This is a genomic window from Devosia sp. (assembly GCF_035944845.1).
Lineage (GTDB): Bacteria > Pseudomonadota > Alphaproteobacteria > Rhizobiales > Devosiaceae > Devosia_A.
In genome coordinates this window covers 56029-103340 of sequence record NZ_DASZAW010000129.1, presented here as the reverse complement: position 1 = coordinate 103340, position 47312 = coordinate 56029, and the positions used below count along the sequence as shown (strand labels likewise).

Annotated in this window: 37 protein-coding genes (1 of these 37 running past the window's edge); 17 read left to right on the top strand and 20 right to left on the bottom strand. The window is 65.3% G+C overall.

Translation table 11 applies throughout. The features are described from left to right. Positions 1-184 precede the first annotated feature (184 nt). The 6 genes from VGV07_RS25605 to katG form a co-directional block, all read right to left on the bottom strand. Complete coding sequence (locus VGV07_RS25605; RefSeq protein ID WP_326871562.1) at positions 185-883, bottom strand: DnaJ family molecular chaperone; 699 nt, start codon at positions 881-883, stop codon at positions 185-187. A gap of 123 nt (positions 884-1006) precedes the next feature. Then, on the bottom strand, positions 1007-1750 hold the full coding sequence (locus VGV07_RS25600) for a hypothetical protein (RefSeq protein WP_326871561.1): 744 nt from the start codon (positions 1748-1750) through the stop codon (positions 1007-1009). A gap of 140 nt (positions 1751-1890) precedes the next feature. Beyond that, on the bottom strand, positions 1891-2790 hold the full coding sequence (gene metF / locus VGV07_RS25595) for a methylenetetrahydrofolate reductase [NAD(P)H] (protein WP_326871560.1): 900 nt from the start codon (positions 2788-2790) through the stop codon (positions 1891-1893). After that, positions 2787-3749 (bottom strand): metalloregulator ArsR/SmtB family transcription factor, encoded by a 963-nt coding sequence (locus VGV07_RS25590; protein ID WP_326871559.1) that lies wholly within the window; start codon positions 3747-3749, stop codon positions 2787-2789. Before VGV07_RS25590 ends, metF begins: the two co-directional genes overlap by 4 nt. Positions 3750-3917: 168 nt before the next feature. Next, positions 3918-5048, bottom strand: a complete 1131-nt coding sequence (locus VGV07_RS25585) for a DUF2336 domain-containing protein (RefSeq protein ID WP_326871558.1) — start codon at positions 5046-5048, stop codon at positions 3918-3920. 378 nt (positions 5049-5426) lie between these two features. Continuing rightward, positions 5427-7598, bottom strand: coding sequence for a catalase/peroxidase HPI (gene katG, locus VGV07_RS25580; RefSeq protein ID WP_326871557.1), 2172 nt, complete (start codon positions 7596-7598; stop codon positions 5427-5429). A gap of 180 nt (positions 7599-7778) precedes the next feature. On the opposite strand from katG, the gene VGV07_RS25575 reads away from it, so the two are divergent. Then, entirely contained in the window at positions 7779-8672 is an 894-nt protein-coding gene (locus tag VGV07_RS25575) for a hydrogen peroxide-inducible genes activator (RefSeq protein WP_326871556.1), read from the top strand. Between the two features lie 230 nt (positions 8673-8902). Here the strand turns inward: VGV07_RS25575 and VGV07_RS25570 are convergent, their stop codons facing one another. Next, positions 8903-9484, bottom strand: coding sequence for an MOSC domain-containing protein (locus VGV07_RS25570; RefSeq protein ID WP_326871555.1), 582 nt, complete (start codon positions 9482-9484; stop codon positions 8903-8905). Next, on the bottom strand, positions 9481-10389 hold the full coding sequence (gene rarD, locus VGV07_RS25565; RefSeq protein ID WP_326871554.1) for an EamA family transporter RarD: 909 nt from the start codon (positions 10387-10389) through the stop codon (positions 9481-9483). Before rarD ends, VGV07_RS25570 begins: the two co-directional genes overlap by 4 nt. A 158-nt stretch (positions 10390-10547) precedes the next feature. Between rarD and VGV07_RS25560 the strand changes: the two genes are divergently transcribed. Continuing rightward, entirely contained in the window at positions 10548-10997 is a 450-nt protein-coding gene (locus VGV07_RS25560) for a host attachment protein (protein WP_326871553.1), read from the top strand. A gap of 35 nt (positions 10998-11032) precedes the next feature. On the opposite strand, the gene VGV07_RS25555 is transcribed toward VGV07_RS25560, so the two are convergent. Both VGV07_RS25555 and VGV07_RS25550 read right to left on the bottom strand, forming a co-directional pair. Then, on the bottom strand, positions 11033-11545 hold the full coding sequence (locus VGV07_RS25555) for a hypothetical protein (RefSeq protein ID WP_326871552.1): 513 nt from the start codon (positions 11543-11545) through the stop codon (positions 11033-11035). Between the two features lie 89 nt (positions 11546-11634). Beyond that, positions 11635-12069, bottom strand: coding sequence for a rhodanese-like domain-containing protein (locus VGV07_RS25550; protein WP_326871551.1), 435 nt, complete (start codon positions 12067-12069; stop codon positions 11635-11637). 98 nt (positions 12070-12167) lie between these two features. On the opposite strand from VGV07_RS25550, the gene ftrA reads away from it, so the two are divergent. Next, positions 12168-13139 carry a transcriptional regulator FtrA gene (gene ftrA, locus VGV07_RS25545; RefSeq protein WP_326871550.1) on the top strand — a complete coding sequence of 324 codons (972 nt, stop codon included), beginning with the start codon at positions 12168-12170 and terminating at the stop codon, positions 13137-13139. Positions 13140-13325: 186 nt separating this feature from the next. Here ftrA and VGV07_RS25540 read toward each other — a convergent pair whose 3' ends face one another. Both VGV07_RS25540 and tam read right to left on the bottom strand, forming a co-directional pair. Further along, positions 13326-14174, bottom strand: a complete 849-nt coding sequence (locus tag VGV07_RS25540) for an alpha/beta hydrolase (protein ID WP_326871549.1) — start codon at positions 14172-14174, stop codon at positions 13326-13328. A gap of 304 nt (positions 14175-14478) precedes the next feature. Further along, positions 14479-15243 (bottom strand): trans-aconitate 2-methyltransferase, encoded by a 765-nt coding sequence (tam, locus tag VGV07_RS25535; protein ID WP_326871548.1) that lies wholly within the window; start codon positions 15241-15243, stop codon positions 14479-14481. Between the two features lie 158 nt (positions 15244-15401). On the opposite strand from tam, the gene argG reads away from it, so the two are divergent. Further along, positions 15402-16739: an argininosuccinate synthase gene (gene argG / locus VGV07_RS25530; RefSeq protein ID WP_326871547.1), complete on the top strand. Its 1338-nt coding sequence runs from the start codon at positions 15402-15404 to the stop codon at positions 16737-16739. Between the two features lie 87 nt (positions 16740-16826). On the opposite strand, the gene ettA is transcribed toward argG, so the two are convergent. Then, positions 16827-18482: an energy-dependent translational throttle protein EttA gene (ettA, locus tag VGV07_RS25525; RefSeq protein ID WP_326871546.1), complete on the bottom strand. Its 1656-nt coding sequence runs from the start codon at positions 18480-18482 to the stop codon at positions 16827-16829. A gap of 153 nt (positions 18483-18635) precedes the next feature. Continuing rightward, positions 18636-20399: an SLC13 family permease gene (locus VGV07_RS25520; protein WP_326871545.1), complete on the bottom strand. Its 1764-nt coding sequence runs from the start codon at positions 20397-20399 to the stop codon at positions 18636-18638. A gap of 141 nt (positions 20400-20540) precedes the next feature. Here VGV07_RS25520 and VGV07_RS25515 point away from each other — a divergent pair, with 141 nt between their 5' ends. Further along, positions 20541-21443 carry a biopolymer transporter Tol gene (locus tag VGV07_RS25515; protein ID WP_326871544.1) on the top strand — a complete coding sequence of 301 codons (903 nt, stop codon included), beginning with the start codon at positions 20541-20543 and terminating at the stop codon, positions 21441-21443. 191 nt (positions 21444-21634) lie between these two features. Here VGV07_RS25515 and VGV07_RS25510 read toward each other — a convergent pair whose 3' ends face one another. Continuing rightward, positions 21635-22111, bottom strand: a complete 477-nt coding sequence (locus VGV07_RS25510; RefSeq protein ID WP_326871543.1) for an Lrp/AsnC ligand binding domain-containing protein — start codon at positions 22109-22111, stop codon at positions 21635-21637. A 144-nt stretch (positions 22112-22255) separates the two neighbouring features. Between VGV07_RS25510 and VGV07_RS25505 the strand changes: the two genes are divergently transcribed. Next, entirely contained in the window at positions 22256-23272 is a 1017-nt protein-coding gene (locus VGV07_RS25505) for a 1-aminocyclopropane-1-carboxylate deaminase (protein WP_326871542.1), read from the top strand. Between the two features lie 161 nt (positions 23273-23433). Here VGV07_RS25505 and VGV07_RS25500 read toward each other — a convergent pair whose 3' ends face one another. From VGV07_RS25500 to VGV07_RS25490, 3 genes are all read right to left on the bottom strand, one after another. Continuing rightward, positions 23434-24111 (bottom strand): DUF2461 domain-containing protein, encoded by a 678-nt coding sequence (locus VGV07_RS25500; RefSeq protein ID WP_326871541.1) that lies wholly within the window; start codon positions 24109-24111, stop codon positions 23434-23436. Further along, positions 24108-25760 (bottom strand): pentapeptide repeat-containing protein, encoded by a 1653-nt coding sequence (locus tag VGV07_RS25495; protein WP_326871540.1) that lies wholly within the window; start codon positions 25758-25760, stop codon positions 24108-24110. Before VGV07_RS25495 ends, VGV07_RS25500 begins: the two co-directional genes overlap by 4 nt. 244 nt (positions 25761-26004) lie before the next feature. Beyond that, positions 26005-28176, bottom strand: coding sequence for an FdhF/YdeP family oxidoreductase (locus VGV07_RS25490; protein WP_326871539.1), 2172 nt, complete (start codon positions 28174-28176; stop codon positions 26005-26007). A gap of 304 nt (positions 28177-28480) precedes the next feature. On the opposite strand from VGV07_RS25490, the gene VGV07_RS25485 reads away from it, so the two are divergent. The 5 genes from VGV07_RS25485 to VGV07_RS25465 all read left to right on the top strand — a co-directional run bounded on the left by VGV07_RS25485 (position 28481) and on the right by VGV07_RS25465 (position 35518). Beyond that, positions 28481-29041, top strand: coding sequence for a cysteine hydrolase family protein (locus VGV07_RS25485; protein WP_326871538.1), 561 nt, complete (start codon positions 28481-28483; stop codon positions 29039-29041). Continuing rightward, positions 29038-30030, top strand: a complete 993-nt coding sequence (locus VGV07_RS25480) for a GlxA family transcriptional regulator (RefSeq protein WP_326871537.1) — start codon at positions 29038-29040, stop codon at positions 30028-30030. The genes VGV07_RS25485 and VGV07_RS25480 overlap by 4 nt, the downstream gene beginning before the upstream one ends. 152 nt (positions 30031-30182) lie before the next feature. Continuing rightward, on the top strand, positions 30183-30836 hold the full coding sequence (locus VGV07_RS25475; protein ID WP_326871536.1) for an ankyrin repeat domain-containing protein: 654 nt from the start codon (positions 30183-30185) through the stop codon (positions 30834-30836). Between the two features lie 145 nt (positions 30837-30981). Next, a complete protein-coding gene (locus VGV07_RS25470; RefSeq protein WP_326871535.1) occupies positions 30982-32217 on the top strand; it encodes an efflux RND transporter periplasmic adaptor subunit in 1236 nt (411 codons plus the stop codon). A gap of 166 nt (positions 32218-32383) precedes the next feature. Continuing rightward, on the top strand, positions 32384-35518 hold the full coding sequence (locus VGV07_RS25465; RefSeq protein WP_326871534.1) for an efflux RND transporter permease subunit: 3135 nt from the start codon (positions 32384-32386) through the stop codon (positions 35516-35518). Positions 35519-35929: 411 nt separating this feature from the next. Here the strand turns inward: VGV07_RS25465 and VGV07_RS25460 are convergent, their stop codons facing one another. Beyond that, entirely contained in the window at positions 35930-38407 is a 2478-nt protein-coding gene (locus VGV07_RS25460) for a hypothetical protein (protein ID WP_326871533.1), read from the bottom strand. Positions 38408-38650: 243 nt separating this feature from the next. After that, on the bottom strand, positions 38651-39565 hold the full coding sequence (locus tag VGV07_RS25455) for a hypothetical protein (protein WP_326871532.1): 915 nt from the start codon (positions 39563-39565) through the stop codon (positions 38651-38653). Positions 39566-40750: 1185 nt separating this feature from the next. Between VGV07_RS25455 and urtA the strand changes: the two genes are divergently transcribed. The 6 genes from urtA to VGV07_RS25425 form a co-directional block, all read left to right on the top strand. Continuing rightward, positions 40751-42064 carry an urea ABC transporter substrate-binding protein gene (gene urtA / locus VGV07_RS25450; protein ID WP_414649999.1) on the top strand — a complete coding sequence of 438 codons (1314 nt, stop codon included), beginning with the start codon at positions 40751-40753 and terminating at the stop codon, positions 42062-42064. Between the two features lie 76 nt (positions 42065-42140). Continuing rightward, positions 42141-43769, top strand: coding sequence for an urea ABC transporter permease subunit UrtB (urtB, locus tag VGV07_RS25445; RefSeq protein ID WP_326871531.1), 1629 nt, complete (start codon positions 42141-42143; stop codon positions 43767-43769). Between the two features lie 169 nt (positions 43770-43938). Further along, positions 43939-45114, top strand: coding sequence for an urea ABC transporter permease subunit UrtC (gene urtC / locus VGV07_RS25440; protein ID WP_326871530.1), 1176 nt, complete (start codon positions 43939-43941; stop codon positions 45112-45114). Beyond that, entirely contained in the window at positions 45111-45860 is a 750-nt protein-coding gene (urtD, locus tag VGV07_RS25435) for an urea ABC transporter ATP-binding protein UrtD (protein ID WP_326871529.1), read from the top strand. The genes urtC and urtD overlap by 4 nt, the downstream gene beginning before the upstream one ends. Before the next feature lie 163 nt (positions 45861-46023). Further along, complete coding sequence (gene urtE / locus VGV07_RS25430; RefSeq protein WP_326871528.1) at positions 46024-46728, top strand: urea ABC transporter ATP-binding subunit UrtE; 705 nt, start codon at positions 46024-46026, stop codon at positions 46726-46728. A gap of 73 nt (positions 46729-46801) precedes the next feature. Continuing rightward, positions 46802-47312: the 5' portion of an urease accessory protein UreD gene (locus VGV07_RS25425; protein ID WP_326871527.1), read on the top strand. It continues 305 nt past the right edge of the window; only the first 511 of its 816 coding nucleotides appear in the window; its start codon is at positions 46802-46804; the stop codon falls past the right edge of the window.

Genomic DNA, 47312 nt, shown 5'->3' with positions numbered 1-47312 from the left:
GCGGTTTGCTTTCTGTGGCACTTTCCCTGGGGTCGCCCCCGGCGGCCGTTAGCCGTCACCGTATTTCGATGGAGCCCGGACTTTCCTCTCCCACGGAAACAGGAGCGGCCACCCGGTCAACTGGCGAGGCGCATATGGGGGACGCGGCCCGGTCCAGTCAAGCGCTGAGGCAGGTTGCGCGCCCTCAGGCGGCGCGCTTCATGATCTGGTTGTAGGCGTTGTTGATCGCCGCCATGCGCGCCGTCGCCACGTCGATCAGTTCCTCGGGCACGCCCTTGGCGATCAACCGGTCGGGGTGGTGCTCGGCGACCAGCAGGCGATAGACCCGCTTCACTTCTTCACGCTCGGCGCTGGGCGCGAGACCCAAGACGATATAGGGGTCGGCACCCCGATCGAACAGCACGTGCTGCGAGGTCAACTGCTCGAAGCGCGCATCGTCGAAACCGAAAATGTCGCTGACATTCTTCAGGTACTCGAGCTCGGCCTCGTGGATCATGCCGTCGGCCGAAGCGATGAAGAACAGGCTGTCGAGCACGTGCTCCAGCGTATCGGGGCTGTCGATGAAGAAGCGCCGCACCTTCTTGGCATAGGCCTCGTAGCCGGCCACATCCTGCTGGGCCAGCTTGAACAGCTTGTCGACCTGCTCTTCGATCCCCGGCGGAATCTCGACGGTGCGCTGGAAGGCGCGCAGCTCCGAGGCGGTGACCACGCCGTCCGACACCGCCATCTTGGCCGACAGCGCGATCAGCGCCAGCGTGAACGCGGCGTCGCGGCCACCGGGCAGCCAGGTATCGGGATCCAGCGCATTGATGATAGAGCCAACCAGGCCGGTGCGCTCCGAGGCCGACCCGATAAAGGCGCTAAGGCGTTGCCAGACCGACATGTGGCTCTCCGATCTCGGCGCACAATAGCCGCCGAACGGGAATTTCATAGCCATGAGACATGCGGCGGATTGCATCGTCGGGCCCCCAGAAGGCTCGGCCGCCTCAAGAGGCGGCCGCAGGTTTCAGAAAAAGAAGAAGTCGTCGTCCTGCACCGGCTTCTTCTTTTTGTTCGGTCCCTCGTCGAGAAAGAACCCGTCCGGGTCGTAGCCATCCTCAGCCGAGCTCTGCGACAACAGGCCCTTGCGCTCGAGGTAGTCGGCGAGCGATCCCGAATCCCATTCCTCGAGCTGATCGCCGGTCACCACCTCGTCGTCGCTCAACGGGAACGGCTCGACCGTGGCATTCTCCTGCTGGCGCACCTTGTTCTCGTCGATGATCAGCGGCTTCTCAGCAGCCGGCAGCGCCGCAACCACGGTAGCCTTCGGACGCGCATCACGCGGCAGCGGCACCGGTGGAGTCTCGGTCGGCGCGACCGTCGCGACCGTGGTCGGCGACTTGATCGGCGTCGTTGGCGAGACCGGCTTCAACTGTACCGGGGCACTCGGCTTCGAGGCGACGGGCTTCGACGGCGTGGCGCCGTCGCCGTCGGAAATGTACGAGGGCAGCTTCTTGCCCTTCGAGAGCAGCTTGTCGACCGGATCATCGGTCGTGGCGCTCGCGGTCTGGATGGGATCCGTCGCGGCAGGCTTGGCTGTAGCAGGAACCTTCAACAGGGGCTTGGCGGCGCTGGCGTCCGCAGTCGTCACCGCGCTGTTCGCCGTGCCGCTGGTCGGGTTGCCGACGACCATGTTCGCGGCGGGCACCGCGAGGATGACGACGAGACCGGCCCAAGCCAGTCCGCCCTTCACCTTGCCATCGAGTTTCATAGGCTGCTGTCCTTCAACTTGCCCCCGTCCCCACTGCCCGACGGAAGCCAATTAACGTGGCCATTTTGTGGATGGCCGGGGCACTGCCCCACCATGGACGCTGCCCGAGTCCACCTGAACGGACGCTGAACAACCTCAACTCAGTCGGGCCGCGCCCCCAGCAACCGCGCCAGCGCCAGCACCAGGTTGGAGCGGTTCAGCGTAAAGAAGTGAAATTCCGTAATCTCATTATCGACCAGTTCCAAGACCTGCTCAGCGGCGACCGCCGATGCAACCAGCGCATGGGTCTCGGGGTCGTCGTCCAGCCCATCGAACCGCTCGGCCACCCAGCCGGGGATCGAGGCGCCGCAGCGCGCCGCAAAGCCGGAAATCTGCTTGAACGAATGGATCGGCTGGATGCCCGGCACGATCGGCGCGGTAATGCCGGCCGCCTGCGCCCGCTCGACGAAACGGAAGTAGTCGTCGTTGTCGAAGAACATCTGGGTGATGGCGCGGGTCGCACCGGCATCGAGCTTGCGCTTCAGGTTGTCGATGTCGGCTTCCCAGCTTGGGCTTTGCGGGTGCTTCTCGGGATACGCCGCCACCGAGATATCGAAATCCCCGATGCGACGGATGCCCGCGACCAGATCGGCAGCATCCTTGTACCCCTCCGGATGCGGGATGAAGGGTTTGCCGATGCCTTCGGCCGGGTCGCCGCGCAATGCCACGATGCGGCTGATCCCCGCCTCCTGGTACCCGCGCACCACGGCATCAACCTCGTCCCGCGGCGCCCCGACGCAAGTGAGATGCGCCGCTGCATCGACGCCGGTCTCGGCCTTCACCCGGCTGACCATCCGGAGCGTGCGCTCGCGCGTCGAACCGCCGGCGCCGTAGGTCACCGACACGAAACGCGGATGCAGCGGGGCGAGCTTGTGGATCGAGTCCCAGAACCGCTCTTCCATGACGTCGGTCTTGGGCGGAAAGAACTCGAACGAGACCTGGAAATCGGGCCGCTCGTCCGGGCGCATGCGGCTCGGGCGGTCGGTGTAGTCAGTACTCATATCGGGCTGTCCGTCTCGTCGGTGAGCCGCCAGAGGCACACGGTGAGCCCCTCGGTCGGATTGGTGGGTGGAAAGGATTTGAGATCGCTGACCTCGAGGTCGGCGGCGCGCGCCCAGCCGACCATCTGCGCCTCGCTGAGCCCCAGGCGCCGGTGGGCGTGGTGCGAGCGGAGGAATTCGAGCCCGTGCGGCGCGAAGTCGACAATGAGCATCTCGCCGCCTGGCTTCAGGGCGCGACGGGCCTGCGCCAGTACCCGGCCCGGATCGTCGAAATAATGCAGCACCTGGTGGATGACGATCACGTCGGCCCGGCCGGCGCCGGCGTCGAGATCGGCAATGTCGCCGAGCCGCACCTGCGCGTGGCCGATGGCGCAGGAGGCGAGCTTGGCGCGCGCCACCGCGATCATTTCGCGGCTCGCATCGATGCCGATGCCGCGCCGATAATGCCCGGCCAGGAGTTCCAGCATCCGTCCGGTGCCGGTGCCGAGGTCGATCAGCGTGTCGACCACCCTGCCCTCCAGCGCCGCGACGATCGCTGCTTCCACCGCCTCTTCCGGCACATGCAGCGAGCGCAGCAGGTCCCAGCTGTCGGCCACTTTGGCGAAATAGGCCGCCGCCTGTTCGGCCTGGTTGAGTCGCACCGCCTCGAGCCGCTGCCGGTCCCGCATGCGATCGGCATCGTCGGCCGACAGCCGTCCGATCAGCCAGCGCGCCAGGTCGCCGCCAGCCCCCTCGGGCGCCAGCCCATAATAGGCCCAGGCTCCCTCGGCATTGCGGGTGATCAGCCCGGCATCGGCCAACAGCTTCAGGTGCCGCGACACCCGCGGTTGGCTCTGGCCCAGAATTTCGGTGAGGTCCTTGACCGACTGCTCGCCATCGGCCAGCAATGCCAGAAGCCGCAGCCGGGTCGTTTCCCCCGCCGCGCGCAGCACCCCCACCAAATCCGCTGTGTCGTTCATGCAGCCTCGCGAGATATAAAGATATCTTTATATGCGTCGAACCGCTTGGTCTAGGGGAACGTAAGGATCACGCCGCGGGTCGACCATTCCGTCGGCGTAATCGGACCCTCACAACAAAAAAACGGCAGCCCTTGCGGACTGCCGTCGAAGAGTTGGACAGGCTTTGGATCAGGCGGCGCCGACGACTTCCTCGTTGGGAAGTCGGCGACGGAAGGCATGGGTGCGCCAGAGCTCGAAGATGCCGACCGCTTCGTCCTTGCTGAGCGCTTCGAAGCGCCGGCGGACATTCTGCAGGTCGGCCTGGCTCGGCAGGTCGCGCCACGGCATCGAGGCGATCATCGCCTCGAACAGGTCGGGCTGGATACCCAGGGCGCGCAGCGCCACGGTGATCGCCACATAGTCCTGCATGGCGAGCCACTTGACGAAAACTTCCGGCCCGACGCGCAGCAGCATGGTGAGCGCTGCGGCAGTGTGGTGGCCGTAACCGAAGCGGGCAAAGCGGATCAGCGCGCGCTCGTCGAGTTGCTTCCGATCCGACAGCGCCTTCACCTGGTTGTACGCGACTTTCCACTCCTGGCTGGAGAACCCGGCGCGGTTGCGCATGCGGTTGTAGACCACTGCCTGCACCTTGCCGACGGTGACCGGATCGACCCGCGGATCGATGCGCGACATGGTCTCGCGGACCCGATCGCCGACCGCTTCGATCTTGCCGCCGAGGCTCTTCCAGTCGAGATCCTCGCGACCCCTGAGGTCGGCAGCGATGGCGGCATCGGACGCGGCCCGCTCGGCGAGGCGCTCCAGCGCCTGCTGGCCGATCTCGGCATTGCTGTTGCGCACCAGCTTGATCACCGAGGCGGTCTCGCCGTGCTCGACGATGGCTTCACCCACCCGCTCCGGCACCTGCGTGCGGCCGGCAATGGCGACGCGATGCTCCTCGGTCTGGTTGGCGATGATCTCGATCAGGTCGTCGTCGCTCAGCACATTGGAGAATTCGAGCAGCGGCTGCGCCACCTCGATCTCGTCATTGGCGAGCTTGACCACCACATTGCCCGGCGCGCGGTCGAGCGGCGCCAGAAGCTTGGCCACATGGGCACGCGCCTCGGATTCAACCAACTCGGCCAGCTGGCACAACACCTCGTCGTACTGCGCGACCTGCTCGTCATCGCAGCGATCCGACACGTAGGAGTAGAGCTGGGCCATGTTGCGGAACAGCTGATCGCGTTCCACGATGTTGGAGTCACCGTTGAGGACCCTGAACGTCGAAAACGCTCGGGTGGTGCCTTCTTCCATCTCAGTCATGTCACTTCCCTCCGGCTTCTGCCGTACGAGGTCAGATTGGCCTGCCAGTTAAGTGCATGCGCTGAAGGTAAGGACGGAAATTTGATTCAAATTGCAGAGAGTTTGGTGACGGCGTGTTAGGTACGGTGTTGTCACCGGCCTCTCGGCATCTCCCCCTTGCGGGGAAGAACGGAAAGAGAGCGGACGTGACGGGCACCGCCTCTCCTCTCCACCGCATGTCATCCCAGCGAAAGCAGGGAGCAACTCTCCACCTGCGCTAGCGGCGCGATGGGTCCCTGCTTTCGCAGGGATGACACCGGTGGTGGGGTCAATACGGAGCCCCACACCGGCGGACTTGGCCAGCGGCCAAGCCCCACTTCCGAAGCACAGCGGCAAAGATCACACCAGATCGAACCGATCGGCGTTCATCACCTTGACCCAGGCCGCGACGAAATCCTTCGCGAACTTCTCGGTCGCATCCGACTGGCCATAGACTTCGGCAAGCGCGCGCAGCTGCGAGTGCGAGCCGAAGATCAGGTCGACGCGGGTGGCGGTCCATTTGGGCTCGCCGGTGACGCGATCGACGCCCTGGTAGACGCTGTGATCTTCCGACGCCGGCCGCCACTTCGTGCCCATGTCGAGCAGATTGACGAAGAAGTCGTTGGTCAGCGTCTCCGGCCGAGTGGTCAGCACGCCATGCTGCGGCTGGCCGGCCTTGAGGGCGCGAAGTCCCCCCACCAGCACGGTCATTTCCGGCGCGGTGAGGCCCAGCAGTTGCGCCCGATCGACCAGGTTCTCCTCCGGCGACAGCCGCTGGCGGCCGTTCGAATAGTTGCGGAAGCCATCCGCCGTCGGTTCGAGCGGCGCGAACGATGCCGCATCGGTCTGCTCGGCGCTCGCGTCGGCGCGCCCGGGAGTAAACGGCACCGTGAGCTCGAGCCCCGCAGCCTTGGCCGCCTTCTCGATACCCACCGAGCCGGCAAGCACAATCAGGTCGGCCAGCGACACCGGCTTGCCGAACTCGGCCTGGATAGCCTCGAGGTGGCCGAGTACCTTGCCCAGTTGCTCGGGCTGGTTCACCGCCCAATCCTTCTGCGGCGCGAGGCGGATGCGCGCCCCGTTGGCGCCGCCGCGCATGTCCGAGCCGCGATAGGTCGAAGCCGAGGCCCAGGCCGTGCTCACCAGCTCGGAGACGGTGAGGCCGGTCGCGAGGATCTTGGCCTTGAGGGTCGCAATGTCGGCGTCGTTGACCAGCTCGTGCGTAACCGTCGGGATAGGATCCTGCCAGATCAGGTCTTCCGCCGGCACTTCCGGGCCGAGATAGCGGACCTTTGGGCCCATGTCGCGGTGGGTCAGCTTGAACCAGGCGCGGGCGAAGGCGTCGGCGAACTGGTCGGGGTTCTCGAAGAACCGGCGCGAGATCTTCTCGTAGGCCGGGTCGAACCGCAGCGCCAGGTCGGAGGTCAGCATCGAGGGAGCGTGGCGCCGTTCCGGGTCATGCGCGTCCGGCACCGAACTGGCGCCCATGCCGTGCTTGGGCGTCCACTGATGCGCGCCGGCCGGGCTCTTGGTCAATTCCCACTCGTAGCCGAACAGGTTCCAGAAGAAGTTGTTGCTCCACTTGGTCGGCGTCGAGGTCCAGGTGACTTCGAGGCCGGAGCCGATGGCGTCGCCGCCCTTGCCGGTACCGAACGAGCTGACCCAGCCGAGCCCCTGCTCCTCGATGCCGGCTGCTTCCGGCTCGACCCCGACGAGCTTTGCGTCGCCCGCGCCATGGGTCTTGCCGAAGGTATGGCCGCCAGCGATCAGCGCCACCGTCTCTTCGTCATTCATTGCCATGCGGGCGAAGGTGTCGCGAATATCGCGCGCCGAGGCGAGCGGATCCGGGTTGCCGGCCGGGCCCTCCGGGTTGACGTAGATCAGGCCCATCTGCACCGCCGCCAGCGGGCTTTCGAGATCGCGCTCACCACCGTAGCGCTCCTCGTCGGAGAGCCACTGGCCTTCCTTGCCCCAGTAGATGTCGAGCTCGGGCTCCCAGGTGTCGGCGCGCCCGCCACCGAAGCCGAAGGTCTTGAAGCCCATCGATTCGAGCGCGACGTTGCCGGTGAGGATCATCAGGTCGGCCCACGAGATGGCCGAGCCGTATTTCTGCTTGATCGGCCAGAGCAGGCGCCGGGCCTTGTCGAGGTTGACGTTGTCGGGCCAGCTGTTGAGCGGCGCAAAGCGCTGCTGCCCGCCACCACCGCCACCACGGCCATCGGCCACCCGATAGGTGCCGGCGCTATGCCAGGCCATGCGGATGAACAGCGGACCATAGTGCCCGAAATCGGCGGGCCACCAATCCTGCGAATCGGTCATCAGGGCGGTGAGGTCGGCCTTCAACGCCTTGAGGTCGAGCTTGTTGAACGCCTGGGCGTAATCGAACGCCGACCCCATCGGGTTGGACAAAGCCGTGTGCTGGTGCAGCACCGACAGGTCCAGCTGGTTCGGCCACCAGTCACGATTGCTGCGGCCCGCGCTGCCATGCGGCACCGGACATTTGCCCGCGCCACCTTCGTTTGCTGCGTCCATGGTCGTCTCCGTAGATCTCGAGTTGTCGTATTGCGATAGGGTTTCCGGGTGACGCGACGGTGACTGTTCGCGCGGCCCGCGCGATCGTCCTGGCCCCACACTTTGGAATGGTTCCATTGTGCCCCGGCGCCGAGGCATAATGCCAATTGATTGCACTTCTCAGCGTGATAATCTGAAATTATGATCACCCTTCGGCAGATGCAGTATGCCGTTGCGCTGGCGGAAACCGGCCACTTCGGCCGCGCCGCCGAGCGCAACCACGTCACCCAGCCCGGCCTCAGCCAGCAGATCCGTCAACTCGAGGAGCTGTGCGGCGGCCCGCTGTTCGATCGCCTCGGCAGATCGGTGCGGCTGACGCCGCTCGGCCGCGAGTTCATCGAGCGGGTGCGCCCGATTCTCGAACAGACTGAAGGGCTGATGGCCTTTGTCGGCGGCCAGCGCGGCACACCCTCGCGGCCACTGCGGCTGGGCGTAATCCCGACGGTCGCCCCCTACCTGCTGCCGCACGTGTTCCCGGCGTTGCAGCGCGAACTGCCGGAACTGAGCTTCACCGTTTCGGAAAGCCGCACCGACAGCCTCGTCGACAGTCTCGCCGACGGCAGTCTCGACCTGGCGCTGATCGCCAGCGAGCCGAAAGCCGGTGGCCCCCGCCTCACCGCCGCCCCGCTGTTTGCCGACGAATTCGTCCTCGCCACCGGGGCGGGCGACAACGCCGCCGACCCGGTCCCCATGGCCGAGATCGACGGCGACCGGATGCTGCTGCTCGATGAAGGCCATTGCTTTCGCGACCAGGCCATTGCCGCTTGCGCCCTCGATCCGGACGCCGCCCGGCGCACCTTTGCCGCCACCTCGCTCTCGACCATCGTCGAGTTCGTCGCCAACGGCCAGGGCATCACGCTCCTGCCCGAGATCGCCCTGAAGAAGGAAGCCATCGGCAACCGCATCCGCATCCGCCGCCTGCAATCCCCCGGCGCCCGGCGGCAGCTGTCGCTGGTGTGGCGCGAAGCGACACCGTTCGGCGCGGTGTTCGAGCGGGTGGCGGAAACGATCCGGCAGGCGCGGCCGGGGGTTTAGGGGGCATCCCCAGGTCGCTGTCGCTTTACGTCAGCGTCGTCGGTTAGCATCGATCCTGGACCACCCACCGGCCGTCATCCCAGCGAAAGCTGGGACCCAAGCATCCGCTTGCGCTGTGGCGAGTTGGGTCCCAGCTTTCGCTGGGATGACACCGAGTTTGGGGCACGTGCAGAGTGTCGGCTCTCGTACTCGGCGTCAGCACATCATCTCATATGAGCATTCGCCAGGCCCTACCCCGGGTAACTCGCCTGCCGCCAGGTCCGCACCTTCACCGCATCCCCTGTGCGGATCGCTCCCTCGCGCTCGACCCAGCCGACCAGCCCGCGCTTGCCCATCGCTGCCTTGACGAAGCCGAACTCGATATCGTCCCGGCCTGGAAACTGTGCCGCGATCGTCCTGCCGGTCTTCCGGCACGGGTCGTTGTCGCCGTCGATGCGGATGGTGGCCCCCGACGGGAACAGCATCAGGCTGCGCGGCGGCAGGCGGGTAAGGTGCGGAATGCCCGAAAGGATGAGATTGGCCCCGACCCATTCACCTAGGATCTGCGGCAGGCTGAGCGTCGCCGCGATTTCGGCCAGCTCCTCGGCGCTGAGGATCGAGAGCTGCCGCTCGTTGCGCATCGGCGTGCCGCGCGGATACCACGGCTCACGTGCTCCACTGGGGCGCACCAGCCCCTCGTGCCGATCGCCAACAACGCCGGCATAGGTCAGCAGCAGTTCCGGGCGCGCTGTCGACTCGACCGCCGCCGCCTCGACCACGAATGTGCCATCGACCCGCCCGTTCAGCGTCAGCGCCGGCATCGGCTCCGTCATGCTGTCGCCCGGCGGCGCCGCAGCACGGAATCGGTGGTGTAAACGATCAGCGACACCCAGATCAGCGCAAAGCTGCCAAGCCGCACCGCATTGAGGTGCTCGCCGAACAGGGTGATGGCGAGGATGAAGGTGATCGAGGGCGCGATGTATTGCAGCATGCCGACGGTGGTCATCTTCAGCCGCTGCACCGCGAAGGCGAACAGCAGCAGCGGCACCACCGTCGCCGGCCCGGTCAGCGCCAAGAGCGAAAGCGAATACGGGTCGGCGTGCCAGCCGAGGCCGCCGTCGCGCACGAAGCTGTAGCCGAGAAACGCGATGGCGAGTGGCGCCAGCACTATGGTTTCGACGAACAGGCCTGGCGCAGATCCGACTTTGGCGGTCTTGCGCAGATACCCATAGACCGCAAAGGTGAGCGCCAGGCCCAGTGCCACGTAAGGGATGCCGCCGATGGAAACCGCCTGGATGGCGATGGCGACCGCCGCAATGGCGATGGCCACCAATTGCCAGCGGTTGAGCCGCTCGCCGAGCAGCAACACGCCGGTCGCCACGTTGACCAGCGGCAGGATGAAGTAACCGAAGCTCGCTTCCAGCACCTGCCCGGTCTCGACGGCATAAATGTAGATCAGCCAGTTGGCGCCGAGGATCAGCGCCGCCAGCGCCATCGAGGTCACGGTGCGCGGGTCGCGCAGCGCCGCGCGCACCTCGGCCAGGCGCCCGCCGAGGATCATGATGACGCCCAGGACCAGCAGCGACCAGAGCGTCCGGTTGGCGACCACTGTCGCAGCCCCCACATGGTTGAGCAGGTTGAACAGCAGCGGCAGGAAGCCCCACATCACATAGGTGGCGATGCCGGCGGCAAGGCCGCTATCGCTGCTGGTGTGGTCGGTGCTGGTGACGGACGCCAAACGCGTGTCCTTCCGGGCGGGAGCCTCGCCTTCTAGCAGCGCCCACGCCCCAGCGACAAATCAGAGTTTGTGATTGGCCGCACAACCCACCTTGATGCTGATCAAACCAATCGCCACGTCCTGCGTTAGCCTTCTCGTACCCACCAAAGGAGCAAGCCATGAAAGCCAAGGTCACCTGGATCCTCATCGCCGATGGAGCAACGGCCAAGGTGTTCGAGAACCACGGCCCCGGCAAGGGATTGCAGGCTGTCGACGACCTGATGTTCGAGCAGACGCCGCTCAAGGCCGGCGAGATCATGGCGGATCGTCCGGGCCGGAGCTTCTCGTCGGTGGGCCAGGGCCGCAGCGCCATGGAACCCTCGTCGGATCCCGTTGCAGTCCGCGAGCGGCGCTTCGTCGAGAGCGTCGCCGAGGAGCTCGATCGCAAGCACCAGCAGCGCGCTTTCGATCAGTTGATCGTCGCTGCCGCGCCGACGGCGCTGGGCGACCTCAGGCCCGCGTTCAGCAAGGGGCTGCGCGACAGCATCGTCGCCGAACTGCCCAAGGACCTTACCAACCTGCCGACGGCCCAGCTCGGCCAGCACTTCGATGGCCTGCTGGCCATCTAGTCGAAGGCGGGGCGGCCCTGGTGGCCGCCCTTCCCTTACTCGGTGAATGCTACCGTAGCCAGCATCTGCCCGGCGCGGAACGCCGTCGACGTTCCTCCCTCGGGTGCGCTCCAATAGACGAACTGGCTCGAGCCGAACCCCGCTTCGACATAGTAGAAATTCTGGAACAGCAACGCCCCATCTGGAATCTGCACCTGGTACTCGATGACGTTCCAGGACTTGCCGCCGATATTCTCGAGCCGCTCGCCGACGATGGTGACGTTCTCCGGCTTGGCGTCGAGCGCAGCCGCCGCAGCGTTGCTGAGGATCGCTTCACGGTACTTCGAGACGGGCCAGGCCGCATTCTCGTTGATCACCGCAAAACCCATCGTCTCATCGTTCGAAAAGTAGAGAAACTCCTGGTCGCCGGCCGGCGTCTGCGTCATCCAGCCCGACGTGTCGATACAGGCGCTGACCTTCACTTTGGTGCTGGTGATGGTTTCGCAGGCCAGCGCCGGCGTGATGAGCACCACAGCCGCAGCCATGGCGCCTAAGATAATCCGCTTCATTGTTCGAGCCCTTCCCAAAGCATCAGTTCGGGCGGAGCTTGTCGCCGGAGCAGCTTAACTGGCAAGGGCATTTGCGAGATCAGCGGAACTTATTCCGCCGCCTGCCGTGGCGCGAGATCGCCGACAGCCCCGCCGGTCGCCAGCGAGAACCCTTCATCCAGCCAGCCAGTGACACCGCCAATCATCAGCTTGACCGGCAAGCCGAGTTGGGCGAGCCGCAACGCACCCTTGTCGGCGCCGTTGCAATGCGGGCCGGCGCAATAGGTGACGAACAGCGTCCCCTCCGGCCACTCCGCCATCTTGCGCTGGGTGATCTTGCCGTGCGGCAGGTTGATCGCACCGGGCACATGCCCTTCGGCATAGTGCGTCGGGCTGCGCACATCGAGCAGCACGAAATCATCGACCCCGCGGCTCAAAGCATCGTGGACGTCCCAGCAGTCTGTTTCGAACCCGAGCTTGCTGGAAAAATGCTGCAGAGCCTCGGTGGAAGCGGCGGCGGGAACAACGGCAACGTTACTCGGCATTTCTGTGCCTCCTCAGGCGTTGAATGGCCGGAACTTGCCGCACAATGGCCGCATCGGTGAGTGGCGGGAATGCCAATATGCGGTAAGATATCGCCATCATGGACAAGCCCAACCGCCACGTCGCCATTCTCGCCTATGACCAGCTCTGCATGTTCGAGTTCGGCATCGCCGTCGAAATCTTTGGTCTGGCGCGGCCGGAATTCGCCCATCTCGACTGGTACACGCACGAAATCGTCGGCATCGAGCCTGGCCCGTATCGCGCCGGCGGCGGCATCAGCGTTGCCGCCAATTACGATCTCGACCGGCTGGACGAAGCCGGGCTGATCGTCATCCCCGGCTGGCGCGGCGCCATGACGCCGGTGCCCGAACCGCTGATCTCGGCGCTCCGCGCCGCCCATGCCCGCGGTGCCCGCATCGCGACCCTCTGTTCAGGCGTCTTCGTTCCGGCCCGTGCCGGGCTGCTGGAGGGGCGACGCGCCACCACGCACTGGCGCTACGCCGAGATCCTGCGCTCGGAGTTTCCGTCAATCGAGGTCGTGCCTGATATCCTCTATTGCGAGGATGGGACGCTCCTCACCGCGGCCGGCTCGGCAGCCGGCATCGACCTATGCCTCCACATCGTCCGCGAGGATTACGGCGCCGAGGTCGCCAACACCGTGGCCCGCCGTCTGGTGCTGCCGGCGCATCGCGACGGCGGCCAGGCGCAGTTCGTGGCGCGGCCGGTGGCGAAGGAACGCCGCGGCCGCATCGGCCCGCTGCTTGATGCCCTGCGCCAGCGCCTAAACGAGGCCTGGAGCATTGCCCGGATGGCTGAGCTGGCAAGGCTGTCCGAGCGCAGCTTGATTCGTCACTTCAACGACGCGACCGGGATGAGCCCGCTCACCTGGCTGATCGCCGAGCGGGTCGAGCACTGCAAGGAGCTGCTGGAAACCACGGATTTCGGCCTCGACGCCATCGCCGAGGCCAGCGGCTTTCGCAGCCAGGAAACCCTGCGCCACCACTTCCGGACACGGACCGGCGTCAGCCCGAGTGCGTTCCGGCGCAGCTTTGGGAGAGTGGGGGCGGAATAGAGCCCGGGAAGCGGTAGTGACCCGCAACGCTCGCACCACACACGATGTCATCCCTGCGAAAGCACGGACCCAACTTACAGCTCGAATGAGAGGCGAAATGGGTCCCTGCTTTCGCAGGGATGACACCCGGTGGGGAGGCCAAGGACGGAGCAGATAAGCCTCGGCCACATCGCGGCGGCGTAGCAGTCAGTCCTCGCCCTCGTCCTCGTCATCCTCGCCCTGCCCCGTCACCGCTTCGAGGAACTCGAACAGGATCGGGTCGAACAGGTCGGGCCGCTCGAGACTGGGGAAATGCGCCGTGTCCTCGAGCACCACTGCGAAGGCGTTCTCCAGCTCTTCGCTCAGATCCTCGTGGATGGCGACGATGTCGGAGCAATCGAGTTCGCCGACCACCAGCAGTGTCGGCGCAGTGATGGCCAAGAGGTTCTGGAACGCCGATTCCGGCCGCTCTTCCTGCGTCAACGGGGCATTGTTGAGGTGGATCTCGTTCATGGCGAGGAACAGCTCGCGCACCGGGCCGGTCACCCGCCCCGCTTCGCCATAGGGACCATCGAGCCACTGGTGCGCCTGGATGCGGTTGGCGGTGCTGATATTGCCGCGTTCTCTCGCGTATTCGAACGCCTCTTCGAGCTGCTCGACTTCCTCATCGAGCTCATAGCCCTCGGCCCCGGTCACCGCCGTGCCCACCAGCACCAGCGCCACGGTGCGGTTCGGATGTTCGAGCGCAAAGTCGATGGCCAGCCCGCCGCCCATCGACGAGCCGACGAAGATCGCCGCATGGACGCTCAGCCGGTCGAGCACGGCTTCGAGATCGACCAGGTGGTTGAACGGCACGTCGGCTGTTTCGGTCTGGCCATAGCCGCGGCGGTCATAGCTGATGACATGATAGCCCTCGGCCGCCAGCTGGCGCATCTGTTCGGACCACATGCGCCGGTCGGTGACGCCCGAATGGAGGAACACCACTGGAATGCCGAAGCCGTCAGCCTCGCCGCGGATCAGCGCGCCGTCGAAGTCGATTTCAAAGGGAGAGGTCATGACCTGCCTCAAGAGAAAGCAAAGCGCGCATCTAGCACCGCCGGCCGCCAGTGGCCAGCTTGCCGCGCAGACTGCCACTGCCCCGCCTCCTCCACCGGACCTCATCCCAGCGAAAGCTCATGGGCACTTAGTCAGGCCGCGCCCCCACCGGGTCATTCCCGCGAAAGCGGGAACCTCTGTTTTCGTGCCTGACGCACGATCGCAAACGGAGGTCCCCGCTTTCGCGGGGATAACACCGAGCGGGTGGAGAAAACTGTCAGCCCGACAGCCGAAGCTCCCCGGGGGAGCGAATACAGGGATCGCCCTACTTCGCCGCCACGATGAACAGCCGCGGGAAGCGCAGCAGCACCTTGCCGTCCACGGTACGCGGATAGGCCTCGGTGATCTCGGCAAGGTAGCGCGCGGCGAACTGTTCGCGCTCGGCCGTCTCCAGCGGGTCGATGAATGGCCTGAGCCCCGTGCTTTTCACCCACTCGACGATCGCCGCGGGGCCATCGAGCACGTGATTGTAAATGGTGTGCCAGATGTCGATGTGGCGGGCCACCGGGCGCAACGCATCGTAGTACACCCGCGCCGGCGGCAGGGGCTGACGTGCGGCCCCCTTGAGCTTCGTGGCCCACGGCCCTTCGGCCGCCACCTTGCGCATCAGCACATGCGAGGGTTCCGCCATGTTGTCGGGCATCTGCACTGCCAGCACGCCGCCCTCCGGCAGCGCCGTCACGATGCGGGGGAACACGGCAAGATGGTCCGGCACCCACTGGTAGATGGCGTTGGCGAACACCAGTTGCGTGCCGATATCCGGGATCCAGGAGCCTGCGTCCGCCTCGGCAAAGCTGACGCCCGGCAGCCGCTGCCGTGCCTCCGCGAGCATATTGGGCGAGCTATCGAGCCCGGTCACCTCGGCAGCGGGGTAGCGCTCAACGAGAAGCTCGGTCGAGTTACCTGGCCCACAGCCCATGTCGACGACCAGTGCCGGCGCTTCGAGCGGCACCCGGGCCAGCAGGTCGTGCGCCGGCCGCGTCCGCTCGTCCTCGAACTTCAGGTAGGTGGAGGGAGACCAGTCAGCCATCTCGTGAGACCCCGTTCGTGTTGCGCCGTCTCCATAGCAGCGCCGCGATGCCTGGGAAATCGATCAAGCCCGCTGCTATGCGAGCCTCACGAAATTTGTTATTCGCGCGGGCCAACAGCGTCCCCGCCAACCTATGAGCCGACTGGAGTCCCCCCCCTGTGAGTACGATCCTGAAGAGCCTGCCCAAGGGAGAAAAAGTCGGCATCGCCTTTTCCGGCGGCCTCGACACCAGTGCGGCCCTGTTGTGGATGAAGCTCAAGGGCGCCAAGGTCTATGCCTATACCGCCAATCTCGGCCAGCCCGACGAGGCCGACTATGACGAGATCCCCAAGAAGGCCATGGATTTCGGCGCCGAGAAGGCGCGGCTGGTCGATTGCCGCACTCAGCTGGTGCACGAGGGTATCGCCGCCATCCAGTCCGGCGCCTTCCACGTCTCGACCGGCGGCATCACCTACTTCAACACCACCCCGCTCGGCCGCGCCGTCACCGGCACCATGCTGGTCTCGGCCATGCAGGAAGATGGCGTCAACATCTGGGGCGACGGCTCGACCTTCAAGGGCAACGATATCGAACGCTTCTACCGCTACGGCCTGCTGACCAACCCGAACCTGCGCATCTACAAGCCCTGGCTCGATCAGCAGTTCATCGACGAGCTGGGCGGCCGCTCCGAGATGTCGGCGTTCCTCACCTCGCACGGCTTTGCCTACAAGATGAGCGCCGAGAAGGCTTACTCGACTGACAGCAACATCCTCGGCGCCACGCACGAGGCCAAGGATCTCGAAAGCCTCGACACCGGCATCAAGATCGTCAACCCGATCATGGGCGTGCCGTTCTGGCGCGACGACGTGAACGTTCCTGCCGAAAAGGTGGTGGTGCGTTTCGCCGAGGGCCAGCCCGTCGCGCTGAACGGCCAGAGCTTTACCGATCCCGTCGCGCTGTTCCTCGAAGCCAACGCCATTGGCGGCCGTCACGGCCTCGGCATGAGCGACCAGATCGAGAACCGCATCATCGAGGCCAAGAGCCGCGGCATCTACGAGGCGCCGGGCATGGCGCTGCTGCACATCGCCTACGAGCGCCTGGTCACCGGCATCCACAACGAGGACACCATCGAGCAGTACCGCATCAGCGGCCTGCGGCTGGGGCGCCTGCTTTACCAGGGCCGCTGGTTCGACAGCCAGGCCCTGATGCTGCGCGAGACCGCCCAGCGCTGGGTGGCCAACGCCGTCACCGGCGAAGTGACGCTCGAGCTGCGCCGCGGTAACGACTACTCGATCCTCAACACCGAAAGCCCGAACCTCACCTATGCGCCCGAGCGGCTGAGCATGGAAAAGGTCGAGGACGCCCCGTTCACCCCCGCCGACCGCATCGGCCAGCTCACCATGCGCAACCTCGACATCGCCGATACGCGGGCGAAGCTGGATCTCTATGCAAAGACCGGGCTGATCTCGCTCGGCGAGGGCGGTGAAATGCTCCGGCTCGAGGGCGAGAAGGACTGACCCCGGCTGGATTGGCGGGCTTCCACGTCGCGGACAAAGCAAAGGGCGGCATCACCGATGCCGCCCTTTTCTCATCTGACCTGAAGATTACCGCGTCAGCTTCTTGTACGTCACCCGGTGGTTGTTCACCGAGTCCGCGCCCAGCCGCCGGATCTTGTCCTGCTCGTAATCCTGGAAGTTGCCTTCGAACCACTCGAAATGGCTGTCGCCTTCATAGGCCAGCATGTGCGTGGCCAGCCGATCGAGGAACATGCGATCGTGGCTGATGATCACGGCGCAGCCGGCGAATTCCTCGAGCGCCTCTTCGAGCGCCGCGAGGGTTTCGGTGTCGAGATCGTTGGTCGGCTCGTCGAGCAGCAGCACGTTGGCGCCCGATTTCAGCATCTTGGCGAGGTGCACGCGGTTGCGCTGGCCGCCTGAGAGGTTCCCCACCTTCTGCTGCTGATCGGCGCCCTTGAAGTTGAACGCCGAGGTATAGGCGCGCGAGTTCATCTCGCGCTTGCCCAGCATCAGGATCTCGTTGCCGCCGGAGATCTCCTCCCACACCGTCTTGTTCGGTGCGAGCGTGTCGCGGCTCTGGTCGACATAGCCGAGGTTGACGTTGTCGGCGATGGTGATCTCGCCCGAATCCGGCTTCTCCTGCCCGGTGATCATCCGGAACAAAGTCGACTTGCCGACGCCGTTCGGGCCGATGATCCCGACAATGCCGCCCGGCGGCAGCTTGAAGGTCAGGTTGTCGATCAGCACGCGATCGCCATAGGACTTGGTGACGCCCTCGATATTGATGACGTTCTGGCCCAGCCGCTCGCCCGGCGGAATGATGATCTGCGCCGTCGACGACTGGGTGCGCGCCTCGTTGACCTTCACCAGCTCGTCATAGGCGCGGATACGCGCCTTGGATTTGGCCATGCGCGCCTGCGGGCTCTGCCCCATCCACTCGCGCTCGCGCTCCAGCACCTTGGCGCGAGCCGCGTCTTCCGACTGCTCCTGCGCAAAACGCTTGGCCTTGGCGTTGAGGTAGGCCGAGTAATTGCCTTCGTAGGGCACGCCGCGGCCGCGATCGAGCTCGAGGATCCAGCCGGTGACGTTGTCGAGGAAGTAGCGGTCGTGGGTGATGATCAGCACCGCGCCGGGGAATTCGCGCAGATGGTTTTCGAGCCACGCCGTGGTCTCGGCGTCGAGATGGTTGGTCGGTTCGTCCAGCAGCAGCAGGTCGGGCTTCGACAACAGCAGCGCACAGAGCGCCACGCGCCGCTTCTCGCCGCCCGACAGCGTATCGACCGAGGCATCGCCCGGCGGGCAGCCCAGCGCCTCCATGGCGACTTCGACCTGGCTGTCGAGATCCCAGAGGTTCTGGCTGTCGATGATGTCCTGGAGCTTGGTCGCCTCGTCGGCGGTCTCGTCGGAATAGTTCATCATCAATTCGTTGTAGCGATCGATGACGTCCTTCTTCTCCTTGACGCCGGTCATGACGTTGCCCTTGACGTCGAGCGCCGGGTCGAGGTGCGGCTCCTGGGCCAGGTAGCCCACCTTGGCGCCATCGGCCACCCAGGCTTCACCGGTGAACTCGGTGTCGATGCCGGCCATGATGCGGAGCAGCGTCGACTTACCCGAGCCGTTCGGACCCAGCACGCCGATCTTGGCGTCGGGGTAGAAACTCAGGTGGATATTGTCGAGCACCTTCTTGCCGCTGGCGTAAGCCTTGGACATTCCGTGCATGTGATAGATGAACTGGCGCGCCATGAGGGCACTGCTCCCGCCGCTTATGGAGCATGTTCAGGAAAAGTCGCTCGCGCTTTTCCGGTTCGAACATGCGACCATGATGAAAGGCCGTTCGGCCCGCTTGAATTGCGAGCGCCGTATGTAGGGGAAGCGGGCGCGCGGGGCAACACCACCTCAGGTTAACGGCCAGACCAGCGTCAGCAGCGGCACCGCGATGACGATGACGAGGATCGAAAGCGGCAGCCCCAATCGCCAGTAATCGCCGAAACGGTAGCCGCCCGGCCCCATCACCAGGGTGTTGCACTGGTGCCCGATCGGCGTCAGGAAGTCGCAGCCGGCGCCGATGGCGACGGCCATCAGGAAGGCCTCGGGCCGAAGGCCGAGATCGGTGGCGAAGGTCGCCGCGATCGGCGCCATCACCAGCACCGTCGCGGCATTGTTGAGGAACGGCGTCACCGCCATCGCCGCGACGAGGATCATTGCCAGCGCCCCGATCGGCGGCAGCCCAACCGATATCTGCCCCAGCCACGCCGCGATCAGGTCGGTCGCGCCGGTCGCGCGCAGCGAGTCGCTGACCGGAATCAGCGCCGCCAGCATGATGAGGATCGGACCGTCGAGCTGCCGGTAGATATCGCGCAGCGGCAGCGCGCCGCTGGCGACGATCAGTACGGCTGCCGCAAAGAAAGCGATCGGTACCGGGGCCCAGCCGAGCGCCGTGACCAGCATGGCCGCCCCGAGGATGCCGATCGGCAGCAGCCGGTTGCGGACGCTCCCCAGTTGCAGGTTGCGCTCGGCCAGCGGCAGTGCATCGAGGTCGCGCAGTTGCTCGCCCATCTGGGTGCGGCTGCCGCGCAGCAGCACCACGTCGCCCTCCTCCAGGCGGATCTGCCCGAGCCGTTCGGAGAAGCGCCGCTCCCGCCGGCTCACTGCCAGCAGGTTCGTGCCCGTACGCTCGAACAGCGCGAAATCGCGGGCCGTATTGCCGACGAGCGGCGAGTTCCGCCCGATGATCGCCTCGATCGTCACAAGGTCCAACCCCGGTGCGTGGGTCCGGTCCGACAGCGACAACCCGCCCCGCTCGATCATCCGGTCCAGCGCCTCGGGCTCACCCTCGACGATCACCCGGTCGCCCTCGCGCAGCACCGCATCGGGAAACGGCGTGCGGCGGCCGCCATTGGCCGAGACGATGCCGGTCACCATCGCCTTGCCGCCCGACATCTTCTGCAGGGCACTGACAGTCTTTTCCAGCGCCGCCGAACTGGCGCCGACGGCGGCCTCGGTGGTGTAGTTCTTGATCTCGATGGCCTCGCCGACGGCCAGCCCCTCGCGCTTGCGCTCCGGCAGCAGCCAGTAGAAGAAGACGAGGAAGATCACCCCAGCGACGGCGAGCGCCAGGCCCACCGGGGTGAAGTCGAACATATGAAAGCCGGTGCCGGTCATATCCTGGCGCAGCCGCGACACGATGATGTTGGGCGAGGTGCCGATCTGCGTCATCAGCCCGCCGAGCAGCGCGGCGAACGACATCGGCATCAGGAAGCGCGATGGCGAAACGCCCGAGCGCCGCGCCATCTGGAAAGCGATGGGGATCATGATCGCCAGCGCGCCGATATTCTTGACGAAGGCCGACATCACCGCGACCACCGCCACGAGGATCAGCAGTTGCACCCGTGGCGCGCTGACGTTCGGGGCGACCCGCGCCAGCGCGATGTCCATAATTCCGGAGCGCGAGACCGCCGCGCTCACCACCAGCGCACTGCCGACGATAATGACAATGTCATCCGACAGTCCGGAGAATGCCTTGTCCGCCGGGACGATACCCACAATCACCGCGATCAGCAGTGCCAGTGCGCCGACCAGATCGTAGCGCAGCTTACCCCATACAAACGCTACCATCATCAACCCGACGACGGCAAAGGACAGCATCTGCGGCAATGTCATTCGATCAGCCTCCGGATCGCACATGCATAACGCGCTTCGCGCCGACCGCTACCCGTGGCGAAAAGAAAAATCGCTACGGGAACCATTCCGCTGCTGCCGGTTCCACTGCCACTATCCCCGAAATGCCAGGGAGGATTCGACGTGCCGCAGAAACCCAACTTCGCCCGCCGCGGCCGCAGCCTCTTGCCGGGCCAGGTATCGGAACTGACCATCATCGACATCGACGGCGGCAACCGCCAGGTGCTGTTCACCGCCGACGAGATCATCGAAGCGCCGAACTGGACGCCTGACGGCAAAACCCTGGTGTTCAACGCCGGCGGCGAGCTCTGGACCATCGCCGCCGACGGCACGGGTGAGATCGAGAAGCTCGATACCGGTCCTCTCAACGACCTCAACAACGACCACGTACTGTCGCCCGATGGCGCCACCGTCTATGTGAGTTCCGACGACGGGCACCTCTACGCCGTGCCGATATCAGGCGGCGCGCCGCGGCGGGTGTCGAATTCTTATCCGCACCGCCACCACTACTACCTCCACGGCATTTCGCCCGACGGCCAGACGCTTTCCTATGTCGGCATCAACGCGGTCGGCGAGAATCAGTGGGCCAAGGTGAACATCTGGACCATCCCCGCCGCGGGCGGCCCCGACACTCAGCTGACCGACGTGCTGGTGCCCAACGACGGTGCCGAGTATTCGCCCGACGGCAACTGGATCTGGTTCAACTCCGAGCAAGGCTCGCCCGGCCACGCCCAGATCTTCAAGATGCGCACCGATGGGTCCGAGCTGACCCAGGTCACCTTCGACGAGCGGGTGAACTGGTTCCCGCATTTCGCGCCCGACGGCAACTCGATCGCCTATCTGAGCTATCCGCCCGGCACCAAGGGCCATCCCGCCGACAAGGACGTGATCCTCCGCTTCATGCGCCCCGACGGCACCGGCACCCGCGACATCGTCCGCTTCAACGGCGGTCAGGGCACGATCAACGTCAATTCCTGGGCCCCCGACAGCCGGCGGTTTGCCTATGTGGCGTATCCGGTTGGGTGATGGCCCGTCAGAGCCACATACTCGATCGTCTCCCTCCCCCTTGTGGGGAGGGTAGCGAAGCAGGACTTGGCTCTGGCCAAGTCCGTCGCGTAGCTGGGTGGGGGATGCCCCACGCTCCGAGCGTGTGGCCACCCCCACCCTTAATCCCTCCCCACAAGGGGGAGGGAGACCGCCGGCGCCTGGCGCGACGTTCAAAACTCCAGCGCCCGACCGTCCACCACTTCCTTCATCACAAAGAACGTCCGGGTTTGCCTCACCCCCGGTAGCCCGATCAGTTGCGTGCCGTGCAGGCGGTTGAAATCCGCCATGTCGCGCACCCGGATCTTCAGGAAATAGTCGAAGTCGCCGGCCACCAGGTGGCAATCGAGCACGAACTTCAGCTTCTGCACCGCGCTCTCGAAGGCCGCAAAGCTCTCGGGTGTCGAGCGATCGAGCACTACGCCGACGAGGACGGCCGTTCCGAGTTCGACCTGCTGCGGCGTCACCACGGCCCGGAAGCCCGCGATATAGCCGGCTTCCACCAGGTGCTGCGTCCGCCGGTGGCAGGTGGCGGCGCTGACGCCGACCTCCGCGGCGAGGTCGGCATTGCTGATCCGGCCATCGCGCTGCAGTGCGCGAAGCATCCTCAGGTCAATGCGGTCGAGAACAGTGGCGGAAGATTCTTTCATGTTGGATCCCGCTTCCGGTGGAACACGCATCATTTGATCTCAAGAGGAGAGAGACCAACGCACTTCGTTGCCCGACATAGAAAGCACCTCTCGCCAGACAATTGCTAGCCTTGAGCCAACTTTCGGACCCCAAGGACCCATCCCGTGAACCTCGCGAAATTCCCCCGCTACCCGCTCACCTTCGGCCCCACCCCGATCGAGAAGCTGGAGCGCCTCAGCGCCCATCTCGGCGGTGGCGTCGAACTCTATGCCAAGCGCGAGGATTGCAATTCCGGTCTCGCCTTCGGCGGCAACAAGCTGAGAAAGCTCGAATACATCGTCCCCGACGCCATCGCTTCCGGCGCCGATACGCTGGTGTCGATCGGTGGCGTGCAGTCCAACCACACCCGCATGGTCGCAGCCGTCGCCGCCAAGATCGGCTTCAAGTGCCGGCTGGTGCAGGAGGCCTGGGTGCCGCACGAGGATGCCGTCTATGACCGCGTCGGCAACATCATGCTGAGCCGCATCATGGGTGCCGATGTGCGGCTGGTCGATGACGGCTTCGATATTGGCATCCGCGACAGTTGGAAGAACGCCATCGCCGAAGTCGAAGCAGTTGGCGGCAAGCCCTACCCCATCCCGGCCGGCGCCTCGGTGCACAAGTTCGGCGGCCTCGGCTATGTCGGCTTTGCCGAGGAAGTGCGGGCGCAGGAGGCCGAGCTGGGTGTAACGTTCGACTACATCGTCGTCTGCACGGTCACCGGCTCCACCCATGCCGGCATGCTGGTGGGCTTTGCTGCAGATGGCCGCGCCCGCAAGGTCATCGGCATCGACGCTTCGTGCACACCGCAACAGACCCGCGCCCAGGTGCTGGAGATTGCCCAGCGCACCGCCGAACTGGTCGAACTCGGCCACCCCATCGGCAGTGACGACGTCGTGCTGCGCGAGGAATATGCCTACCCGATCTACGGCGTGCCATCGGCGGAAACCAAGGAGGCGATCCGTCTGGTCGGTCGACTCGAAGGCATGATCACCGACCCGGTCTACGAGGGCAAATCCATGCAGGGGATGATCGACCTGGTCGAAACCGGCTACTTCCCAAAGGGCAGCAAGGTGCTCTACGCCCACCTCGGCGGTGCCCCTGCCCTTAATGGCTATGGGTATACGTTTCGGAATGGCTGATCTGGGCAGGCAACTCACCTCCGGCGGTGCGGCTCTAGCGCCCCCTCTCCCTTGGGGGAGAGGGCTGGGGTGAGGGGGCCTTGCCGCAAACACAGAACGTGGGAAAGGCCCCCTCACCCGGCCTTCGGCCGACCTCTCCCCCAAGGGAGAGGTGACCGGCACTACCCCGCCACCTCGGCAATCAGCCACTTCGTGATCGGCGCGGTATTGGCGAAGTGCTCGACACAGACCTCCGCGAAATCCGGCTTGGCAGCAGCGCTCGCCGGCAATTCAATCCCGGCGGTCAGCCCCTCGTAAAGCAGGAACTCGGACCGATCGGGATCCGTCTCGAAGCCGCGCGGCATCAGCTTTCGCGTCTTCTCGCCGATGCTGTAGGCCCCCTTCGCCTTCACCTCGGCCACCGCCGCGACCAGCGCCTTGCCGGAGCGCGGGTGGATGATCGATTGCCTGAAACTGTCGAGCGTCTCCTTGTCGAAGCCGTACATCCCGGTGCCCAGGAACACCCGCTCGGCTTCGATGTGCACGTAAAAGCCCGGCCGATCCCAGCCGCGCTTGTCGCCGTGCCAGAACCATAGCGCCAGGTGCTGCTTGTAGGGCCGCTTGTCCTTCGAAAACCGGATGTCGCGATTGATGCGCGAGATCGACCCGTTGACCTTGGGGTCGAACTGCACCTCGGGCGAGATCACTTTGAGCTTCGGCCCGATCTCGGCGACGAACGCCTTGCCCGGCTCGACATAGCCTGCCTCGTAGAGCGGCCGGTTGGCATCGAACCAGGCCTTCTCGTTATGGGCAGCGATCCCCGCGAGGAACTCGAAGGTCTGTCTGGGAAAGCCGCTCACTCAAATGCTCCGACACGGGTGATCCGATAGGCCTGCTTATCTTCGAGCCCATCGAGCCACGCATCGGACCAGCGCGGGTGGCGGGCAAACTCTTCGGCAGCAATTGGGGCGATCTCGAACCGCTCACGCACAAAGCTCTCGGGCGCCGCCTGCTGGGCAACGGTATCGAGGAAGCCGGCGTCGAACACAATGGCCCCATCGAAATCGACGCTCTTCAAATCGGCGCCGGTGAAATCCACCGTCCCGAAGATGGTGTTGCGGAACGTGCTGCCGGCCATCGAGGTGCCGGCGAACGTGGTGTTGTGCACCACGCCGCCATCGAAGTTGATGCCGAAGCCGCGGCTGCCGTCGAACGAGGCGTGCTTGAGGAGCGCCCCGGAAAAATCGGCACCTGAGAGCTGCGCCCCCTGCTTCAACCCCGCGCCGCCGCTGATCGAGGGCAGTTCACCGGCGGTGAACCGCGTGTAGTTGATGTCGGCGTTGCGGAAGCGCGCGTGCTCGAGATAGGCCCCGTCGAACTCGGCTCCGACCAGCAGCTGCCGGTCGAAATTGGCAAAGCGCAGCGCCGCGAAGTGGAACCGAATCTGGCTGCCGGTGCTGGCCGAGCGCACCTCGGCAAAGCTGAAATCGGCGCCGTTGAGGGTCGAGAAATCGGTCAACCCGTTGGAGATCAGCAACCCGATGATCTGTCCGCGCTCCGGCGACAAGGGCCGATCCGACATCACGCCGCTCTGCTCGCCGGCGAACTGCACCGCCCCGCTCGCCGCATCGAGCTGCTGGCGCACCGTCGCCGAAGCAGCAAGGTCGGTCCGGCGCAGCAACCCCGACGACATCAGCAGGCTCTCGTCGAGGTCGGTCAGCGGGTTGCGGAGGTATCGATAGGGCCGCGCCGCCGTGGTCGCTGCAATGATGCGGGCCCGCAGGCCCGGGCTCAAACCGGCGATCGACGGCTGATCGCCGGCAAAGGTGTTGATCCCTGCCACCTCCTGCGCCACCTGCGCGCCAATCTCGAGGATCTCCGGCACGATCGAGGTGGAGCGCTGCGCTTCACCGAGTTCGATCTGGCTCTGGATGAAGCGGTTCTGCTCGGCGATGCGCCCGTTCTGGTCCTGCATCAGCCCGATCTGGGTGCGCAGCAACTGGTTCTGCTGGAACAGCAGCGCCGACCCCGCCAGCGCCGCGATCGCCGCGATGAAGGCGGTGATCGTCGCCATCAACCAGCGCCGGGTCGAGACCCAGGCGTAGCGCGCCAGCACCAGTTCGGCGAGATCGCGTGCGGATTCGGTGGCTTCGTTGACCTTCTGCAGCGCTGCAAAGCGCGCGACTTCCGAGAGCGGCCGGGCGAAGCGCTCCATCTCGACTTCGCCACGCTTGAACAGACTCTCCCAGATCTGCCGGCGGAAGATCATCAGCACCGCGGTGACGACCAGTACGAGGACCAGGAAGCCGAACAGCAGCCCGAACACCAGCCCGCCATTGGAGGTGACGAACTCCACCCCGAAGGTCGCGAGCGGAAAGCCGACGACGACACCGACGACGAAGACGACGATCGCGATGCCCAGCGTCGCCATCGCGGCGTTGAACGCCCGCGCCCGTTCCCCGGGCCGATCCACCTCCGGCGCCGGTTGCTGTTGCTTGTCGTCAGTCATCGTGTCGTCCCCGAACCCAGGGAACATTATCGCAGTTGAGGGGGTCGGCAATCCCATCCGTCTGAGGCGGCTGGGGCAGCACGCAAGGTACCCCTCCCACTCGGTGTCATCCCAGCGAAAGCTGGGACCCAACTCGCAGTCGGCGCCACCTGACAGATGGGTCCCTGCTTTCGCAGGGATGACACCTGTGGGGATGAAAGAGCGTGGCCCGCATCATCCTCATGGGAACGGCGATCCCTGCCCCCTACCCTTCGATCCACACCGGCACCGACTTGAAGGCCGGGGTCCTGGAGCGAGGGTCGACCGCGGTGCCGCAGAGCACATTGGCCTCGGGATAATAAGCCAGCGCCGAGCCGCGCGGCAGGTCGAAGGCGGTGGCGGTGCCTTCCATGCGGCCGGTGTCCGAAGCAAGGGTGACGCGCTGCCCGTCGCGCACCCCGAACGATGCCATGTCCTCGCGGTTGAGGAAGATGGCGTCGCGTCCGGCCTTCAGCCGGTAGCTGTCCTGCTCTTCGTAGATGATGGTGTTGAACTGCCCCTCTGAACGCACCGTGGCAAGGGTCAGCGGCGCCGGCGCCTTGGGCAGCGCCGTCACCACGAAATGCGCCTTGCCATCTGCCGTGCCGAACTGCGGCGCGTGCATCACCCGGTTCTTGATGTGGAACTCGCGCTTCGCCACATCGATGTCGGCCAGCTGCTCCAGCCCCGGCACGACTTTCGCAATGACTTCACGGACTTGCCGGTGTTCCTTGAATCGCTCGAAGGGCACCGGACTGTTTGGCAGGAGCTGTGCCGCGAGATCGCAGAGGATCACCGTTTCCGGCCGCACATTGTCGAGCCGCTCGATGCCGCCATCCGACAGCCGGACAAAGTTGAACATCGATTCCTGCGTCGTCGGCGACCATTCCTCGTCGCGCGCCGTGACCGGCAGGATCAGCACTTCGCCCTCCCCCAAACCATGGACGTGCCCGCGGTTGAGCGTGGTGGTGAGGAACAACTTGAAGCCGATAGCGCCCATGGCGCGGCTGGCAAAGGCGGTGTCGGGCGTCGCCCCCCAGAGGTTCCCGCCCATGATCACTGCGCTGTCGATCTCGCCCCGCGCGGCCGCTTCGAGCCCGGCCATGGTGTCGAGCCCCTTGGTCCGGCCCAGGGTAATCCCGAAGGCCTGCTCCATCGCGGCGAACACCTCTGCGGAGACGATCGGCTTCACCCCGATAGTGCCGATGCCCTGGACATTCGAGTGGCCGCGCAGCGGCAGCAACCCGGCATAACGCTTGCCGATCATGCCGCGCAGCAACGCCAGGTTGGCGATCGCCTCGACATTCTCAACCCCGTGCAGGTGGTGGGTCATCCCCATGCCCCAGGCGAACACGACGTTCTGCCGGTTGGCATAGCGGGTAGCGACGCGCTCGATCTGCGCCTGCGACAGACCGGTGATCGTCTCGATCTCGCCCCACGGAATCGCCTCTAGGTCGGTCTTCAGCGCCTCGAAGTCTGCCGTATGCTGCTCAATGAAGCCCCGGTCCTCAGCGCCGATCGCCAGCACCGCCTTCATCAGCCCCTTGAACAGCGCGATGTCTGAGCCGATGCGCGGCTGCAGGTAATCCGATGCAATCTCGGTACCGCCAGACAGCATCGAGGTCGGCGATTTGGGCACCGCGAACTTCACCAGCCCCGGTTCCTTCGCCGGATTGATGACGATCACGTCGCCGCCGCGGTCGCGGCAGTGCTTCAGCATGTGGATGAAGCGCGGGTGGTTCGAGGACGGGTTGGCGCCGATGACGAAGATCAGGTCCGCCCCGGTCAGGTCCTCGAGCTCGACCGTCGCCGTACCCTTGCCGATGGTGGTGGCGAGCCCCTCGCTGGTCGCCTGGTGGCAGTAGTACGAGCAGTTATTGACGTTGTTGGTGCCATACACTCGCGCCAGCAGCTGGAACACGAACCCCGCCTCGTTCGACGAACGGCCGGAGGAATAAAAGAAACTGCGGTTGGGATCGGTCACCTTCAACTGTGCCGCGGCGTGGGCGATGGCAAGATCCCAGTTCACCGGCTCGAACCGGTCGGCGCCGGCGGCCTTGAACAGTGGCGTGTTCAGCCGGCCGAGCTTTTCCATCTCACGGCCCGAGAGCTGCTGCAGGTCGCTCAGCGGGTGGAGGAACGCCTCGTTGGGGATGGCCGGCTGGATATCGGTCGATTGCGCCTGCACCGATTTGTTGCAGACCGAGGGGAACTCGCCCAGTTCGTTGGTCATCCCGCCCTTCTGCCCGCCCATGCCATAGGCACAGGCCTTGCAGGTATTGTGCGCGGTGAGCGCCTTGGCGGCCTTGCCCACGCCCATGCGACGGATGGTGTCGACCGTATAGAGCAGCTTCTTGGGGCCGCCGCCGACGATGCGCGGCCTGTCGTCGATAGTCATGGGGTATCCTCGTTGGGCGGAGGTTAGCATCCATCCCGTGCCGCAGTCATCCACATCGGCGGCGTAAGAGCCGTCGATAGCCTCCCCACACTCGGTGTCATCCCTGCGAAAGCAGGGACCCAACTCACAGCTGGCGCGGGCGGTGAAATGGGTCCCTGCCTCCGCAGGGATGACATCCGGCGTGGAGGCGGCAATGCGACCTCCCGAATGTCCTTTTCTGTCCGCTCCTTGTCCCGCCCGGGCCTTTCGGGCATCCTCCACGCAGCCTACCTTCCGGCCATCATCCAGCCCATGAGGTCCAGATATGTCCGATACCGCCGTGCTCGTCATCGACGCCCAGGAATCGTTCAGGCAGCGCCAGAACTGGTTCGAGACCGACTACACCACCTATCTCAGGAACCAGCAGGCGCTGATCGATGGCGCGCGCGCCAAAGGCCATGCCGTGGTCCGCGTGCTGCATGTCGAACCCGAGGGAATCTTCTCGCTCGCTTCCGGTTTCGTCCGCCCGCTGGCCGAGCTGCAGCTGACGCCCGACGCGGAGTTCCACAAGACCCGCCACTCCGCGCTGGTCGGTTCGGGTCTCGATGTCTGGCTCACCGAGAACGGCATCCGCCGGTTGATCGTCTCGGGCATTCGCAGCGAGCAGTGCTGCGAGACCACCACTCGGCACGCGTCCGATCTCGGCTGGCAGGTCGACTACGTCACCGAGGCGACCCACACCATGGCGCTGACCGACAAGACCGGCCGTACTTGGAGCGTCGAGGAGCTGAAGGCCCGCACCGCCGCGGTACTCGATGGCCGCTTTGCCCGCGTCTGCACCATCGCCGAAGCGCTGGCCGGTGCCCCCAAGGCCGCCGCCGCATGAGTTCCGTTCTGCGCCGGATACCGGTCTACGTGGTACTGCCGGCGCGGACGCTGCTGCTCGATGTCGCGGGGCCGATGGAGGCCCTGCGCAAGGCCAACCAGCTGCAGTCGGCCGTGGCGTTCGATGTCCGCTATGTCGGCCCCCTGCCCGAGGTCACCAGCTCGATCGGGCTCACGGTCAGCGGCATCGCGTCGCTGCCCGAGGCGATCGAGGACAACGCCATGGTGGTGCTGTCGGGCGATACCGAGGTGATCCTCGGGGGCGAGCGACTGGGGCAGATCGAGGCGCCGCTGCAGGGCTCTGACGAGATCGTCGCCTGGCTGCGCCACCACATCCGCCCCGGCATCCGGCTGGTTTGCATCTGTTCGGGCGCCTTGCTCGCCGCCCGCGCCGGCCTGCTCGATGGCCGCGCCTGCACCACGCATTTCTCCGATTGCGCGCTGCTGGCCCAAACCGCGCCGACTGCCCGCGTGCTGGAAAACCGCCTCTATGTCGAAGATGGCGAGCGCTACAGCAGCGCGGGCATAACTGCCGGCATCGATCTGATGCTGCACATCATCGGCCAGCTCGCCGGCCCCGCCACCGCCGCCGCGGTGGCGCGCTTCCTTGTCGTCTACCTGCGCCGCGCCGGCACTGACCCACAGCTCTCGCCCTGGCTCGAGGGCCGCAACCACATCCATCCGGCGATCCACCGGGTGCAGGACGCCATCACAGCCGACCCGGCGCGCGATTGGTCACTGGAGACATTGGCCGAAATCGCCTTCGCCAGCCCGCGCCACGTTTCCCGCCTGTTCAACGAACATGCGGGGATGAGCATCCCCGATTACGTCAACCGGCTGCGGGTCGCGCTGGCCCAGCAACTGCTGAGCGAAACCCGGCTCGACATGGAGCGGATCGCCGAACGCACCGGCTTCGCCTCCTCCCGCCAGCTCCGCCGCGCCTGGGGTCGGGTCAACGCCACTCCGCCCAGTGCGGCGCGCGCGCACTGACAGGGAACACGCTGGCCTCTTCGGCGTTAAATCCGGGTCGTTGCAGGAGAGCGCCGATGAATCCTTGGGCCAGCATGTCGCCCCTGCCTCCACCGATCCCGCTTACCACAGGATGGCTTCAACCGCCCGGCAACCAGCGCTATGCTCTGCTGATGAGTGATCCATTCGTCCTCATCACCGGCAACGATCTCGATGGCCTGCGCGCCGAACTGGCGCGCGATCCGGACCTGGCGCATGCCCGGCATCCGAGCGGTGCCTCGCTGGTGGCCTGGGCGGCCTATATGGGCAATGTCGGCGCCATCTCTGCCGTGCGAGCCCACGTCACCGAACTCGATCCGCACGAGGCCATCATCCTCAACGATGGCGAACGGCTGGAAGTGGCGCTGGCCGGCGGCTGGGACCCGAACGCCCTGTCCGCCGACGGGTTCACCCCGCTGGGGCTGGCCGCCTTCTTCGACAATGCCGAAGCGTTCGAACTGCTGCTGCCCTTGACCCGCGACGTCAACGAAGCGGCAAAGAACCCGCAGCAGGTCGCCGCCATCCATGCCGCGACGGCCAAGCGGAACGCCCTGATGGTCGAGAAACTGCTGCGTGCCGGGGCTGCCCCCAACCAGGTGCAGGCCGACGGTTTCACCGCCTTGCATGCGGCCGCCATGCACGGCGATGCCGCCATCGTCGGACTGCTGCTCCTCTTCGGCGCCGACCCCATGCAACTGAGTGGCAAGGATCGCTCGGCCGCGAGCTATGCCCGCGAGGGCGGCCACGAATGGCTGGCAGCGCGGCTGGAGCAGCTTGCCCCTCATTGAAGCGCCGCGCACCCGACGGTGGGGGTTTCTGGCGCTCACCCCAAAGTTACGGCGATTTAATGTGAAGCGCACAATGCCGATGCTATCGTCCGCGCCGTTCTGCCCCTGATCCGGCTGGGGCACATCTCGTTTAGGATTCGCTCGCTTGTTCAGGCAATTGCTGCTCTCGCTCATCGTCATAGGAGCGGCCGCGGTCGCTTACGTCTTCTTCGTGCCCGGTGCATCGGAGACGCTGGCCCGCTTCGGCATTACCCTTCCCTTCGGCGAGCCTGCCGAAGCGGCGACCGGCCCGGCCGGCACACCCGGCCAGCAGCAGGCCGGCGGCCAGCGCGGCCCCGGCAGCGGGGGTGGCGGTTCGGGCGGCGGGCGCGGCGGCAATCGCACCATGGTGGTGGTCACCGCACCGGTGCTGCTCGCAACCATCAACGACAAACTGACCTCGATCGGCGAAGGCGCCGCAGCGCACTCCGTGACCGTGGTGTCGCCGGCCAGCGGCACGCTTGCCGAACTGACGGTACGCCCCGGCGACGCCGTCGCGGCAGGCGCGGTGATCGGCCGCCTCGATGCCGATGCCGAACGGATCGCCCTGGAACGCGCCAAACTCGCCTTCGATGACGCGCAGACGGCGCTCGATCGCACCAACGAACTGGCCAAGGCCAATAACACCACGACGGTACAGGTCGCGGCGGCGCAGCTGGCGTTCAACAACGCCCGGCTCGAGCTGCAGAACGCCGACCTGGCGCTGCAGAAGCGCACCATCTCGACACCGATCGCCGGCACGGTCGGCCTGTTCCAGGTCAGCGCCGGCAACACCGTGACCTCGCAGAGCATCGTCACCACCATCGAGGATACCTCGCACATCCTCGTCAGCTTCTGGGTGCCCGAGCGCTATGCCTCGGCCATCACCGAGGGCATGCCGCTGACCGCGACGGCCGTGGCGCTGCCCGGCCAGACCATCGCCGGCGAAGTCAGCGCCGTCGACAACCGCATCGATCCGGCGAGCCGCACCCTGAAAGTCGAAGCCGCCATCCCCAACGACGAGGGCCGGCTCCGGCCCGGCATGTCGTTCTCGGTTTCCATGACCTTCCCCGGTGAACAGTTCCCCTCGGTCGATCCCCTGGCCATCCAGTGGTCGAGCGCCGGCAGCTATCTGTGGAAGCTCGCCGACGGCAAGGTCGAGCGCGTGCCGGTCGAGATCATCCAGCGCAACTCCGACGGCGTGCTGGTGAAGGCCGAACTGGCCGAGGGCGACCAGGTGGTAACTCAGGGCGTGCAGCAGCTCACCGCCGGGGCGAGCGTGCGCTTGCTGGATGATCCGGCCGGTGGCGGCCAGGCTGAGGGCCGGAACCGGCCGGCTCAGGGCCAGGGGAATCCGTCGTGAGGACGACTGAGACAGACGGCCCCCTCCCGGCCTCCCCCATGAAGGGGGAGGTGAAGAGTCGAGGCGGTAGCTCGATCGTGCCCAACGCACCGGCAGGCACCTCCCCCCTTGTGGGGGAGGATGGGAGGGGGCCGTCTGTCTCAGTCGACCACCCGGGAGCAACCGCATGAGCATCCAGACCCAGAACGAGCGCGGTGGCGCCATTGCCGGGCTGTTCGTCCGCCGCCCGGTGCTGGCGATCGTCGTCAGCTGCCTGATCATCGTCGCCGGGCTTGCGGCCTTCTTCGGCGTCGAGATTCGCGAGTTGCCCAGTGTCGAGCGCCCTACCCTCTCCATCTCCACCAGCTTCCCCGGCGCCGCCGCGGAAACCGTCGATCGCGAGATCACCTCCGCCATCGAGGGCGTGGTAGCGCGTATCCAGGGCGTGGCCTCGATCTCGTCGGATTCGTCCTATGGCCGCAGCCGCGTCTCGATGACCTTCAACGACGGCACCAATCTCGACAACGCCACCTCCGACATCCGCGATGCGCTTGGCCGCATCAGCAACCGGCTGCCCGATGGCGCCGAGACCCCGACCATCGTCAAGGCCGATGCCAACGCCCAGGCCATCATCCAGCTGGCGGTAACCTCGGATACCCTCAGCAAGGACGAGTTGACCGAACTGGTCGACAACACCATCTCGGAGCGGCTCGCCGCGGTGACCGGCGTCGCTGACGTGCAGGTCAATGGCACACAGAACCGCAGCTTCGAGATCGACGTCGATCAGGTGAAGCTCGCCAGCCTGGGGCTGACCGTCGGCGATATCCGCAGCGCGCTTTCGACCATCGCCTTCGACAGCCCGGCCGGCTCGCTCAACGGCACCAACCAGAACATCGCCATCCGCGCCATCGCCGAGGTCAACACCCCCGAGGCGTTCGAGAACATCGTCATCAAAGGCAACACCCGGCTGGGCGACGTGGCGAGCGTGGTATTCTCGCCGGCCGCCGCCAATTCGGGCCTGCGCAGCGACGGCAAATCCGGCATCGGGCTCGGCATCGTCCGGCAGGCCCAATCCAACACCATGCAGATCTCCGAGGGGGTCAAGGCAGCGGTCGCCGAACTGAAGACCACCCTGCCCCCCGGCGTCGACATCAAGATTTCCTCGGACGAATCGGTGTTCATCGCCGGGGCCGTGCACGAGGTCGAGCGCTCGCTGCTGATCGCTGTAGTCGGCGTCATCGTCATCATCTTCCTGTTCCTGCTCGATTGGCGCGCCACCATCATTCCGGCGGTCACCATGCCGGTCGCGCTGATCGGCACCGTTGCCGGAATCTATGCTTTCGGATTCTCGCTCAACATCCTGACTTTGCTCGCCCTGGTGATCGCAACCGGTCTCGTCGTCGATGACGCGATCGTGGTGCTCGAAAACATCACCCGACGGCGCGGCATGGGGCTCGGCCCCCGCGCTGCAGCGGTGCTCGGCACCCGGGAAGTGTTCTTCGCGGTGGTCGCCACCACGCTGACGCTCGCCGCGGTGTTCATTCCGATCTCGTTCCTGCCGGGCCAGACAGGCCTGCTGTTCCGCGAGTTCGGCTTCACCCTGGCGATCTCGGTTGGCTTGTCGGCCGTGGTGGCGCTATCGCTGGCGCCGATGCTGGCGTCGCGCATGCTGAAGCCGCATGTCGAGCGGCCGCCCAACCTGCTCGAGCGCTTCGGCGGCGTGCTGGCGGGGCTCTACCGCCGCACCCTGAAGCTGGCGCTCGACAACCCGCTGGTGGTGATCGTCATTGCGTTGCTGTTCGCCGGAGCCGCCTGGGCGGTGTTCGGCACGCTCAAGCAGGAACTCACCCCGCCGGAGGACCGTGCCCAGGTCGCCATCAGTGTCAGCGCGCCGGCGACCGTCAGCCTCGATTTCACCCGCACCCAGATGCAGAAGATCGAAGAGATGCTGCAGGCCTACAAGGATAGCGGCGAGGCAACGAGCATCTTCTCGATCTCCGGCTTCGGCTCGAACACCAATTCCGGCTTCATCATCATGACGCTGGCCGATTGGGAGCATCGCACCCGGTCGCAACAGCAGATCGCCGCCGAAATCACCCAGCAGCTGGTGCGGGTGCCGGGCGTGCGCGCCAATATCCGCCAGGGCAACAGCCTCGGTGTGCGCGGTGGCGGCTCCGGCCTGCAGTTCGCCCTGCTCGGCGACAACTACGCGACGCTTTCCGACGCTGCCAACAAGGTGAAGGCCGAGCTGGAGAAAGACGAGAAATGGGGCCGCGTCTCGGTCAACTACGAGACGACGCAGCCGCAGATGACGCTCACCATCGACCGCGAGAAAGCGGCCCAACTGGGCATCGACATCAACGGCCTCGGCACCACCATGCAGGCGATGATCGATGGCTCCGACGTCGGCACTGTGTTCATCAACGATGCCAGCTACTCGGTCCGCATGCTCTCGACCTCGAGCCCGGTGAACGACCCCGGCGACCTCGAGTCGATCTTCATCAAGACCACGGATGGCCGCTTTGTGCCGATGTCGACCATCGCCTCGCTGACCGAGGCGCCGATCGCCCCGTCGCTGGGCCGCGAGCAGCAACGTCGTGCGGTGACCGTCACCGCGGCGCTAACCGATGGCTTCGCGCTCGGCGACGCCTACAACGAGGCCGTGGCCATCGCCCAGCCGCTATTGCCGGATGGCGCGACCATCGTGCCGATGGCGGAGGCGAAGACGCTGGGCGAGAGCAATAACGGGCTGCTGATCACCTTCGGCTTCGCCCTGATCGTCATCCTCCTGGTGCTGGCGGCACAGTTCGAGAGCGTCTGGAGCGCCATCATCGTCATGGCGACGGTGCCGTTCGGTCTCGCCTGCGCGGTGTTCGCCATGTTGCTGACCGGGGTGACGCTAAACGTCTACAGCCAGATCGGTCTGGTTCTGGTGGTCGGCATCATGGCCAAGAACGGCATCCTGATCGTCGAGTTCGCCAACCAGTTGCGCGATCGTGGCCAATCGGTGCGCGAGGCCGTGGAGAACTCCGCCAATATCCGGCTCCGGCCCGTGGTGATGACCATGATCGCCACGGTACTCGGCGGCGTGCCGCTGATCATCGCTGGCGGCGCCGGCTCGGAGGCGCGCGCTGCTCTGGGCTGGATCATGGTGGGCGGGCTGAGCCTCGCGGCAGTCGCAACGCTCTACCTGACCCCGGTCGCCTACCTGCTGCTGGCGCGGTTCTCGAAGCCCAAGGCGGTGGAAGAAGAGCGTCTGCGGCGGGAGCTGGAAGCCGCCGATGTGACGGAGGCCGATGCGCACCCGGCTCCGGCGGAGTAGCGGCACGGGTCGTCATCTCCACCGCTTTGCGGAAAGAGGGGGACTGGAGGGCACTACCTCTCCCCCTCACCGGTGTCATCCCAGCGAAAGCTGGGACCCAACTCGCAGCCCGCGCCAGCGGAAAGATGGGTCCCAGCTTTCTCTAGAAATCCCCCAAACTCGGTGTCATCCCCGCGAAAGCGGGGAACTCCGTTTGCGATCGTGCAGCGGGCACGAAAACAGAGGTTCCCGCTTTCGCGGGAATGACCCGGTGGTGGGGGCGTGACCTAACATAGCGCCCATAAGCTTTCGCTGGGATGACACCTGAGATGGGGGCGCGCCGCGCCCTCCAGCGCAGCCGGCGGACAAGTCGAAGGGCGCAGGGGAGCCAACCGCCTGCGCCCTTCTTCGGGTTCTGATCGGGGCGGGTGATCAGAACGAGTACACGGTCAGCTGCGCACCACTGCGGCCGATGGCGTAGATGTTGCCGACGCCGGCGCCGGAGCGCTGCAGTTCGGCGACCATCTTGCTGCTGCCACCCAGCACGCGCTGCAGAACCTGCACCTTCTTGCTGGCAATCACCGTCTGCGCCACCTTGGCCTTGAGGTCAGGGCAGAGGCGGACCTTAACCACCTTGATGCCCTTGACGTTGGTAAGCACGGCGCGGTTCAGCTGCATCTGCTTGACCTGCGCGATGACCTGCTTGGCGTCGTTCACGTTGCAGGCGCGGTTCATGCCGTACCCGCCACCGCCGCCGCCGGCCACGATCACCCGACCGCCGGGGCCGCCCGGGCCACCAGGACCGCCGGGGCCACCAGGACCGCCAGGGCCTCCCGGACCGCCAGGGCCGCCAGGACCACCAGGGCCTCCCGGACCGCCAGGGCCACCCAGGTCGATATCGATGTCGCCGATATTGATCAGGTTGCTAAGGTCGAGATCGAGCAGGTTGCTCAGGTCGAGGTCGGACAGGATGTCGCCGACCTCGAGATCAGACAGGATGCCGCCGACGTCGAGATCGAGGTCGGACAGGATGCCGCTCAGGTCGAGATCGGTGAGCGACACCAGGTCGGTAATGTCGCCCAGATCGAGCAGGCCGATATCACCGATATCGCCAAGGTCGAGCAGCCCGATATCGGTGAGGTTGAGCAGGTCGAGGTCGCCGACCTCGAGCACATCGGTGACGCCATTGAGGATGCCGCCATCGAGGATGTCGCTGATATTGAGGCCCTGCAGCAGATCGTCACCGCCGAGCAGGTTGAGACTGTTCAGCAGACCTTCGTCGCCGTTGAGGATGTCGCCGACGAACAGGCCGTTCAGTACGCCGTCATCGCCGCCCAGCAGCCCGTTCAGCACGCCGTCGTCGCCATTCAGGATACCGCCGACATCGAGCCCGTCGAGCAGCCCGCTGCCGCCTCCATTGAGGATGCCGCCGACATCGAGACCGCCGAGCAGGCCATCATCAAAGTTGAGGATGCCGCCGACATTGTTGAGCACTCCGTCGTCGCCATTGAGGATGCCGCCGACACCGTCCCCAAGCAGCCCGTTCAGCACACCGTCGTCGCCGTTGAGAATATCGCCGACGCCGTCGCCGAGCAGGCCATTCAGCACGCCATCATCGCCGTTGAGGACGCCGCCGACACCGTCGCCGAGCAGGCCATTCAGCACGCCGTCGTCGCCGCTGAGGATGCCATCGCCAAGCAGACCGTTGAGCAGGCCATCATCGCCATTGGCGATGCCGCCGAGGTCGCCCAGCAGGCCATCCTCACCGTTGAGGATCCCGTCGCCGAGCAGGCCGTTCAGCAGGCCATCGTCGCCATTGGCGATCCCACCGAGGTCGCCCAGCAGGCCATCCTCACCGTTGAGGATTCCGTCACCGAGCAACCCATTCAGCAGGCCATCGTCGCCATTGCCGATGCCGTCGCCCAGGATGTCGCCAACCAGACCATCCTCACCGTTGAGGATCCCATCACCGAGCAATCCGTTCAGCAGGCCATCGTCGCCGTTGCCGATGCCGTCGCCCAGAATGTCGCCGAGCAGGCCGTCACCATTGCCGATGCCGTCGCCGAGAACATCGCCGAGCAACCCGTCGCCATTGCCGACGCCGTCGCCGAGAATATCGCCGAGCAACCCGTCGCCATTACCGACGCCGTCGCCGAGAATATCGCCGAGCAGACCGTCACCGTTGCCGACGCCGTCGCCGAGGACATCACCTAGCAACCCGTCGCCATTGCCGACACCGTCGCCGAGAATATCGCCGAGCAGACCGTCGCCATTGCCGACGCCGTCACCGAGAATATCGCCCAGCAACCCGTCGCCGTTGCCGACGCCGTCGCCGAGAATGTCGCCGAGCAGGCCGTCACCATTGCCGACGCCGTCGCCGAGGACATCACCTAGCAACCCGTCGCCATTGCCGACACCGTCGCCCAGGACATCCCCGAGCAACCCGTCGCCGTTGCCGACGCCGTCGCCCAGGACATCGCCGAGCAGGCCGTCGCCGTTGCCGACGCCGTCACCCAGGACGTTACCAAGCAGCCCGTCGCCGTCGCCGTCGCCGTCCCCATCGCCGCCCAGCAGACCACCAAGCAGGCCGTCACCGTCACCGTCGCCAAGGTTCACACCGAGGCTGGTGCCCTCGTCCGAACCGAGGCCGACATTCACCGCCGCGTCATTGCCGGCGTCGCCGCTATCCACATCGAGGACGCCGCCGAGACCAGAGTCTCCATCACCGCCGCCAAGGACTTCGCCGACAACTCCGCCGCCACCGCCATCACCAAGGACGCCGCCGAGCACGCCGCCGCCGTCGCCATCACCCAGAACACCGCCGAGCAGGCCGTCGGCGTAGGCAGGTACGAGGCTCGTACTTGTCATCAGCATCACTGCCGCGAGTACTGTTATCTTTCTGGATCGCATCACGCTTCTCCTCTGCAAAACATGACGCGGAACTTGCGCCTCGCAAGCTGACAGGACGCTGTCAACTACTTGCTTGTTGTTTGCGCAGAGGGATTTCCGGTTATCGAATGCATGCATCAGCAGGGTCGAATTTTATCCGATACCAATATCTACTTACAGTACGACGCTAAGATGCTTACGACAAAACAGAAGGGCGCGACCCGCAGGCCGCGCCCTTCAAACTGCCAGCGATGAGCCGTGGGCTTAGTAGACGTAGACGACCAGTTGGCCACCCTTGCGCTGCACCGCGACCACGTCGCCGGCGTCATAGCGGGTCCGGCCGAGCGAGGCAGTGATCAGCGCGTCGGACATCACCGCCCGGCGCAGCAGATTGATCTTCTTGCTCTTGGCGAGCAGCGCCGCGACCTGCTTCTTGGCCGCCGGGCAAAGTTTGATCGGCACCACCTGCACATTGGCGGCGCGCATCCACGCCTTGATCTCGGCACCACTGATCTTGCCGGCCGCTGCCACCTGCAGCAGCTGCTTGGTGTTGTTGACCGTGCAGTTGATCACGAAGGTACCGCCGCCGCCGAGGCTGCCGACCAGCACCGCACGGCCACCAGGTTTGTTCGGGCCGCCCGGATTGTTCGGACCGCCTGGGTTGTTCGGATTGTCAGGATCGAGGATACCGAGATCGATATCGACGTCGAGCCCGAGGCCGCCAAGGTTCAGCGATACGGACGTATTCCTAAGCAACCCATTGGTCGACACATTGGCATTGACCAGCGGATCGCTGCCGCGGCCGACAGCGGCATTCAGCAGGTTGTTATTGCCACCGCCGACGTCGAGATTGACCAGCGCATCGTTATCGTCGTCGTTGACCGATAGCAGGCCACCAATATTGGCACCACCTCCACCGCCGCCACTGCCACCACCGCCGCTTCCACCGCCGCCACTTCCACCTCCACCACCGCCGCCGCCACCGCCGCCGCCATCACCGCCGCCGACTACGCCGCCAACCGTTTCGGTCACGCCGCCGACGACACCGCCAACTGTTTCGGTAACCCCACCCACGACACCACCAAGCGCACCGCCGAGATCGAGGGCATTCACCGTGGCCGCATTCATTCCCGCGACGATTGTGAACGTCGCCAAGGCCGCAAAAACGTTGCTTCTCATGACCATCCTCCGCTACATCCGCCGCCCGTCGGCTGATGAATATGCACGTATGAGACCGTTGTAAACCTTCAGAGCGATAGGTGATCAACTTGTGATTGGTTGTTCAATATATTCCGCATCTTGGCCAATTGCACAGATTACGCAGTTACACTTAAACAGAATCTCTACGCATATTTGTACGCGCTAGCACTTAGAGCGCAGACAATTTTCTTGAACCTTGACTCCAATGCAAGATGTCACCGGAACCTCCTCCCCCAGCTACGCGCCACCACTTAACCTTGAGGTCATCGCCTCGGTTGGCCACTTCTGCCCGGGTTACTACCGGGCTCGGAAACCGCAGTCGAAGCGGGCCTTTGGATGCTTGTGAATGTTTTGGTAACGCCTGCGGCGGCCACGTCGGAACTTGTCGAGACAAGATGACAGCACGCTGACAGCTTTCGGCGACTTATGAACAGGCGCCGCTTTGGCGACGATGGCAACGGCAACGCCGGCAACGCCAGCCTGCCGCACCGGCCCTCTACGCCCTTTCGAGTCAGGCCAAACGGCGTCTTGCCCCACACCCTGGTGGCCTCGCTTAGCGATATCGCGACAAACACGTAGATTGGTCGCCGCCGGCACCGACTTACCAAACAAAGAAGGCGCGAAGCCGAAGCTCCGCGCCCCACCGGCATCAACCACGAGGGAGCGTCAGCCCTCGCAACATCTGCCGATATCTGTGCACCGGGACGACGTCTCCGGCGGCTTGCTGGCTTAACGGCGAAGCGGCCCGATGGTTGCCGATCGATGCGAGGATCGCGCCGCACCACAAACGCAAAACCCCGCGCCGTTGCCGACGCGGGGTCGAGGGTGTGGTGCAAACAACCTCTGCCGGAAGCGAACTTCCGGTCTCCGATTTTTAGCAGCGCTGCAAATCCCGGTCACCCCTCCACCTCAGTCAGATGCCACTCAATTCGCCGCTCGGTTCTTGGGCACACCAAACGGCTGCTCAAATCTTAAGCGAAAGTGAATCGCACTGCTCAGCAAGCAGGCAGCACGACCCCGTCGGTATGCAATCGTTCCGCCGCGCGAAACCGGCAGCTCCGAAAAGACTCCAGCAGACTCAGCGGTTTGGCGACGTTTTTCGCTGCTGGCACGGCGATTGCAACTTCCTCCCCGGTGCAAACAACCAAACTGTCGGAGGTAAGTATGACAGGTATCAGTCGCATGATGGCCGGGATCGGCCTGGGGGTCGCGATGACTGCCGGGGCGCTCGCGCCTCTTACTGCTTATGCGCAGGACACCATCAAGGTGGGCGTACTCCACTCGCTGTCGGGGACTATGGCGATTTCGGAGACCACCCTGAAGGACACCATGCTCTTCCTGATCGATGAGCAGAACAAGAAGGGCGGCGTCCTGGGCAAGAAGCTCGAGGCGGTCGTCGTCGACCCCGCGTCCGATTGGCCGCTGTTTGCGGAAAAGGCCCGCGAACTGATCGCCGTCAATGGCGTCGCTGCCGTGTTCGGCTGCTGGACCTCGTCGTCGCGCAAGTCGGTCCTGCCGGTGTTCAAGGAACTGAACTCGATCCTCTTCTACCCGGTGCAGTACGAGGGCGAAGAATCCGAGAAGAACGTCATCTACACCGGCGCCGCGCCGAACCAGCAGGCCATCCCGGCCGTCGACTACCTGATGAGCGAAGAAGGCGGTTCCGTGAAGCGCTGGGTGCTCGAAGCCACCGACTACGTCTACCCGCGCACCACCAACAAGATCCTCGAGCAGTACCTCAAGGACAAGGGCGTGGCGCCGGAAGACATCAAGATCAACTACACTCCGTTCGGCTTCGCCGACTGGCAGACCGAAGTCGCTGCCATCAAGGAGTTCGGCTCGGCCGGCAAGAAGACCGCCGTGGTCTCGACCATCAACGGCGACGCCAACGTGCCGTTCTACAAGGAACTCGCCAACCAGGGCGTCTCGGCTGAGGATATCCCCGTCGTCGCCTTCTCGGTCGGTGAGGAAGAACTCGCCGGCTTCGACACCTCGAACCTTGTCGGCCACCTCGCCGCCTGGAACTACTTCCAGTCGGTGGACAACCCGGCCAATGCCGAGTTCATCAAGAACTGGCACGCCTTCATCGGCGACGACAAGCGCACCACCAACGATCCGATGGAAGCGGCCTATCTCGGCTTCCAGCTCTGGGTGCAGGCAGTCGAGAAAGCTGGCACCACCGATACCGACGCCGTGCTCAAGGCGATCGTCGGCCTCGAAGTGCCGAACCTGACCGGTGGGACCGCGAAGGTTCTCCCGAACCACCACCTGACCAAGCCTGTTCTGATCGGCGAAATCCAGGCTGACGGCCAGTTCGAGACCGTCTGGCAGACCGAAGGCGACGTTCCGGGCGCGGCCTGGTCCGAAGTGCTCCCGGAGAACAAGGACATCTCGGCCGACTGGACCGACCCGCTGACCGGTTGCGGCCGTCTCAACACCGCGACCAACACCTGCGAAGTCGCGCCGGCTGCGATGTAAGCCATGCGAAATCGGCGACGGCGGCTCTCCGCCGTCGCCACCCCACCACGATCTTCCTCGCGATAGAGCGACCACGATGGCCACCCGAATTCTCACTCTGATTGCCTTCCTGATCGCTGTAGCTCTCGCCCCTCTCCCCGTGCTGGCACAAGCCACTTCGGCGCCCGGCGATTTCGCCGCCCAGATCAACGCGCTCGGACCCGGCAGCTTCGCCGACCGAACCAAGGCGATGGATGCGCTGGTCGCCACCGGCGACGAACGCGTGCCGCCGGTGCTGCAGGCGCTGAGCGACGGCAACCTCTACATCCGCGAATCCGACGGCAAGGTGGTGATCGCCACCAAGGCCGGCAGCGATCTCGCGCTGATCGATCCAGTCGACGGGGCTGACCTCGGCACGCTGCCGAGCGCCGACCTCGAAAAGATCAAGACCAACAATGGCCTTCGCGGCAAGATCCGCACTGCCATCGGCAAGATGACGCTCTTGAGTCCCGACCAGCCGACGCGGCTGTCGGCGGCGCAGAGTGTCCTGAAGAACGCCGACCCGGAGATGCTGGAACTGCTCGACCAGGCGATCGCCGCCGAGACTGATGCCGGCATCAAGAGCACCATGCAGATGGCGCGCGCGGTGATCGTGTTGAAGACCGACGGCTCGCTGGAAGACAAGCGCGCCGCCGTCGAGCTCGTCGTGGCGCAGAACAACCGCGCAGCGCAGACTGTGCTGGTCAATACGCTGGCCTCGGCGCCGGCGGAACTGCAGCCAACCATCCAGGCCGGCATCGACTCGATCGGCAACACGCTCGCGGTGTGGGATGTCGGGCAGAACCTGCTCTACGGCATCTCGCTGAGCTCGGTGCTGCTGCTCGCCGCCATCGGCCTCGCCATCACCTTCGGCGTGATGGGCGTCATCAACATGGCGCATGGCGAGATGGTGATGCTGGGCGCCTACACCACCTATGTCACGCAATTGGTCATCCAGTCGGTGGCGCCGGGGCTGATGGAGTATTCTCTCGCCTTCGCCGTACCCGCCGCCTTCCTCATCACCGCGCTGATCGGCATCGGCATCGAACGCGGCATCATCCGCTGGCTCTACGGCCGGCCGCTCGAGACCCTGCTCGCCACCTGGGGCCTGTCGCTGGTGCTGCAGCAGCTGGTGCGCACCATCTTCGGGCCGACCAACAAGCTGGTGCAGCCACCGCAATGGATGAGCGGCACGTTCGAATTGTGGAACCTCAGCTTCACCTGGAACCGGCTCTGGATCATCGTCTTTGCCATCGCGGTGTTCATCGCGCTGCAGATCATCCTCAACCGCACGCCGCTCGGCCTGCAGATGCGCGCCGTGACGCAGAACCGCCGCATGGCCTCGGCCATGGGCATCCGCACACCGTTCGTCGACGCCATGACCTTCGGCCTCGGCTCCGGCATTGCCGGCATGGCCGGCGTGGCGCTGAGCCAGATCGACAACGTCTCGCCCAATCTCGGCCAGGGCTACATCATCGACAGTTTCATGGTGGTGGTGTTCGGTGGGGTCGGGAACCTCTGGGGCACGCTGATCGGCGCGGTGTCGCTCGGCGTCGCCAACAAGTTCATCGAGCCCTACGCCGGGGCGGTGCTGGCCAAGATCGCCATCCTGATCCTCATCATCCTGTTCATCCAGCGGCGACCACGAGGGCTGTTTGCGCTCAAGGGCCGGGCGGTGGAGTCGTGAGTATGGTGAGCGTTACAAAGGCCCCCTCACCCGGCCTTTGGCCGACCTCTCCCCCAGAGGGAGAGGTGGCGCTGTGGCGCGGTCTCGCCTCCCCACCACCTCTCCCTGGGGGGAGAGGTCGGCGCGCCGCGCCGGGTGAGGGGGCCTTTCTCTCCAGCGGTGCCGACCAATGATCACCCAAATGCTGTTCCGCGCCCTCGACAAAAAGGCCATCTGGCTGGTCGTGGCGCTGATGTTCATCGCCATCGCCATCCCGGCCGCCAACCTCGTCATCCCCGAGGGCCACCCGCTGCACCTGCCCAACTACATGGTGCCGCTGCTCGGCAAGTACCTGAACTACGCCATGCTGGCGCTCGCGCTCGACCTGGTGTGGGGCTATTGCGGGATCCTCTCGCTCGGCCATGCGGCGTTTTTCGCGCTCGGCGCCTATGCCATGGGCATGTACCTGATGCGCCAGATCGGCGCGCGCGGCGTCTATGCCAACCCGGTGCTGCCCGACTTCATGGTGTTCCTCAACTACAAGGACCTGCCTTGGTTCTGGCACGGTTTCGACCTGTGGTGGTTCGCCTTCCTGATGGTGCTGTTCGTGCCGGGGTTGCTGGCCTTCGCCTTCGGCTGGTTCGCCTTCCGCAGCCGCGTTACCGGCGTCTATCTCTCGATCATCACCCAGGCGATGACCTACGCCCTGCTGCTCGCCTTCTTCCGCAACGATCTGGGGCTCGGCGGCAATAACGGGCTCACCGACTTCAAGGACATCCTCGGCTTCAACGTGCAGGCCGCGACCACCCGCGCCGGCCTGTTCGCGGCGTCGGCCCTGGCCCTGGCGCTGGCGGTGATCATCTGCTCGGCCATCGTCAATTCCAAGCTCGGCAAGGTGATGGTGGCGGTACGCGACGGTGAAAGCCGCACCCGCTTCCTCGGCTGGCGCCCGGAAAACGTGAAGCTGTTCGCCTTCGTCGTCTCCGCGGTGCTGGCCGGCATTGCCGGCGCGCTCTACACGCCGCAGGTCGGCATCATCAACCCGGGCGAGTTCGACCCGGCCAACTCGATCGAAGCGGTGATCTGGGTCGCCGTCGGTGGCCGCGGCACGCTGATCGGGCCGATCATTGGCGCCGTGCTGGTCAATGCCGGCAAATCGGTGTTCACCGGCGCCTTCCCCGATTTCTGGCTCTACTGCCTCGGCGGCCTGTTCATTTTCGTCACGCTGTTCATGCCCAAAGGCATTGTCGGGCTGTTCCAGAAGCTCAAGCCCCGCAAGGGTAAGGAGGCGAGTTCGGCTGCCGAAGCCGGTGAGGACCCGTCCACCCTGCCGCAGTCAAAGCCCGTAGCGGAGCCCGCCGAATGACCGACAAATCCGGCACCATGCTCTACCTCAACGGCGTCTCCGTTTCCTTCGACGGTTTCAAGGCGCTGAACCACCTCTCGATCATCGTCCACCCCGGCGAGATGCTGGCCATCATCGGCCCCAATGGCGCCGGCAAGACCACCATGATGGACATCATCACCGGCAAAACCCGCCCCGATGACGGCGAGGTGTATTTCGACGGCCGCACCGATCTCACCAAGCTCGACGAGGCGCAGATCGCCAATCTGGGCATCGGCCGCAAGTTCCAGAAGCCGACGGTGTTCGAGAGCCACACCATCTGGGACAACCTGGTGCTGGCGCTGAAAAAGCCGCGTGCCGTGCTCGCCGCCCTGCTCTATTCCGAGAGCCCCGAGGACAAGGCGCGCATCGAGGAAATCCTCGAAACCGTCCGCCTCACGGCGCGCAAGGACGAACTCGCCGCCGACCTCAGCCACGGCCAGAAGCAGTGGCTCGAGATCGGCATGTTGCTGGCGCAGGACCCGAAGCTGCTGCTGGTCGACGAGCCGGTCGCCGGCATGACCGACGCCGAAACCGTCGAAACGGCGATACTTCTCAAACAGATCGCCAAGACCCGCTCGGTGGTGGTGGTCGAACACGACATGAGCTTCGTGCGCGAACTGGGCACCCGTGTCACCTGCCTCGCCGAGGGATCGGTGCTGGCCGAAGGCACGCTCGACCAGGTGAGCGCCAATCCCATCGTCATCGAACGATATCTCGGGCGATGATGTTGCAGACTGATAGAGACGGCCCCCTCCCGGCCTCCCCCATGAAGGGGGAGGTGAAGAATCGAGCGCGTGGCGCGATGGTGCCAAGCGCTGGATGCGGCACCTCCCCCTTCATGGGGGAGGATGGGAGGGGGCCGTCTGCGAGCAACGAAAGAACACAGCCATGACCACCGCCCTCTCGATCCGCGACATCGGCCTTCACTACGGCGCCGCTCAGGCGCTGCGAGGAATCTCGATTGAGGCCAAACCCGGACGGATCACCGCCGTACTGGGCCGCAATGGCGTGGGCAAATCCTCGACGCTGCGTGCCGTTACCGGCATCAACAACGTCTCGTCGGGCGAGATCGTCTTCAACGACGAAGTGCTGAAGAAGGCGCCGCCCTACAAGCGCGCCCGGCTTGGCATCGGCTACGTGCCGCAGGGGCGAGAGATTTTCCCGCTGCTGAGCGTGAAGGAGAACCTCGAGACCGGCTACGCGCCGCTGAAACCGGCCGACCGCAACGTGCCGGACTACATCTACGAGCTGTTCCCGATCCTCAAATCGATGCTCGGCCGTCGCGGCGGCGATCTTTCGGGTGGCCAGCAGCAGCAGCTCGCCATCGGCCGGGCGCTGGTGACCCGGCCCAAAGTGCTGGTGCTGGACGAGCCCACCGAGGGCATCCAGCCCTCGATCATCAAGGACATTGGCCGTGCGCTGCAGTTTCTGCGCGACCAGAAGGGCATGACCATCCTGTTGGTCGAGCAGTATCTGGACTTCTGCCGCGAGATCGCCGACGACATCTACATCATGGATCGCGGTGAAATCATGCATTCCGGCCCCGCCGCCGACCTCGACCTGCCCGAGGTGCGTCGGCATCTGATGGTGTGAGCGTGGGGCTGTTAGGCTTTGCACTCGACCTCGCAGCTTGCGTCCCCTCTCCCCTGAGGGGAGAAGGGAAGAGATGACCGCTGCTCTCGCCTTCCCCCGCCACCAGCGCGCCCGCGGCGTCGGCCGTATCGCTACCCAGGTGCTCGATGGCCGCACTCGGTTGACCAACCTGTTTCAGGAGGGCTGCGCCAAGATCCGGCTGCCGCATACCCACGATCCGAGCCTGCATGCCGTGCTGATCAACACCGCCGGCGGGCTGACCGGCGGCGATGATGTTGCCTGGGAAGCCAAGGCCGCGCCCGGCGCCAGGATGGTGCTCACCACCCAGGCCTGCGAGCGGGTTTATCGCTCGCTCGGCGACGACGCCACGGTCAGCACGCGGCTCGAGGTCGGCGCCGGAGCGCATCTCGACTGGCTGCCGCAGGAGACGATCCTCTACGAAGGCGGCCGGCTCAGCCGCAGCCTCGAGGTCGACCTCGCCGCCGATGCCAGTTTTTTCGCCATCGAGGCGATCATCCTCGGCCGCGAAGCGATGGGCGAAGCTGCCCGCGGTGCGCGGCTCAGCGACAACTGGCGTATTTGCC

Coding starts and splice junctions, on each gene's coding strand:
- VGV07_RS25570 (WP_326871555.1), bottom strand. CDS start 9,484: ATGACGGAGCCGATGCCGGCGCTGACGCTGAACGGGCGGGTCGATGGC.
- urtA (WP_414649999.1), top strand. CDS start 40,751: ATGACAGGTATCAGTCGCATGATGGCCGGGATCGGCCTGGGGGTCGCG.
- VGV07_RS25560 (WP_326871553.1), top strand. CDS start 10,548: ATGAAAGCCAAGGTCACCTGGATCCTCATCGCCGATGGAGCAACGGCC.
- VGV07_RS25550 (WP_326871551.1), bottom strand. CDS start 12,069: ATGCCGAGTAACGTTGCCGTTGTTCCCGCCGCCGCTTCCACCGAGGCT.
- VGV07_RS25510 (WP_326871543.1), bottom strand. CDS start 22,111: ATGAAAGAATCTTCCGCCACTGTTCTCGACCGCATTGACCTGAGGATG.
- VGV07_RS25485 (WP_326871538.1), top strand. CDS start 28,481: ATGTCCGATACCGCCGTGCTCGTCATCGACGCCCAGGAATCGTTCAGG.
- VGV07_RS25600 (WP_326871561.1), bottom strand. CDS start 1,750: ATGAAACTCGATGGCAAGGTGAAGGGCGGACTGGCTTGGGCCGGTCTC.
- urtD (WP_326871529.1), top strand. CDS start 45,111: ATGACCGACAAATCCGGCACCATGCTCTACCTCAACGGCGTCTCCGTT.
- tam (WP_326871548.1), bottom strand. CDS start 15,243: ATGGCTGACTGGTCTCCCTCCACCTACCTGAAGTTCGAGGACGAGCGG.
- VGV07_RS25605 (WP_326871562.1), bottom strand. CDS start 883: ATGTCGGTCTGGCAACGCCTTAGCGCCTTTATCGGGTCGGCCTCGGAG.
- VGV07_RS25575 (WP_326871556.1), top strand. CDS start 7,779: ATGATCACCCTTCGGCAGATGCAGTATGCCGTTGCGCTGGCGGAAACC.
- urtC (WP_326871530.1), top strand. CDS start 43,939: ATGATCACCCAAATGCTGTTCCGCGCCCTCGACAAAAAGGCCATCTGG.
- VGV07_RS25460 (WP_326871533.1), bottom strand. CDS start 38,407: ATGCGATCCAGAAAGATAACAGTACTCGCGGCAGTGATGCTGATGACA.
- urtB (WP_326871531.1), top strand. CDS start 42,141: ATGGCCACCCGAATTCTCACTCTGATTGCCTTCCTGATCGCTGTAGCT.
- VGV07_RS25490 (WP_326871539.1), bottom strand. CDS start 28,176: ATGACTATCGACGACAGGCCGCGCATCGTCGGCGGCGGCCCCAAGAAG.
- urtE (WP_326871528.1), top strand. CDS start 46,024: ATGACCACCGCCCTCTCGATCCGCGACATCGGCCTTCACTACGGCGCC.
- katG (WP_326871557.1), bottom strand. CDS start 7,598: ATGGACGCAGCAAACGAAGGTGGCGCGGGCAAATGTCCGGTGCCGCAT.
- VGV07_RS25495 (WP_326871540.1), bottom strand. CDS start 25,760: ATGACTGACGACAAGCAACAGCAACCGGCGCCGGAGGTGGATCGGCCC.
- ettA (WP_326871546.1), bottom strand. CDS start 18,482: ATGGCGCGCCAGTTCATCTATCACATGCACGGAATGTCCAAGGCTTAC.
- metF (WP_326871560.1), bottom strand. CDS start 2,790: ATGAGTACTGACTACACCGACCGCCCGAGCCGCATGCGCCCGGACGAG.
- VGV07_RS25520 (WP_326871545.1), bottom strand. CDS start 20,399: ATGACATTGCCGCAGATGCTGTCCTTTGCCGTCGTCGGGTTGATGATG.
- ftrA (WP_326871550.1), top strand. CDS start 12,168: ATGGACAAGCCCAACCGCCACGTCGCCATTCTCGCCTATGACCAGCTC.
- VGV07_RS25555 (WP_326871552.1), bottom strand. CDS start 11,545: ATGAAGCGGATTATCTTAGGCGCCATGGCTGCGGCTGTGGTGCTCATC.
- VGV07_RS25455 (WP_326871532.1), bottom strand. CDS start 39,565: ATGAGAAGCAACGTTTTTGCGGCCTTGGCGACGTTCACAATCGTCGCG.
- VGV07_RS25475 (WP_326871536.1), top strand. CDS start 30,183: ATGAGTGATCCATTCGTCCTCATCACCGGCAACGATCTCGATGGCCTG.
- VGV07_RS25480 (WP_326871537.1), top strand. CDS start 29,038: ATGAGTTCCGTTCTGCGCCGGATACCGGTCTACGTGGTACTGCCGGCG.
- VGV07_RS25585 (WP_326871558.1), bottom strand. CDS start 5,048: ATGACTGAGATGGAAGAAGGCACCACCCGAGCGTTTTCGACGTTCAGG.
- VGV07_RS25590 (WP_326871559.1), bottom strand. CDS start 3,749: ATGAACGACACAGCGGATTTGGTGGGGGTGCTGCGCGCGGCGGGGGAA.
- VGV07_RS25540 (WP_326871549.1), bottom strand. CDS start 14,174: ATGACCTCTCCCTTTGAAATCGACTTCGACGGCGCGCTGATCCGCGGC.
- VGV07_RS25465 (WP_326871534.1), top strand. CDS start 32,384: ATGAGCATCCAGACCCAGAACGAGCGCGGTGGCGCCATTGCCGGGCTG.